The sequence below is a fragment of the Acetobacter persici genome, assembly GCF_018256955.1.
GTDB classification, from domain to species: domain Bacteria; phylum Pseudomonadota; class Alphaproteobacteria; order Acetobacterales; family Acetobacteraceae; genus Acetobacter; species Acetobacter persici.
Genome location: NZ_JAERKU010000003.1, coordinates 173,015 through 229,017, shown reverse-complemented (window position 1 = coordinate 229,017; position 56,003 = coordinate 173,015). Strand labels below are relative to the sequence as shown.

General features: G+C 58.4%; 58 protein-coding genes, 2 tRNA genes and 1 riboswitch (1 of these 61 cut by a window edge). Of the genes, 20 read left to right on the top strand and 40 right to left on the bottom strand.

The genetic code is table 11. The features are described from left to right. Position 1 precedes the first annotated feature (1 nt). The 8 genes from JK199_RS05465 to JK199_RS05430 all read right to left on the bottom strand — a co-directional run bounded on the left by JK199_RS05465 (position 2) and on the right by JK199_RS05430 (position 8,491). On the bottom strand, positions 2–1,066 hold the full coding sequence (locus JK199_RS05465) for a sulfate/molybdate ABC transporter ATP-binding protein (protein ID WP_212374357.1): 1,065 nt from the start codon (positions 1,064–1,066) through the stop codon (positions 2–4). Continuing rightward, entirely contained in the window at positions 1,063–1,866 is an 804-nt protein-coding gene (locus JK199_RS05460) for a sulfate ABC transporter permease (RefSeq protein WP_212353505.1), read from the bottom strand. Before JK199_RS05460 ends, JK199_RS05465 begins: the two co-directional genes overlap by 4 nt. After that, positions 1,863–2,714, bottom strand: a complete 852-nt coding sequence (gene cysT, locus JK199_RS05455; protein ID WP_212374355.1) for a sulfate ABC transporter permease subunit CysT — start codon at positions 2,712–2,714, stop codon at positions 1,863–1,865. Before cysT ends, JK199_RS05460 begins: the two co-directional genes overlap by 4 nt. A gap of 138 nt (positions 2,715–2,852) precedes the next feature. Continuing rightward, on the bottom strand, positions 2,853–4,745 hold the full coding sequence (cysC, locus tag JK199_RS05450) for an adenylyl-sulfate kinase (protein WP_212374353.1): 1,893 nt from the start codon (positions 4,743–4,745) through the stop codon (positions 2,853–2,855). A 25-nt stretch (positions 4,746–4,770) separates the two neighbouring features. Then, positions 4,771–5,565: a sulfate adenylyltransferase subunit CysD gene (cysD, locus tag JK199_RS05445; protein WP_086655243.1), complete on the bottom strand. Its 795-nt coding sequence runs from the start codon at positions 5,563–5,565 to the stop codon at positions 4,771–4,773. A gap of 49 nt (positions 5,566–5,614) precedes the next feature. Next, on the bottom strand, positions 5,615–6,301 hold the full coding sequence (locus tag JK199_RS05440; protein ID WP_212374351.1) for a phosphoadenylyl-sulfate reductase: 687 nt from the start codon (positions 6,299–6,301) through the stop codon (positions 5,615–5,617). 888 nt (positions 6,302–7,189) lie between these two features. After that, complete coding sequence (locus JK199_RS05435) at positions 7,190–7,471, bottom strand: putative hemolysin (RefSeq protein WP_077929978.1); 282 nt, start codon at positions 7,469–7,471, stop codon at positions 7,190–7,192. A gap of 96 nt (positions 7,472–7,567) precedes the next feature. Next, positions 7,568–8,491, bottom strand: a complete 924-nt coding sequence (locus JK199_RS05430; protein ID WP_212374349.1) for a LysR family transcriptional regulator — start codon at positions 8,489–8,491, stop codon at positions 7,568–7,570. Positions 8,492–8,637: 146 nt separating this feature from the next. On the opposite strand from JK199_RS05430, the gene JK199_RS05425 reads away from it, so the two are divergent. The 6 genes from JK199_RS05425 (at position 8,638) to JK199_RS05400 (ending at position 13,786) form a co-directional block, all read left to right on the top strand. Next, positions 8,638–9,411, top strand: a complete 774-nt coding sequence (locus JK199_RS05425; RefSeq protein WP_212374347.1) for an SDR family oxidoreductase — start codon at positions 8,638–8,640, stop codon at positions 9,409–9,411. 91 nt (positions 9,412–9,502) lie between these two features. Further along, positions 9,503–9,618: riboswitch (SAM-I-IV-variant riboswitch) on the top strand. Between the two features lie 54 nt (positions 9,619–9,672). Beyond that, positions 9,673–10,713 carry a threonine aldolase family protein gene (locus JK199_RS05420; protein WP_212374345.1) on the top strand — a complete coding sequence of 347 codons (1,041 nt, stop codon included), beginning with the start codon at positions 9,673–9,675 and terminating at the stop codon, positions 10,711–10,713. 132 nt (positions 10,714–10,845) lie between these two features. Then, positions 10,846–11,847 (top strand): biotin synthase BioB, encoded by a 1,002-nt coding sequence (bioB, locus tag JK199_RS05415; RefSeq protein ID WP_212374343.1) that lies wholly within the window; start codon positions 10,846–10,848, stop codon positions 11,845–11,847. 45 nt (positions 11,848–11,892) lie between these two features. Then, positions 11,893–12,537: a 7-carboxy-7-deazaguanine synthase gene (gene queE, locus JK199_RS05410; RefSeq protein ID WP_212374341.1), complete on the top strand. Its 645-nt coding sequence runs from the start codon at positions 11,893–11,895 to the stop codon at positions 12,535–12,537. 3 nt (positions 12,538–12,540) lie between these two features. Next, a complete protein-coding gene (gene queC, locus JK199_RS05405) occupies positions 12,541–13,269 on the top strand; it encodes a 7-cyano-7-deazaguanine synthase QueC (protein WP_212374339.1) in 729 nt (242 codons plus the stop codon). Continuing rightward, on the top strand, positions 13,262–13,786 hold the full coding sequence (locus JK199_RS05400) for a 6-pyruvoyl trahydropterin synthase family protein (RefSeq protein ID WP_212374337.1): 525 nt from the start codon (positions 13,262–13,264) through the stop codon (positions 13,784–13,786). Before queC ends, JK199_RS05400 begins: the two co-directional genes overlap by 8 nt. Before the next feature lie 92 nt (positions 13,787–13,878). Here JK199_RS05400 and JK199_RS05395 read toward each other — a convergent pair whose 3' ends face one another. Beyond that, the gene (locus tag JK199_RS05395) at positions 13,879–15,381 is read right to left on the bottom strand and encodes a malate:quinone oxidoreductase (protein ID WP_077931605.1); all 1,503 of its coding nucleotides are present in this window, start codon (positions 15,379–15,381) and stop codon (positions 13,879–13,881) included. Positions 15,382–15,637: 256 nt separating this feature from the next. Here JK199_RS05395 and JK199_RS05390 point away from each other — a divergent pair, with 256 nt between their 5' ends. Further along, entirely contained in the window at positions 15,638–16,069 is a 432-nt protein-coding gene (locus JK199_RS05390) for an OsmC family protein (RefSeq protein ID WP_212353527.1), read from the top strand. 3 nt (positions 16,070–16,072) lie between these two features. On the opposite strand, the gene aroC is transcribed toward JK199_RS05390, so the two are convergent. Both aroC and fabI read right to left on the bottom strand, forming a co-directional pair. Continuing rightward, a complete protein-coding gene (gene aroC / locus JK199_RS05385; protein ID WP_212374335.1) occupies positions 16,073–17,143 on the bottom strand; it encodes a chorismate synthase in 1,071 nt (356 codons plus the stop codon). Between the two features lie 9 nt (positions 17,144–17,152). Beyond that, complete coding sequence (gene fabI, locus JK199_RS05380) at positions 17,153–17,992, bottom strand: enoyl-ACP reductase FabI (RefSeq protein ID WP_025825172.1); 840 nt, start codon at positions 17,990–17,992, stop codon at positions 17,153–17,155. A 168-nt stretch (positions 17,993–18,160) separates the two neighbouring features. Between fabI and pdxH the strand changes: the two genes are divergently transcribed. Beyond that, the gene (pdxH, locus tag JK199_RS05375) at positions 18,161–18,796 is read left to right on the top strand and encodes a pyridoxamine 5'-phosphate oxidase (RefSeq protein WP_077929986.1); all 636 of its coding nucleotides are present in this window, start codon (positions 18,161–18,163) and stop codon (positions 18,794–18,796) included. Between the two features lie 63 nt (positions 18,797–18,859). Further along, positions 18,860–19,738, top strand: coding sequence for a universal stress protein (locus JK199_RS05370; protein ID WP_077929987.1), 879 nt, complete (start codon positions 18,860–18,862; stop codon positions 19,736–19,738). Positions 19,739–19,862: 124 nt separating this feature from the next. On the opposite strand, the gene JK199_RS05365 is transcribed toward JK199_RS05370, so the two are convergent. From JK199_RS05365 to JK199_RS05330, 8 genes are read right to left on the bottom strand one after another with little or no spacing between them, the layout of a single operon-like run. Then, positions 19,863–20,669, bottom strand: a complete 807-nt coding sequence (locus JK199_RS05365; protein ID WP_212374333.1) for an MBL fold metallo-hydrolase — start codon at positions 20,667–20,669, stop codon at positions 19,863–19,865. Between the two features lie 17 nt (positions 20,670–20,686). Continuing rightward, complete coding sequence (locus JK199_RS05360; protein ID WP_212374331.1) at positions 20,687–21,475, bottom strand: TatD family hydrolase; 789 nt, start codon at positions 21,473–21,475, stop codon at positions 20,687–20,689. Positions 21,476–21,486: 11 nt separating this feature from the next. Then, positions 21,487–23,028: a methionine--tRNA ligase gene (gene metG, locus JK199_RS05355; protein ID WP_212374329.1), complete on the bottom strand. Its 1,542-nt coding sequence runs from the start codon at positions 23,026–23,028 to the stop codon at positions 21,487–21,489. Continuing rightward, positions 23,025–23,972 carry a DNA polymerase III subunit delta' gene (locus JK199_RS05350; RefSeq protein ID WP_212374327.1) on the bottom strand — a complete coding sequence of 316 codons (948 nt, stop codon included), beginning with the start codon at positions 23,970–23,972 and terminating at the stop codon, positions 23,025–23,027. Before JK199_RS05350 ends, metG begins: the two co-directional genes overlap by 4 nt. 3 nt (positions 23,973–23,975) lie before the next feature. Beyond that, entirely contained in the window at positions 23,976–24,614 is a 639-nt protein-coding gene (tmk, locus tag JK199_RS05345; RefSeq protein WP_212374325.1) for a dTMP kinase, read from the bottom strand. A gap of 3 nt (positions 24,615–24,617) precedes the next feature. After that, positions 24,618–25,841: a D-alanyl-D-alanine carboxypeptidase family protein gene (locus JK199_RS05340; RefSeq protein WP_212374322.1), complete on the bottom strand. Its 1,224-nt coding sequence runs from the start codon at positions 25,839–25,841 to the stop codon at positions 24,618–24,620. A gap of 8 nt (positions 25,842–25,849) precedes the next feature. Then, positions 25,850–26,728, bottom strand: coding sequence for a septal ring lytic transglycosylase RlpA family protein (locus JK199_RS05335; protein WP_212374320.1), 879 nt, complete (start codon positions 26,726–26,728; stop codon positions 25,850–25,852). Further along, on the bottom strand, positions 26,725–27,726 hold the full coding sequence (locus JK199_RS05330) for a lytic murein transglycosylase (protein ID WP_212374318.1): 1,002 nt from the start codon (positions 27,724–27,726) through the stop codon (positions 26,725–26,727). Before JK199_RS05330 ends, JK199_RS05335 begins: the two co-directional genes overlap by 4 nt. Before the next feature lie 216 nt (positions 27,727–27,942). Between JK199_RS05330 and JK199_RS05325 the strand changes: the two genes are divergently transcribed. Further along, positions 27,943–28,518, top strand: a complete 576-nt coding sequence (locus JK199_RS05325; RefSeq protein WP_035373296.1) for a DedA family protein — start codon at positions 27,943–27,945, stop codon at positions 28,516–28,518. After that, on the top strand, positions 28,515–29,630 hold the full coding sequence (locus JK199_RS05320; RefSeq protein ID WP_212374316.1) for an ATP-grasp domain-containing protein: 1,116 nt from the start codon (positions 28,515–28,517) through the stop codon (positions 29,628–29,630). The genes JK199_RS05325 and JK199_RS05320 overlap by 4 nt, the downstream gene beginning before the upstream one ends. 22 nt (positions 29,631–29,652) lie before the next feature. Here JK199_RS05320 and JK199_RS05315 read toward each other — a convergent pair whose 3' ends face one another. Together JK199_RS05315 and JK199_RS05310 are read right to left on the bottom strand one after the other, a co-directional pair. Next, a complete protein-coding gene (locus JK199_RS05315; RefSeq protein ID WP_212353557.1) occupies positions 29,653–31,191 on the bottom strand; it encodes an amino acid permease in 1,539 nt (512 codons plus the stop codon). Positions 31,192–31,289: 98 nt separating this feature from the next. Continuing rightward, positions 31,290–32,138, bottom strand: a complete 849-nt coding sequence (locus tag JK199_RS05310) for an undecaprenyl-diphosphate phosphatase (protein WP_212374314.1) — start codon at positions 32,136–32,138, stop codon at positions 31,290–31,292. Between the two features lie 130 nt (positions 32,139–32,268). Here JK199_RS05310 and JK199_RS05305 point away from each other — a divergent pair, with 130 nt between their 5' ends. Both JK199_RS05305 and JK199_RS05300 read left to right on the top strand, forming a co-directional pair. Next, the gene (locus JK199_RS05305) at positions 32,269–32,727 is read left to right on the top strand and encodes an MlaD family protein (RefSeq protein ID WP_212374312.1); all 459 of its coding nucleotides are present in this window, start codon (positions 32,269–32,271) and stop codon (positions 32,725–32,727) included. Between the two features lie 86 nt (positions 32,728–32,813). Beyond that, positions 32,814–32,888: transfer RNA gene (locus JK199_RS05300), tRNA-Met, on the top strand. Positions 32,889–33,151: 263 nt separating this feature from the next. Here the strand turns inward: JK199_RS05300 and JK199_RS05295 are convergent. Together JK199_RS05295 and prmC are read right to left on the bottom strand one after the other, a co-directional pair. Then, positions 33,152–33,589 carry a DUF4167 domain-containing protein gene (locus JK199_RS05295; protein ID WP_025825197.1) on the bottom strand — a complete coding sequence of 146 codons (438 nt, stop codon included), beginning with the start codon at positions 33,587–33,589 and terminating at the stop codon, positions 33,152–33,154. A 252-nt stretch (positions 33,590–33,841) separates the two neighbouring features. Then, positions 33,842–34,729, bottom strand: a complete 888-nt coding sequence (prmC, locus tag JK199_RS05290; RefSeq protein WP_212374310.1) for a peptide chain release factor N(5)-glutamine methyltransferase — start codon at positions 34,727–34,729, stop codon at positions 33,842–33,844. 32 nt (positions 34,730–34,761) lie between these two features. On the opposite strand from prmC, the gene JK199_RS05285 reads away from it, so the two are divergent. Next, positions 34,762–35,238: a hypothetical protein gene (locus tag JK199_RS05285; RefSeq protein WP_244984918.1), complete on the top strand. Its 477-nt coding sequence runs from the start codon at positions 34,762–34,764 to the stop codon at positions 35,236–35,238. Between the two features lie 12 nt (positions 35,239–35,250). On the opposite strand, the gene prfA is transcribed toward JK199_RS05285, so the two are convergent. From prfA to JK199_RS05255, 6 genes are all read right to left on the bottom strand, one after another. Next, a complete protein-coding gene (gene prfA, locus JK199_RS05280) occupies positions 35,251–36,309 on the bottom strand; it encodes a peptide chain release factor 1 (RefSeq protein ID WP_077929996.1) in 1,059 nt (352 codons plus the stop codon). Then, on the bottom strand, positions 36,306–37,577 hold the full coding sequence (hisS, locus tag JK199_RS05275) for a histidine--tRNA ligase (protein WP_212374308.1): 1,272 nt from the start codon (positions 37,575–37,577) through the stop codon (positions 36,306–36,308). The genes prfA and hisS overlap by 4 nt, the downstream gene beginning before the upstream one ends. 140 nt (positions 37,578–37,717) lie before the next feature. After that, entirely contained in the window at positions 37,718–38,878 is a 1,161-nt protein-coding gene (gene ispG, locus JK199_RS05270; protein WP_212374305.1) for a flavodoxin-dependent (E)-4-hydroxy-3-methylbut-2-enyl-diphosphate synthase, read from the bottom strand. A 130-nt stretch (positions 38,879–39,008) separates the two neighbouring features. Then, positions 39,009–40,484: a helix-turn-helix domain-containing protein gene (locus JK199_RS05265; RefSeq protein WP_244984917.1), complete on the bottom strand. Its 1,476-nt coding sequence runs from the start codon at positions 40,482–40,484 to the stop codon at positions 39,009–39,011. Further along, the gene (locus tag JK199_RS05260; protein ID WP_212374303.1) at positions 40,447–41,532 is read right to left on the bottom strand and encodes an NAD(P)H-dependent flavin oxidoreductase; all 1,086 of its coding nucleotides are present in this window, start codon (positions 41,530–41,532) and stop codon (positions 40,447–40,449) included. Before JK199_RS05260 ends, JK199_RS05265 begins: the two co-directional genes overlap by 38 nt. After that, positions 41,525–42,778 carry an aspartate kinase gene (locus JK199_RS05255; RefSeq protein WP_025828563.1) on the bottom strand — a complete coding sequence of 418 codons (1,254 nt, stop codon included), beginning with the start codon at positions 42,776–42,778 and terminating at the stop codon, positions 41,525–41,527. The genes JK199_RS05260 and JK199_RS05255 overlap by 8 nt, the downstream gene beginning before the upstream one ends. 119 nt (positions 42,779–42,897) lie before the next feature. Between JK199_RS05255 and ubiG the strand changes: the two genes are divergently transcribed. After that, positions 42,898–43,638 (top strand): bifunctional 2-polyprenyl-6-hydroxyphenol methylase/3-demethylubiquinol 3-O-methyltransferase UbiG, encoded by a 741-nt coding sequence (gene ubiG / locus JK199_RS05250; RefSeq protein WP_212374301.1) that lies wholly within the window; start codon positions 42,898–42,900, stop codon positions 43,636–43,638. Here ubiG and JK199_RS05245 read toward each other — a convergent pair. The 5 genes from JK199_RS05245 to JK199_RS05225 form a co-directional block, all read right to left on the bottom strand. Continuing rightward, the gene (locus tag JK199_RS05245) at positions 43,625–44,908 is read right to left on the bottom strand and encodes a lactonase family protein (protein WP_212374299.1); all 1,284 of its coding nucleotides are present in this window, start codon (positions 44,906–44,908) and stop codon (positions 43,625–43,627) included. The two genes, ubiG and JK199_RS05245, sit on opposite strands and share 14 nt — an antisense overlap. Before the next feature lie 38 nt (positions 44,909–44,946). Further along, positions 44,947–45,417 carry a DUF2147 domain-containing protein gene (locus JK199_RS05240; protein WP_237388710.1) on the bottom strand — a complete coding sequence of 157 codons (471 nt, stop codon included), beginning with the start codon at positions 45,415–45,417 and terminating at the stop codon, positions 44,947–44,949. 97 nt (positions 45,418–45,514) lie between these two features. After that, the gene (locus JK199_RS05235) at positions 45,515–45,967 is read right to left on the bottom strand and encodes a DUF1178 family protein (protein WP_212374296.1); all 453 of its coding nucleotides are present in this window, start codon (positions 45,965–45,967) and stop codon (positions 45,515–45,517) included. A gap of 16 nt (positions 45,968–45,983) precedes the next feature. Next, positions 45,984–46,247, bottom strand: coding sequence for a glutaredoxin 3 (gene grxC / locus JK199_RS05230; RefSeq protein ID WP_077931608.1), 264 nt, complete (start codon positions 46,245–46,247; stop codon positions 45,984–45,986). A gap of 45 nt (positions 46,248–46,292) precedes the next feature. Then, complete coding sequence (locus JK199_RS05225; protein ID WP_212374684.1) at positions 46,293–47,078, bottom strand: ComF family protein; 786 nt, start codon at positions 47,076–47,078, stop codon at positions 46,293–46,295. Positions 47,079–47,156: 78 nt separating this feature from the next. On the opposite strand from JK199_RS05225, the gene JK199_RS05220 reads away from it, so the two are divergent. Then, positions 47,157–48,038 carry a methyltransferase domain-containing protein gene (locus JK199_RS05220; RefSeq protein WP_212374294.1) on the top strand — a complete coding sequence of 294 codons (882 nt, stop codon included), beginning with the start codon at positions 47,157–47,159 and terminating at the stop codon, positions 48,036–48,038. A gap of 9 nt (positions 48,039–48,047) precedes the next feature. Here the strand turns inward: JK199_RS05220 and moaA are convergent, their stop codons facing one another. The 4 genes from moaA to JK199_RS05200 form a co-directional block, all read right to left on the bottom strand. After that, entirely contained in the window at positions 48,048–49,064 is a 1,017-nt protein-coding gene (moaA, locus tag JK199_RS05215) for a GTP 3',8-cyclase MoaA (RefSeq protein WP_212374292.1), read from the bottom strand. A 254-nt stretch (positions 49,065–49,318) separates the two neighbouring features. Beyond that, positions 49,319–50,728, bottom strand: a complete 1,410-nt coding sequence (gene pgmG, locus JK199_RS05210) for a phosphoglucomutase/phosphomannomutase PgmG (RefSeq protein WP_212374290.1) — start codon at positions 50,726–50,728, stop codon at positions 49,319–49,321. Next, positions 50,728–51,612 carry a UTP--glucose-1-phosphate uridylyltransferase GalU gene (galU, locus tag JK199_RS05205; protein WP_077930004.1) on the bottom strand — a complete coding sequence of 295 codons (885 nt, stop codon included), beginning with the start codon at positions 51,610–51,612 and terminating at the stop codon, positions 50,728–50,730. The genes pgmG and galU overlap by 1 nt, the downstream gene beginning before the upstream one ends. A 309-nt stretch (positions 51,613–51,921) precedes the next feature. Then, positions 51,922–52,008, bottom strand: a tRNA-Leu gene (locus JK199_RS05200). 73 nt (positions 52,009–52,081) lie between these two features. Here JK199_RS05200 and lipB point away from each other — a divergent pair. Further along, positions 52,082–52,771 carry a lipoyl(octanoyl) transferase LipB gene (gene lipB / locus JK199_RS05195; RefSeq protein ID WP_212374288.1) on the top strand — a complete coding sequence of 230 codons (690 nt, stop codon included), beginning with the start codon at positions 52,082–52,084 and terminating at the stop codon, positions 52,769–52,771. On the opposite strand, the gene JK199_RS05190 is transcribed toward lipB, so the two are convergent. Both JK199_RS05190 and JK199_RS05185 read right to left on the bottom strand, forming a co-directional pair. After that, positions 52,749–53,321: a hypothetical protein gene (locus tag JK199_RS05190; RefSeq protein WP_212374286.1), complete on the bottom strand. Its 573-nt coding sequence runs from the start codon at positions 53,319–53,321 to the stop codon at positions 52,749–52,751. The two genes, lipB and JK199_RS05190, sit on opposite strands and share 23 nt — an antisense overlap. Next, positions 53,318–53,653: a BolA family protein gene (locus JK199_RS05185; protein ID WP_025828540.1), complete on the bottom strand. Its 336-nt coding sequence runs from the start codon at positions 53,651–53,653 to the stop codon at positions 53,318–53,320. The genes JK199_RS05190 and JK199_RS05185 overlap by 4 nt, the downstream gene beginning before the upstream one ends. 47 nt (positions 53,654–53,700) lie before the next feature. Between JK199_RS05185 and JK199_RS05180 the strand changes: the two genes are divergently transcribed. From JK199_RS05180 to cobT, 3 genes are all read left to right on the top strand, one after another. Continuing rightward, positions 53,701–54,309: a DnaJ domain-containing protein gene (locus JK199_RS05180; protein WP_077930008.1), complete on the top strand. Its 609-nt coding sequence runs from the start codon at positions 53,701–53,703 to the stop codon at positions 54,307–54,309. Between the two features lie 97 nt (positions 54,310–54,406). Continuing rightward, on the top strand, positions 54,407–55,405 hold the full coding sequence (locus tag JK199_RS05175; protein WP_077930009.1) for an AAA family ATPase: 999 nt from the start codon (positions 54,407–54,409) through the stop codon (positions 55,403–55,405). A 36-nt stretch (positions 55,406–55,441) separates the two neighbouring features. Further along, positions 55,442–56,003 carry the 5' end (the start) of a cobaltochelatase subunit CobT gene (gene cobT, locus JK199_RS05170; protein ID WP_086655278.1) on the top strand. 1,379 nt of this gene lie beyond the right edge of the window, so only the first 562 of its 1,941 coding nucleotides appear in the window; its start codon is at positions 55,442–55,444; its stop codon lies beyond the right edge, outside the window.

Genomic DNA, 56,003 nt, shown 5'->3' with positions numbered 1-56,003 from the left:
ACTATCCGCAGCGCTGCCCGTCACGGAACAATCTGGCCCGGCTGATATCCAGCAGGGCAGCTCCCTGCAATTCCACGTCATTTTGCGTATGATCAGGTGTCCACAGCGGCACAAAACGCTCGGCAAGGTGGGCCCGGTAATGCCGATATCCGTTGCGCGCTCCCTCCGGCACAAGGGAAACAGTCTCCAAGCTTTCATCCCCTCTGCGCACCTGAATTTCATACGGCCGTAAGATGGCTGTTACCGGGCCGGGGGAAACTGTTTCAGGCGCGGGGAAAGGCAGCACCCCGGCTTCATCAGGGACCACCAGCCCCTCCCGCACAACGCCGTTAAAAGACGGAGCTTCCCCCAGAAACTCCATGACAAACGTCGTCTGCGGATTCCGGTTCAGTTCCTCCGGGGTTGCATCCTGCACAATCTGCCCGTGCTGCATGACCACAATACGATCGGCTATTTCCACAGCCTCATCCTGATCATGCGTGACCAGAATGGTCGTCAGCCCAAGCCGTTCATGCAGGCCTTTCAGCCATGTGCGGATTGAACGTCGCACAATCGGGTCAAGCGCTCCAAACGGCTCGTCCAGCAGCAGAAGTTTAGGACCGGTCGCCAGCGCACGCGCCAGAGCCACACGCTGCCGCTGACCACCAGACAGACGCCCCGGATAAGATGCTCCGGCCTCTGGAATCTGCATCAGATCCAGCAAATCCTGCACCCGTGCCGTAATGGCGGAGCGGGACGGACGCTCTGACCGGGGGAGAACATCAAGCCCAAAGGCTATATTTTTTGCTACCGTCATATGCGGAAACAGCGCGTAGTTCTGGAAGACAAACCCAATTTTACGGGCACGGTCCCGCATGGAGCCCACAGCCTGCCCATCCAGCAGAAGGGTGCCCTGATCAAACGTATCCAGCCCGGCAATGGCCCGGAGCAGCGTTGTCTTGCCCGCGCCGGACGGCCCGACCAGCGCCACGAAGGCACCCGCAGGCACATCCAGAGACACATCATTCAACAGGCGCCGCGTGCTGCCCGGCGCATAGCGCACCAGATGCTCAACCTGCACACTCATGCCTGCGTCTCCTTCCTGCGGGCCAGCCAGTCCGGTGCGGAACGCAGCAGGACAGCCATCATCGCCATCCCGGCCAGCAACGTGGCCATACTGAAGGCCGCAACCGTCTGATATCCATTATAAAGACTTTCAATATGCAGCGGCATTGTCTCGGTCATGCCGGGGATATGCCCGGACACGACGGAAACCGCCCCGAACTCCCCCATCGCGCGCGCTGTCGTCAGCAACACACCGGAAAACAAGGCAACCCGCGCACCGGGCAGCGTAACGCGCCAGAGAATATTCCAGAATCCGGCCCCTGCCAGCATGGCGGCTTCCTCCGCGTCTCGCCCCTGTTGCTCCATCAGCGGGACGAGGGTCCGCACCACATAAGGCAGCGTCACGAAAATGGTGGCCAGCATGATGCCGGGCACCGCAAAGGCAATGTGAATACCGGCCTGTTCCAGCGCAGGCCCCCACCAGCCCTGAGCCCCAAACAGCAAGAGCCAGACCAGACCGGAGACAACAGGAGAAATGCTCAGCGGCAGCTCCACCAGCACCAGCAAGGCAGAGCGGCCTGGAAAGCGGTATTTTGTCAGCACCCACGCGGCAAGAATACCAAAGACTGTATTGACCAGCACGGAAACTACCGTGACTTCCAGCGTCAGCCAGATAGCCGCCTGCGCATCCGGATCGGACAGGGAGGCAAGAGCCGGGGCCAGCCCCGTTTTCAGTGCCTCGGCGACGACCACGGCAGGTGGCATCAGCAGCACCAGCACAATCAGCGCCCATGTGACGATCCAGAGAGCATAACGCATCATCCCTGTTCACCCCACACAGAAAGCCGCCTGCGCACGAGGCTGACCAGCACCAGAGCGAGCAGCGAGATCAGCAGCAGAACCAGTGCGATGGCTGTTGCCCCGCCATAGTCAAACTCCTGAAGCCGCACGACGATCAGCAAGGGAGCAATCTCACTCCGGAAGGGCTGATTGCCTGCTATGAAAATAACGGACCCGTATTCTCCAACACCCCGTGCCAGAGCCAGCCCGAAGCCCGTCACTAAAGCAGGCAGTAACGGCGCAATCACAACGCGCGTCACCACCTGCCAGGGCCTTGCGCCAAGCAGAACGGCTGCGTCTTCCATATCGCGGAGCAGGTTCTTCAGAACCGGCTCGACCGTGCGTACCACAAACGGCAGGCCGACAAACATCAGCGCCAGAACAATGCCTGTGCGGCTATACGCCAGCACTACTCCCAGCTTTGCCAGCGGCGCCCCAAGCCAGCCCTGCGGGCCATATAATGTCGCCAGAGTAATCCCGGATACGGCTGTTGGCAGGGCCAGAGGCAGGTCAATCAGCGCGTCCGCAATACGGCGGCCCGGCAGATCCCCTCGCACCAGCGCCCATGCCAGCAGCAGACCCAGAGGAATATTCAGCAGAGCCGCAAGGAACGCACAGGAAAAGCTGGTCCACAGAGCCGCAAACATCCGCGCATCATGCAGCGCCGCCACCATGGCCCCCACGCCATCCTGCCAGGGACGAATCATCAGCGCGCAGAGGGGCAGGAGGATAAAAAACCCGGTCCAGAGAAGGGTCGCCCCCAGCGCAAGCCGATAACCGGGCAGGGCAGAGCCTCCACCGCGCAAAAAGGACAGAACAGCCTGCTTCATGCTGCAAGCAAAGCCTGACTGAAACTCATAGCCGTCCTTCTCCTGCCGCCATGTTCATCTGATCATCCTGAAACACCACGGGCCAGAACACAGGCTGCGTATGCAGCACTCCATTCTGACCCGTACTTTACCCTGCTCTTAAGAGCGGGCTTTTAACGCGCCTGATAATCTGACGGTTTCTTTGATGAAGGATGCAAGTGTTTTTGTTTCGGACTCAACACTTCCGGCGCTGGTTTTCAGATGCAGGGCAGGGCTGACCGGAGCCTCATAGGGCGCATCAATGCCTGTAAAGCCACTGATTTTGCCTGAGCGCGCCGCAGCATAAAGCCCTTTAGGGTCCCGCTGCTCACACGTCGCAAGGTCCGCATCCACAAAAACTTCCGCAAAATCTTCACCCAGAATCTGCCGCGCAAGGGCACGATCAGAGAGGAGGGGGGAGATCAGTGCCACTAGCACAACCTGCCCGGCATCCCGCAGAATACGGGCGACTTCCGCAGCGCGCCGCACGTTTTCAGTCCGGTCAGCCTCAGAGAAGCCGAGGTCCTTGCACAGGCCGGCGCGCAGTGTGTCTCCATCCAGCACGGTCACGTCCACACCATCCGCAAACAGAGCAGATTCCGTCGCGCGGGCCAGAGTGCTTTTGCCTGAACCCGAAAGGCCGGTCAGCCAGAACACGCCCCCACGATGCCCCTTGGCCCGTGTACGGTCCTGCACCGTGACGTCACTTCCCGTCGGGTGAATCAGCTTTTCACCCTGCGCAATGTCCGCCGGACCCAGCAGGGGTGCCCCGCCCACAATCCGCTGCTGCCGGTCCACCAGAACACCACGGCCATCGGCTGTACCGGGCGTGAAGGGGTCAAACAGAATTGTTTCAGCGGCTGAGAGCGTGATTTCCGCAAAACCTTCTGCCGGAACTTCCTCACCAGCATATTCCGTCAGATCATCCAGATTTACGACGGATTCAATGGAGGTCACCGTCACAGCATGTTCTGCCGTCGCCAGACGCAGATGGAAGCTCTCACCCACGCGCAACGGCTCCTGACGCAGCCAGAACAGGCGGGTGCGGATACGCGATGCCGCAACCGGCGGTGTCTCCTGCAAATGGAGCAGGTCACCACGATCCGGGATCACATCCGGCTCCAGCGTCACAGCAACAGACTGGCCTGCCGCCGCAGAAATCTGCGGAGCCGTATGCCAGCTTGCAATGGAGGAAATTTTTGCGGGCGTCTTCTGGGTGCCGATAATCACCGTATCGCCCACACGCACCCGGCCACGTTCAATGCGGCCCGCCACGTAGCGTTTATCATCAAAGCGATAAACATCCTGCACGGGCAGGCGCAGAGGCAGCTCCGCGCGGGAAGCAGGCGAGGGGACCTGTGCCAGCGCTTCCGTCAGCGTCGGTCCTTTATACCAGGGCATACGGTCAGACCGGCTGGCAATGTTATCGCCATCCCGCGCGGAGGCCGGAATAAAGAGCGCAGCTTCCAGATCCAGCTTTTTCAGCAGTTCAGAGACGGATTTTTCTACGGCCTCAACTTTAGTCTGATCGAAATCCAGCAGATCAACCTTGTTCAGCAGAACAAGCACATGCCGGATACCAATCAGATGCAGCAGCATGGCATGGCGGCGGGTCTGCTCACGCGCACCTTCCGCCGCATCCACCACCAGCACAGCAGCTTCCGCATCCGCTGCGCCGGTAATCATGTTGCGCAGAAACTGGCGGTGGCCGGGAGCATCCACAATCACATATTCCCGCTTACCCAGCAGGAACGGGATACGGGTGGAGTCAACCGTAACACCCTGATCACGCTCGATCTGGAGAGAGTCGAGCAGAAAGCTCCACTCAATCTTCAGACCGCGCTTTTTGGACGATTCAATAATCTGCGCGACCTTACCGTCCTGCAGATTATCCGTGTCATGCAGCAGGCGGCCAATCAGTGTGGACTTGCCGTGGTCAACATGCCCGACAATTACGATCGGCGTTGCTGGCTCCTGAGACAGAGCCAGAGAAGAGGGAAGAGAAGTCGTCATAATTCTGGTTCCAGTCCGCTAAGGCTCAGAGATAACCGGCGACACGCAGCCGCTCGAAGGCATCTTCGGATTCATGATCCATGGCCCGGCCAGACCGTTCGGACGTACGGGTGGTTTCCAGTTCAGCAATGACTTCCGCCAGCGTGCTGGCATTACTGTCCACCGGGTTGGTAATGTCCTGATCGCCCAGAGAACGATAGCGCTTGCCATTTTTGGCAAAATACAGGTCCACCAGCGGGATCCCCTCGCGCTCAATATAGCGCCAGATATCAATCTCCCGCCATGACAGAAGAGGATGCACACGGATATGCATGCCTTCTTCATGTGGGGTGGCATACTGGTCCCAGAATTCCGGAGGCTGGTTGCGGATATCCCATTTGTGGCTGGCCCCACGCGGGCTGAACACACGTTCCTTGGCGCGGGTACCCTGTTCATCCCGCCGGATACCGGCAATCACGCCCTGCAACTTATGTTTCTCAATCATAGCCGCGAGGCCTGCCGTTTTACGGGCGGCTGAACGCGCTGCAGGCGGCAGAGACGGGTCCATTTCCTCAACAGGCGGGCAGGTGCCAAGAAGCAGGTCCAGATCCCATTTTTTGGCGTATTCATCGCGGAATTTATACATTTCCGGGAATTTCTTACCGGTATCCACATGCATAACGGGGAAGGGAACGCGGCCCAGAAAAGCCTTCTTGGCCAGCCAGACCATGACGTTCGAATCTTTTCCCAGAGACCACAGCATGGCGAGGGGCTTAAGCTTGCGATAGGCTTCCCGGAGGATGAAGACACTCTGTGCCTCGAGCTGATCAAGATGGTCCATTTGTCTGGTCAAACCTGTTCTGAGAAAAAGAAGGAAAAGGCCCTGAACATCAGGAGGCCGTGTGTATGCCGCATTCTGTCTTGGCCAGCCCGGCCCAGCGTCCGGCGCGCGGGTCCGCAGTCTGGCCCGCCGGGCGTGTGCAGGGGGCACAGCCAATAGAGAGGTAGCCTTCCGCCACAAGCGGGTGCGGGGGCAGGCCACGGCGCGCCATTTCCCGCGTAATGTCTTCTGCCTGCCACAGCGCCAGAGGGTTCAGGCGAAGCTGGCCGTCGGGCTTTTCCTCCACAACCGGCAAAGCCGCACGTGTAGAAGCCTGAGAGCGTTTGCGCCCGGTCACCAGAGCCTCATAGGGCAGAGTTGCTGCATCCAGCGGCTCGACTTTGCGCAGACGGCAACACGCGTCCGGATCAAACGCCCATAACTCTCCTGTCGGATCACGCTCCTGCACCTCATGCGCCTCCGGATGGATATCAATCACGTTCCGCAACCCAAGAAAGCGTGCCAGTTCAGCCCGGTACGCCAGCGTTTCCGGGAAATGTTTCCCGGTTTGCAGAAACAGCACCGGCATCTCCGGATCAGCTTCCGCCACGAACGCCAGCAAGAGAGCAGATTCCGCACCAAAAGACGACATAACGCCCACCTTGTTGCCAAGCTGGGCAGATGCCGCTCTGAGAAGTTTGACAGGGTCCTGAGCCTGAGAGTGCAACAGTGCCAGAACTGACCGGCCGACTGACATTCTGGAATTCCAATAACAACTACATGAAATAGTATTTATCAGATATTGCACCTAAACCCATAACCATTCAAGGCCATTCTCCACAGAAGAATTTCGTATTTTGCAGGGAAGCTATTCCACACACACACATGGGCTTTGTAGCCGGAAAGCAGACGTATGTCTTTCAGCCCGGCGTTATTTGTCATTTTTGAAACAGAAATGACCATCAGATGCGGCGGAACGACGCTGTAACTTAAATATTGCCCGGTAATTTCTGCGCGCCACATCGAGCTGAGGCAAATCAGGCCAGAAGGCGCGGGAAAAACACAAAAAAAATGCCAGACGTAAATTTTCGTCACAGCGTTGGAGAGAGGGCCGCGGCGTCTCTCAGACTATTCATCGCCAAAAACGCCAGAAAGCACTCTCCGGGCCTCTGGGAGCATCTGAGATGCATTTGAGGCTCGCCTTGTAAAAATCTTTCCAAAACAAATCATTATGTCATTTATATCGTTCAAATGAGCATATGAAGCGTAGTCAGAGACAGGCCATAACCAGTGGAGTAACACGGTTCACGTAGCGCACAGCTTCCAAAGCCGGACAGCCTCCCAATTCAGTCGCCAATCTTGTTTAGTTGGCATAATATATCTTATGCGATCTTTATATCTGCAAGTCACACGGCTGAAACCTCACTGGCTCCGTGCCTCTAATCAGAACCTTCACCACCCTCAAATATCGCCGTGCCAGTCTCTAAAAACTCCTCCTTCATGCAAACAAGCCTTCTGGTCAGTTCTGTTCAACCCGAGATCTGAAGCTCCACCCGACCAGAAACCGCCGCCTGTTCTTCATTATCAGCTTTTACAGCAGACCATTCAGAACCGCGCGGCGGTCTCCCCCTAGCGGCTCTCGTGCTTATTTTGCAGGGCGCGGATTATCCCGGCGGAACAGATCCCATTCATCCATCACCGTGCCATCCGGCAGATGGCAATAGCCAACCTGCCCTTTAGCGGCGTCATGCTGCATGCTCAGTGTGCCACCTTTTTTGGTGCAGTAGAGCGCTGCGGGATTAGGAATACGAAGCGGACGGACGCTATTGCGGCTCTGGTCCTGCGTCTGGTGCTCGCAGCCTGCCAGCAGGCCAATAGTACAGACCGCCAGAGCGGCTTGAGTCAGACGGGAAAATTGAAAGGCCATAAGACTGGCTCCTGTTTGATTATGCGGGATATTCTTCAATACGGAGCTGGATTTGTCACGCCCCGAGCCAGCACAGACTGGCCTTTCTGATATTTTTTATGCAGGCTTCCGTTCCCTCGTTTGCTGAAGGCAAGGTTCCAGCAATGCGCACAACCAGTCTGCAAAGACCTGTAACCGATGAGAGAAATGCCTGCGATGCTGATAAAGCAGCGTCATCGGCATAGGCTCCGCCTGCCAGTCTGGCAGAACCTCCACCAGATCTCCCGCCTGAAGATGCTTCTGAACGTCATAGGCCGGGACCTGAATCAGCCCCAGCCCGGCCAGACAACAGGCAATCAGGGCTTCAGCACTGTTTACTGTCACCCGTCCGGCCATTGCCTGCGTGCAGAGCCGACCGTTCTCCATCCATTCCCACTCTTCCACCCGCCCGCTGAACGCAGAGGCATAGCCCACCGCCAGATGCTGTGACAGGTCATGGGGTGTGGCCGGAACACCGTAACGCGCCAGGTAAGAAGGACTGGCGACGTTCATTAAAGTCAGTTCTCCGACTTTCCTGCCAATCAGGCCGGAATCCTGCAACGGGCCGATACGCAGCACGCAATCAATCCCATCTTCCACCAGATTAACAGGCCTGTCAGTCACCCCCAGTTCGATATCAATTTCAGGATAGCGTTCCAGAAAGTCTGGCAAGGCAGGTGCCACAATCAGCCGCCCGATACGCCCCGGCATATCGACCCGCAAGATACCGCGTGGAGCGGCTTTATCGCGCCGGAACAGCCCCTCCGCTTCCTCAATGTCAGACACCAGTCGGAGGCAGACATCATAAAAAGCCCGGCCGTCTGCCGTGGTGGTGACTGTACGCGTGGTGCGGGACAACAGCCGTGCCCCTACCCGGCTTTCCAGCGCCTGAATCGCTGTGGAAACGGAAGACCGGGGCATATTGAGCGTGTCCGCAGCCCTTGAAAAACTGCCAGAGTCCACAACACGCAGAAAAATACGAAACAGATCAATCCGGTCCACGAAACCCTCGGGTGATACGCCTTATTGTTCGTATTATACGACAAGTGTTGTATAAAGATACTAATTTATCAAGGAAACCGAGATGATACTTTTTGCTACATGAAAGTCCGCATCCTGCGGTTCTTTCAACGGAAGGACAACCGGATATGGCAGACCATACGCTTAAAGGAAAAACTGTTCTGATCACGGGGGGCGCCAAAAATCTGGGTGGTCTGATTGCCCGCGATTTGGCAGCCCACGGCGTAAAGGCTGTGGCCATTCATTACAACAGTGACGCCAGCGCCCCCGATGCGGAAAAAACTCTGGCAGACCTCAAAGCCGCCGGCGTGCAGGCTGTTGCCCTGCAGGCCGACCTGACAACCGCCGCTGCCAACAGCAAACTGTTTGCGGACACCATTGCCGCCATCGGCAAACCTGACATCGCCATCAATACCGTCGGTAAAGTGCTGAAAAAACCAATTGCCGAGACGTCAGAAGCTGAATTTGATGAGATGTTCGCCATCAATTCCAAAGCCGCCTATTTCTTCATTAAGGAAGCCGGGCTGCATCTGAATGATAACGGCAAAATCGTAACGCTCGTGACATCCCTTCTCGGTGCCTACACGCCGTTCTATTCCACGTATGCAGGCGCCAAAGCACCGGTTGAACATTTTACACGCGCGGCCTCCAAGGAGTTTGGTGCCCGCGGGATTTCAGTCAACGCTATTGGTCCGGGTCCGATGGACACACCGTTTTTCTACGGTCAGGAAGAACCTGAGGCCGTGGCCTATCATAAATCCGCAGCAGCCCTGTCCGCCTTTAGCAAAACAGGCCTGACAGACATTGAGGATATTGCACCCTTCGTCCGTTTTCTGGTCTCGGAAGGCTGGTGGATGACGGGCCAGACCATTCTGATCAATGGTGGCTACACCACAAAATAACGTGGACTTTCAGGAAAGGAGCCTCCGTGGCCCTTTCCTTCCATACCCAACAAACTGTTGCGTTTTTTTATCGACTATTTATGAGTAGCGTCAGAAGCATCAAGAGTCAGGCCGACGCCTGACACCAACCTGCATCCGTGCAAGGTGGTGCCTTCCCTGTTTTGCAGGAAGGGATGTGGCCAGAAGACCGGCAATAACGGACCCATGCCACGCGCGTCGTCGCTTTGTCTTTTGATCTCAACCGTTTTGAAGAGATCAAACATGACACAGATTACCCAACAGTTTGCCAGCGATAACTATGCCGGAATCTGCCCGGAAGCACTTGCTGCCATGCAGGACGCCAATCAGGGCTATGTGCCCGCCTATGGTGAAGACCTCTGGACCACCAGAGCCGCCGACGCCTTCCGCACCCTGTTTGAAAAAGACTGTGACGTTTTTTTTGCCTTTAACGGCACGGCAGCCAATGCGCTGGCTCTGGCCTCTCTCTGCCAGTCCTATAACAGTGTGATCTGCTCTGCTCTCGCGCATGTTGAGACGGATGAATGTGGCGCGCCGGAGTTTTTCTCCAACGGCTCCAAGCTGCTGACAGCCCCCACACAGGGCGGCAAGCTGACGCCGGAGGCTATCCGCACGCTGGCAACGGGCCGGACGGATATTCACTTCCCCAAACCGCGTGCAGTCACCATTACCCAGCCCACGGAAACCGGGCAGGTTTATACACTGGCGGAAATTCAGGCCATTTCAGCCGTCTGCCGGGATCTGGGCCTGCGCCTGCACATGGATGGCGCCCGTTTTGCCAATGCCTGTGCGGCTCTCGGCTGCTCCCCTGCTGAAATGACATGGCAATCCGGCGTGGACGTACTGTGTTTTGGCGGCACCAAAAACGGCATGGCCGTTGGGGAAGCAATTCTCTTTTTTGACCGCGCACTGGCGGATGGCTTTGACTACCGCTGTAAACAGGCCGGACAACTGGCTTCCAAAATGCGCTTTCTGGCCGCACCGTGGGTCGGCATACTGGAAAGCGGTGCATGGCTGCGCAACGGTCAGGCCGCCAATGCCGCAGCAGCGCATCTTGCCAGACAGATTAAACCTCTTGAAGGGCTGGACCTGATGTTTCCGGCAGAAGCCAACGCCGTCTTTCTGAAGGCCCCGGCATCCTTACTGGACGGCCTGCGGGACAAAGGCTGGCGCTTTTATACATTTATCGGAGGGGGCGCACGGTTCATGTTTGCATGGGATGCGGACCTTACGCAGGTCGATGCGCTGGCGGCTGATATTAAAAGTCTGCACGCAGCGCTTTAACGGTCAGTCCTTTTTGTTATGACCCGAAATGAAATTTCAATCGGCCAGTCCCTGCCCTTCGCAAGGCTGGCCTTGCCGCCGCAAACCGGATATGTTCAGTCCACTTTTCACTTAAAATCTGGTTCCTAACGCATGCCTGACGGTTCTTCTCCTGTAACGCGTTCCTCCTCAGCCTCCCTGCCCGAAATCCGTCATGACTGGACGGTGCCGGAAATTCAGGCTCTGCTGGACCTTCCGTTTCCGGAGCTGATGTTCCGCGCTCAGGCCACGCACCGGGCGCATTTTGACCCTACGGAAATGCAGATTTCCACCCTGCTTTCCATCAAGACAGGCGGCTGCCCCGAAGACTGCGCCTATTGCCCGCAAAGCGCCCTGCACGAAAAAAGTGTGAAGGCCGAACGCCTGATGGCCGTGGATGCTGTGCTGATGGAAGCCCGCAAGGCGAAAGACGCCGGAGCCAGCCGCTTCTGCATGGGGGCCGCCTGGCGCTCCCCCAAGGATCATGATCTGGAAACCGTCTGCGCCATGATTGAGGGCGTAAAGGGGCTGGGGCTGGAAACCTGCGTGACGCTGGGGATGCTTGATGCCGGACAGGCTGGCAGACTGCGGGACGCCGGGCTGGACTACTACAACCATAATCTGGATACCTCTCCGGAATATTATGGCGATATCATCACCACCCGCACCTATCAGGACCGGCTGGATACGCTGTCCAACGTGCGGGATGCGGGCATCAATGTCTGCTGCGGTGGCATTGTCGGCATGGGTGAAAACGAGACAGACCGCGCAGGGCTGATTGCCGCCCTCGCCTCCCTGCCCGCGCACCCGGAAAGCGTTCCGATCAACCTGCTGGTCCGCGTTAAAGGTACTCCGCTGGGCGAGTCTGAGGCCGTTGACCCACTGGATTTTGTCCGCATGATTGCCGCAGCACGCATCACCATGCCCAAAAGCCGGGTGCGTCTGGCTGCGGGCCGTGAGGATATGAGTGATGAAACACAGACCCTGTGCTTCCTTGCTGGTGCCAATTCCATTTTCTATGGCGAACGCCTGCTGACCACGCCCAACCCTCAGGCTTCGCGGGATCGCACGCTTCTGGACAAGCTGGGTATGCACACGACGGGCATTTCCGTTTAAAATGTTTCTTGCATTCCTTGCCTGACCTGCGTCAGGAGTTGCCGCATGTCTTATATGGTCAAGGAAATGTTCCTCACCTTACAGGGTGAGGGCGGACAGGCCGGGCGACCGGCCGTGTTCTGTCGTTTTGCGGGATGCAACCTGTGGTCTGGCCGGGAAGCCGACCGCGCTGAAGCCATCTGCCAGTTCTGTGATACTGATTTTATCGGTACGGATGGAGAGGGCGGCGGCAAGTTTGAAACGGCTGAAAAACTTGCTGAGACAATCGCCAGATTCTGGCCCGAGAGCGGCCAAGCCATGACCGTGCCGGGACTGGTGGTTTTTACTGGCGGTGAGCCCCTGCTCCAGCTTGATGCGCCCCTGATCAAAGCCATGCATGCCCGCAATTTCTCCATCGCCGTGGAAAGCAACGGGACACTGACCGCTCCGGAGGGCCTGGACTGGCTGTGCATCAGCCCCAAAGCGGGCGCACCGCTGGAACAAAAAAGCGGGACTGAACTCAAGCTGGTCTATCCGCAGATTGGGCTGGACCCGGCCACGCTGGAAGAGCTCGATTTTCAATATTTCTGGCTGCAACCTATGGACGGCCCCAACCAGCAGGAAAACACGCAGGCCGCCATCCGCTACTGTCTGGCCCACCCTAAATGGGGCCTTTCTTTACAGACCCACAAGCTGACCGGTATCCCCTGACCCATGTCTACTCCCTTACGCGCCGCTGATGAAGCTGCTCTGGTCCTGTTCTCCGGCGGTCAGGATTCCGCCACCTGTCTGGCATGGGCTCTTGCCCGGTTTGGCCGGGTGGAAACGCTGGGCTTTGATTACGGGCAGCGGCATGCTGTGGAACTGGAATGCCGCGAGACGTTGCGGGAAGGCCTGCGGGCGCAAAACCCGCTCTGGAAAGAGCGGCTGGGCATGGACCATACGCTCGCACTTGGGGCTCTGGGCGATATTTCTGAAACAGCCCTGACCCGCAATGCTGAAATTGCCATGGAAAAAGATGGGCTCCCGAATACCTTCGTACCGGGCCGCAACATCATTTTTCTGACTTTTGCCGCCGCCCTCGCCGCGCGCCGTGGCATCCGCCATATTGTGACCGGGGTGTGTGAGACGGATTATTCCGGCTATCCTGACTGCCGGGACGATACCATCAAGGCTGTGCAGGTGGCTCTCAACCTCGGCATGGACTCACGTTACGTGCTGCACACTCCGCTCATGTGGATTGATAAAGCGGAAACGTGGGCACTGGCCGAAGAACTGGGCGGAGCAGCGCTTGTTTCCCTGATCAATCAGGAAAGCCACACCTGCTATCTGGGAGACCGGGAAAGCCTGCATCCGTGGGGGCATGGCTGCGGGCAATGCCCGGCCTGTGATCTGCGCCGTGCAGGGTGGGACGAGTATATCGCGAGCAAAACCCATGCCTGATCTGGTTTTTACCCGTCGCTTTTCCATGGGCCACCGACTGATCCACGGTGCCAGCGAATCCTGCGCCCTGCCCCACGGGCATAATGAGTTCGTCACCGTACGCCTCACGCCCACGCGTCCTGCCCGGCTGGACGGCAGGGGGAATATGCCGGTCTCTTTTCAGCGGGCTAAAAGCACCTGGCATCGTTTTGTTGATGAAAAGCTGGATCACGCCCTGCAACTGGCGGAAGACGACCCGCTTCTGGCGTGGTTTCAGGCAAACGAGCCCGCACGGGCGCAGCGTATTGTCATCACCCCCGGTGACCCGACAACAGAACTGATGGTCTGCCTGATGATGGCCAAACTCAACGCTTTCCTGAAGGCGGATGGAGATGTTCTCCGCTGCACAGAAGTTTCCTTGCAGGAAACACCCACCAACACAGTCAGCTTCAGCGGTAATCCGGAAGAGATGATCCCGGCCAGCCGTTCACCTGAATCCTGCTGGTGGAACCGTGCGGATATGTCGATTTCTGATTAAAAACCGTTTGCTCTGTCTGTATGGAGCTTTTCTACCGCCGCTTTACTGCCCGCCCCTCTTTGATCGGGGCAGGCAGTAAGACGCGCGAGCGTTCAGACTTCTTCCAGTTGCAGAACCTTGGTGGTTTTGTCCCGCAGTTCGGCACAGAGGTCAGGATTATTCGCCAGCGTCTGCCCGTAGGACGGAATCATGGCTTTCAGCTTGGCATCCCACTCCGGCAGTTTCTCCGCAAAACATTTCTTCAGCACTGTCAGCATGATCGGCGCGGCAGTCGATGCCCCCGGAGACGCCCCCAGCAGTGCGGCAACAGACCCATCCGCGCTGGAAATAACTTCCGTCCCGAACTGGAGAACGCCACCTTTTTCCGCGTCTTCCTTAATAATCTGTACGCGCTGTCCGGCCACAACCAGTTCCCAGTCCTTGGAACGCGCGGTGGGAACAAAATCCCGCAGGGCGCTCATTCGTTCACTGCTGGACTGCATAACCTGCTGGATCAGATATTTGGTCAGCGGCCAGTTATCCCGCGCGACTGACAGAATGGCTTTGATATTATCAGGACGGATGGAACGGGGCAGATCCATCAGAGAGCCATATTTGAGGAAACGAGTGGAAAACCCTGCATACGGCCCAAACAGCAGCGCTGGCTTGCCGTCAATCATGCGGGTATCCAGATGCGGCACGGACATGGGGGGCGCACCGACGGAAGCCTTGCCATAAACTTTTGCATGGTGCTGCGCCACAATCTCCGGATTGGTGCAGCGCAGGAACTGCCCGCTGACGGGAAACCCGCCGACCCCTTTTGCTTCCGGGATGCCCGTTTTCTGGAGGAGAGAAAGCGCGCCCCCACCGGCCCCGATAAACACAAAGCGGGCGCTTACGGTGCGCTGCGTGTTCAGGCGCAAATCCTGCACCAGCACCTGCCACCGCCCATCCGGGCCGCGTTTAATGTTCAGCACATCATGCTGCGTATGCAGGGTGCATCCGGCTGTTTCCGTCAGATAGCTGAACAGCAGGCGCGTCAGAGCGCCATAATTCACATCCGTGCCGTTCAGGCTGCGTGTTACGGCCAGCGGCTGCCCCGGCGGGCGCGCCTGCATGACAAGCGGCATCCACTGCGCCATCTGGGCCGGATCTTCAGAATATTCCATACCTGCAAAAAGCGGATGGGCGTTCAGCGCCTCATGCCGTTTCCGCAGGAAGGCGACATTCGCTTCTCCCCACACAAAACTCATATGCGGGACAGGCGTAATAAAATCACGCGGCGAGGCAATCACTTTGCTCTCAACCAGATGGGACCAGAACTGGCGGGAAATCTGGAAGGCCTCATTTACCGCCACAGCTTTGCTGATATCCACGCTGCCATCAGCTTTCTGGGGCGTATAATTCAGTTCGCACAGGGCGGAGTGGCCGGTGCCTGCATTATTCCACGCATCCGAGCTTTCTTCCGCCACGTTGTCCAGGCGCTCGAAAATGCTGATACGCCAGTCCGGCTGTAACTGCCGGAGAAACACCCCAAGTGTGGCGCTCATCACGCCTCCACCAATCAGGACGACATCAACGGATGAGGAAGGATCGGTCGTGGTGGAACTCATCATGGTCTCCGCATTATAAGCCCGTTTCTTCCCATGGAAGCTGGAGACAGGCACAGTCTTCCCGCTTGCCGTGGTTCCTGCTCCGGCGCAAGAGCAGGCTTAAAGTAACCCGGTATGGTTATACGCTTATCCTATGCCACATTTTCTGCCCGCAGCAGTTCTCATCTCTGCGAGAGCGGAGCAGCATTGCATGAACCTAGCAGCCAGATGCGCGTTTGATGGGGCAGGCTTACGGTGAAAACAAAAAGGATGACACGCTATGGCGATTAAAAAATCCGGTTCCGCCCACTGGGAAGGTTCCATTAAGGAAGGGCATGGCACCGTTTCTACAGAAAGCAATGCCCTGAAAAGCCAGCCTTATGGTTTTAATACGCGTTTTGAAGATAAGCCCGGCACGAACCCCGAAGAGCTTCTCGGTGCGGCACACGCAGCCTGTTTTTCCATGGCGCTTTCCCTGATTCTGGGAGAAGCCGGGCTGACGGCAAAATCCATCGACACCAAGGCCGTTGTCAGCCTGACCAAAGCAGCTGACGGGTTTGAGATTGATGCCGTCGCCCTCACCCTTAAAGCAGACGTGCCGGGCGCGACAGACGAGCAGTTTCAGGCTCTGGCCAACAAGGCCAAAACGGGCTGCCCGGTCTCCAAACTGTTCAAGGCGACCATTACGCTGGACGCCACGCTGGCTGGCTAAAAATCAGCCAACCTGCCCACGATGCCGCAAAAGATGGTCTGCCAGCACGCAGGCCATCATGGCTTCTCCAACCGGCACAGCACGAATCCCGACACAGGGGTCATGCCGCCCTTTGGTGATCACGTCTTTATTCTGACCATCCCGCGTAACAGACGGCACAGGGGCCAGCATGGAGCTGGTTGGCTTGACCGCAAACCGCGCCACAACTGGCTGACCACTGGAAATGCCACCCAGAATACCGCCAGCATGGTTCGCGCCAAACGCTATCTGCCCATCCTGCATGGACAATGCATCTGCATTTTCAAGCCCGGTCAGGGCGGCAGAGGCAAACCCGTCACCAATTTCCACGCCCTTGACGGCGTTAATACTCATCAGCGCGGCCGCCAGATCTGAATCCAGCTTGCCATAGACAGGCGCGCCCAGACCGGGGGGAACGCCCTCCGCCACAACTTCAATTACGGCCCCGATGGACAGTCCGGCTTTCCGGATACCCGCCAGATACTCTTCCCACTCCGGCACACAGGCCGCATCCGGGCAGAAGAACGGGTTGCGCGTTACTTCGTCCCAGTCCCAGCGGGAGCGGTCAATTTTGTGCGGCCCAAGCTGAACCAGCGCGCCGCGGATACGCACATCCGGCCCCAGAACCTTCCGGGCCACGGCTCCGGCAGCCACCCGGCACGCCGTTTCACGCGCGGAAGAACGCCCCCCTCCGCGATAGTCGCGGATGCCGTATTTCAGATCATAGGTCAGATCTGCATGGCCGGGGCGATAGGTCTGGGCAATGTCCCCATAATCACGCGACCGCTGATCGGTATTTTCTATCAGCAGAGAAATGGGGGTGCCTGTTGTCTGGCCTTCAAACACGCCAGAGAGGATGCGCACGGCATCCGGCTCCTTGCGCTGGGTGGTAAAGGCCGACTGCCCGGGACGCCGCTGGTCCAGAAACGGCTGAATATCCGCTTCTGTCAGAGGCAGGCGGGGCGGGCAGCCATCCACGACACAGCCAATGGCCGGTCCATGACTCTCACCCCATGTGGTGACGCGGAAAAGATGGCCAAAGCTGTTGTAGGACACGCTAAATCCTCAGTCGCCTGATACGGAGATATCCGGAGCCGTGGGGTTTTTCATGCCCACAATATTATAGCCGCAGTCGACGTGATGAATTTCACCCGTCACGCCGGAAGAAAGGTCAGACAGCATATACAGCCCTGCCCCGCCAACTTCTTCCAGACCCACATTACGCTCCAGCGGGGCGTTATACTGGTTCCATTTCAGAATATAACGAAAGTCACCAATCCCGCTGGCAGCCAGCGTCTTGATGGGACCTGCGGAAATACCGTTTACGCGGATCCCGTCACGTCCCAGATCAGCCGCCATGTAACGGACAGACGCTTCCAGCGCGGCTTTGGCAACACCCATTACGTTGTAATGCGGCATGACGCGCTCAGCGCCCAGATAGCTCAGCGTCAGCAGAGAGCCACCGTCCTTCATCAGGGCTGACGCGCGCTGCGCAACGGCGGTAAAGGAATAGCAGGAAATATCCAGAGCCGTCAGAAAGGCCTCACGCGGGGTATCAACATACCGGCCACGCAAAAACTGCTTATCGGCCCAGCCAATGGCATGCACCACAAAGTCCAGCTTGCCCCATTCACGCTCCAGTGTGGCGAACAGTTCATCCAGAGCCGCCTCATCCGTCACATCACAGGGCAGAACCAGAGAGGCCCCGATGCTTTCAGCCAGCGGCTTGACGCGTTTGCCAAGGGCTTCACCCTGATAGGTGAAAGCCATCTCGCCACCCTGTGCGGCTACAGCCTGCGCAATCCCCCATGCAATGGAGCGATCATTGGCAACACCCATTACCAGACCTTTTTTGCCCTGCATCAATGTGCCCTGGGCGGGCAATGTGGTGTTGTGAGAAGACATGCTGTGACCTCGACCTGTCTGTTGACTGTACTCTAAAACTTGTAGCGGTTGGTCGCATACCACAGCCTGCTAAACAAGAGCTAAGCGCCTGCTAACGCTTCAAACCATTCATGCCTTTCGATACAAAGCGTGAAGAGCAGGTTTTTTTGATGCTGAAAGAAACAGGGTATGACTGACTCCACCATCTCCCCGCCCCCGGCTTCAACGCCCGCACTGATTGACCTTGCGGCCGATCCGTTCACCCTGTTTTCCGCATGGATGCAGGAGGCCGAAAAAACCGAGCCCTCAGACCCCAACGCCATGGTGGTTGCAACAAGCACCCCGGACGGCCACCCCTCGGCCCGTATTGTGCTGCTGAAGGGCATGGATCGACGAGGGTTTGTTTTCTACACCAATCAGGACAGCCGCAAGGGGCATGAACTGGCAGAAAACCAGCATGTTGCCCTGCTGTTCCACTGGAAGAGCCTGCGCCGGCAGATCCGCATTGAAGGAACTGTCACGCCCGTTACGCCGGAAGAAGCCGATGCGTATTTTGCGAGTCGGAGCCGGATTTCCCGCATGGGGGCCGTGGCATCCGACCAGTCCCGACCGCTGGCAGACCGCGCCATTTTTGAGCAGCGCCTGAAGGATGTGGAAGCCCGGTATGAAGGGCAAGATCTGATCCCGCGTCCCGCCAACTGGTCTGGCTACCGGGTTGAGCCATCCTGTTTTGAGTTCTGGCAGGAAAGACCCTACCGCCTGCATGATCGTGCGACATGGACGCGTGAGGGAAACCACTGGAATGTCACGCGTTTATATCCATAACTCTTACGGAACAGATCATCCGCACCGCCTGTCCGATTCCTGTAGAGACGGAGAACAAAAACAATGAAAGACGTCCGTAAAATCCTGCTTCCTATGGTCAGCACCTCCAATGGGGAAGCTGCGCTGATCCGTGGTTATAATTTCGCCCGCCGTTTTGGCGCGCATCTGGCTGTGCTGCATGTCCGCCCGGACGGACGGGACATTGCTCCGCTGGCAGGCGAAGGCTTGTCCGGTGCCATGGTGGAAGATCTCATGCGCACGGCGGAGCATGAAAGCTCCCGCCATGCGCATGAGGTCCGTGCACTGTTTGAACGCTTCGTTGCCGCACACCCGGATATTGAGGTGATCTCACCTCATTCCGTCTTCCCATGGGATAAGCCGAGCATCAGCTTCAATATTCTGAACGGCGCGGAAAGTGAGATTGTCCCCTCACACGCCCGCCTTTCGGATTTCACTCTGGTCCCTCACCCGGATTCAGGCGCTGAGGTTTCCTCTTCCGAAACACTGCATGCGGTTCTTTTTGATAGCGGTCGCCCTGTCGTAATCGCCCCGCGTACGCCGCCCAAAGGCATGATCAAGCGTGTCTGTATCGGGTGGAACGGCACGGCAGAATCGTCCTCCGCCCTGCGTGGCGCTCTGGCATGGGCCCACACGGCAGAAGCCGTGCGCGTTCTGCATTGCGGGGACTATCAGCGCCGTGGCCCCAAGGCGCGGGATGTGATCGACTATCTGTCCTTCCACGGGATCAAAGCCGACTCTGTAGAATTTCCGCCGGTAGACCGTGATGTTGGCAAAGGGCTCCTCGCCGCCTGCCATGACTTCAATGCCGATATGCTGGCCATGGGCGCTTATTCCCACTCCCGCCTGCGGCAGCTCATTCTGGGTGGGGTCACCCGCTATATTCTGGAGCACGCAGACCTAACGGTGCTGATGAGCCGTTAAAGCCCGGCTGTCTGATCCTTTAGACTTTCAGACAAAAAGAAACCCCGGCGTGCTCATGCATTCCGGGGTTTTACATGGCCCAATGATACGGCTTATCTGGAAGGACGACGGCCCAGTGCTGGCGTCACGCTTTTTCAGGGTCAGGCAGGGTAAAGCTTAGTCCGTCGTAAGCAGCTTCCACGCCTGCTGGCAGAGTGTTCCGCATCCACGCCCAGTCCATGTCCGGCCCCAGATGCGTCAGAATGAGGCGGCGTGGCTGAACGCGCTCCTTCCATTCCAGCACCCTCTCCAGCCAGGCATGGGCGCTATGGGGTTCTTTCTGGAAGCAATCCACGATCCAGGTATCGACCCCAGCCAGCACATCAAACGATGCTTCCGGCAGTTCCACAGTATCAGTGCTGTAAGCAAAATCCCCGCACCGCAGGCCGCCGGAAGGGATGCGCCCGTGATTCTGCTCAAACAGGGAAATTTTATACCCACTCATCACCACGTCGCCGTGTAACGGCACTGGCTGCGCCTCAACTACTGCCCTGAAAAAATGAGGCGCGGTGGTCCATGGCTGAAAAACGTAGTTAAAACGCGTCTGGACTTCTTCCAGCACGGAAGGCGTGGCGTAGGCCGTAATGGGCTGCCCGATTGTGCGGTTAATGCCCCGCACTTCATCCAGACCAGCAATATGGTCCGCATGGGCGTGCGTGAAGAATATGGATCTGAAGGCGCTGATTCCGTTCGCCAGAAGCTGGGCACGGATATCAGGCCCAGTATCGACCAGAATCCCTTCTCCATCGTCCATTCGGATAAAAACTGACGCACGGCTGCGGATATTCCGGGGCTCGTTCGGGTCGCACTGCCCCCAGATACCGCGGCCATCTTCCCCGCCCAGCATTGGCACACCAGCAGACCCGCCACACCCCAGAATTGTAATCTTCATGCGGTCGCCTTCCCTCTTCAGGCCGCCTTGCGGAAGAGCCGGAAAAAATTATCGGTCGTCATTTGCGTAAACGCGGCGAGATCCTGCCCACGCTCCTGCGCAAGACAGGCGGCCGTATAGGCCACATAAGCGGGCTGGTTCCTCTTTCCTCGGCGCGGCACCGGAGCCAGAAACGGGGAATCGGTTTCAACCAAAATACGGTCAGCGGGCAGATCCCGCGCGACATCACGGAACTCGCCACATTTAGGGAATGTCGCAATACCGGAGAAACTGACAGACCCGCCGAGATCCACCACACAGCGGGCCAGATCAACACTGGACGCAAAACAGTGCAGCAAAATGGGGAATGTCCCCTTTTCTGTCTCCTCCCGCAAAATCTGCGCCACATCCTCATCCGCCTGCCGGGCGTGGATAATAATGGGAATATTCAGAGCGCGGGCTGCACCAATATGGTTGCGAAAACTCTCATGCTGGAGCGGCCTGACCTCTTCCGCCCCGTGAAAATAATCCAGACCGCTTTCACCAATACCCACCACGTTTGGGGCATCCGCAATCGCGACAATCTCTTCCACTGAGGGCACCGGGCCTTCTTCAACATGGTCAGGATGCGTGCCAACCGTGCACCAGATTTTCACGTCCGGCGTGCTGAAGCCCGTCAGACGCTTCTGTTCATCCGCACGAGCCAGCCGCGTCCCGATCGTCACCATCCCGCTGACGCCGGCCTCTCGGGCCGCCGCCAGCAATCCGGGCAGTTCTTCGTCCGCAAAGTGGTCCAGATGACAGTGGGAATCGATCAGTCCAGTCATACTCGTCTCATTCACGCCGGATCAGCGGCTTCAACATAGCGCGGGAAAATTCCCTGCGGCGCGGGGAGCACGCGGCCTCCCGGAAGCGGTGTTTCCAGAGCAGCAAACATACGCTCCTCTTCCGTCACCCCAAGCTGGGTCAGCATCCGGTCCATGCTCTGTGGCATGTAGGGCTGGAGCATGGTGGCAATACCCCGCAGGGCATCGACCAGAACACGCAGCACATCGTTCATCCGTTCCGGGTCAGTCTTTTTGAGCGCCCAGGGAGCCTGATGGTCGATATAGGCATTACAGGCGCGGATCACTTTCCACACGTCTTCCAGCGCGTCGGTCAGCGCACACCGGTCAAGCTGGCTGGCCATCAGTTCAGGCAACACCGCCACATGGTTAAGAATCTGCGTATCTTCTTCCGTCAGCGTGCGCCGTTCTGGCAGCACACCACCACAATTGCGGGCCACCAGAGACAGGGTGCGTTGCGCCAGATTACCCAGATCGTTCGCCAGCTCAACATTATTCCGCATAATCAGAGACTTGCGAGACAGATCGCTATCCCCGCCAAACGGAACTTCCCGCAGCAGGAAGAAGCGCACGGTGTCCAGACCGAACTCCTGCACAAGATCACGCGGGTCCACCACATTGCCCAGAGACTTGCTCATCTTCTGGCCTTCAACAGTCCACCAGCCGTTTGCAAAAATCTTTTTAGGCAGCTCAATCCCGGCAGCCATCAGGAACGCGGGCCAGTAAATGGCGTGGAAGCGCGCAATATCTTTACCCACCAGATGCTGGCTGGCGGGCCAGAAGCGCGCACGCGGCGCTGCTGTATCCGGGTAGTCCAGCGCGCTGAGATAGTTCGCCAACGCATCAAACCAGACATACATCACATGCGCCTCATCCCCCGGCACGGGGATACCCCAGTTAAAGCTGGTGCGGCTGATGGACAGGTCCCGCAGTCCCTGCTTCACGAAGCTGATAATCTCGCGCTTCATGCCGTGTGGGCCAAGAAAGTCCGGGTTGGCCTCATAATGTGCCAGCAGTCGGTCCTGAAACGCGGAAAGGCGGAAGAAGTAAGACGGCTCCTTCACCCATTCCACCGGAGCGCCGGTCGGCGCGACCTTCTGGCCATCCGGCCCTTCAATCAGTTCATCTTCACCATAGAAACATTCATCGCGCAGTGCGTACCAGCCTTCATACGCGCCGAGATAAATGGCGTCATTTTCCGCCACTTTCTGCCACAGCGCCTGTGCGCCTTTAATGTGGCGCGGCTCCGTTGTGCGGATAAAATCATCGTAGGAAATCGCCATGGCGTCCGCCATGCTGCGGAAGTCATCGGACACCTTGTCCGCAAAGGCCTTCGGCGCAACACCGGCGGCCTGCGCGGCCTGCTCCACTTTCTGACCATGCTCATCTGTGCCGGTCAGAAAAAACACATCATCTCCGGCCAGACGATGGAACCGCGCCAGCACGTCCGCCGCAATGGAGGTATAAGCGTGGCCAATGTGCGGCGCACCGTTCACGTAATAAATCGGGGTGGTGACGTAGAAAGGGCGGGTCATGCAATACTCGCAATAGTCATGGCTTCGAGAAGTGTTTCCTGTTTATCGAGATTGAAGCGTTCCGTCTCGCCCTGAAGACGCATGATGGCTTCCCATGCGTCTGCCAGAGCAACACAGGCGGCATGGCCCTGCCGGGCAGCCGAGCGGGCCCGCTCCTGAAGAAAGTCAGATAATAGGCTGAAAAATAAGTTAAACCCATCATCCTTGCGGAGAACAATCTCGGCAATTTCGTAGCCCCGGCTGGCGGAAACACCGTTCAGGGTTTCTTCCACCAGACTGGCAATCTGACCATTCTTATCCGCCAGAAACGCCGCAGCACGCCCCGGCGCACCATGAGCCGCCGCCTGCACCCGGCTGATTTCCTCGGCGGACGCATCAGGCTGAATGCGTCTGAGCACAGCCATCATGTCCGTAGGAGCCAGTGGTTCCAGTTCCAGCCTGCGGCACCGGCTGCGGATGGTTGGCAGCAGACGCCCCGGTGCGGAGCATGTCAGCAGCAAAACAGCTGCCGGAGGAGGTTCTTCCAGAATTTTCAGGAGGGCGTTGGCGGCACTTCGGTTAAGCCACTCAGCGCCATCCACAATCACGACGCGCCAGCCGCCTTCCGCTGCGGTGCGGCGCAAAAAGGCATTGATGGGCCGCACCTCGTCCGCGACAATCTCACCGCGATAACGCTGCTTTTTTTCATCAAAACTGCGGCTGACAACCAGAAGGTCAGCATGGGTCGCCGCCGAAATCCGGCGTCCGGCCGGACTTTCCGTCTCTTCTCCCCCCAGAATCATCCGGGCCAGACGGAATGCAAACGTCGCCTTGCCGATACCCGGTGGTCCGGTGATCAGCCAGGCATGGGGAAGGCGTCCGCCTTCAAAAATCTTACGAAATGCCTGAAGAGGCGCCTCATGCCCTTGCAAATGCAGGGAAGCCTGACGCGGGTCACCCTCCACGGGTCAGGCCCGCGCGAGGTGAGAAAGAATATCCTTCACAATCAGGCTATTAATCTCTTCTGCTGACTGTTCCTCGGTGTGCAACCTGCGAACGCGCCCTGTATTCTGGCGGGCAATTTCACGGAACCCGGCGGACACCCGCGCATGAAACGCCTCATCAGACTGTTCATACCGGTCCACCGGCGCGCCGCGGGCTGCCAGCCGCAGGCGGGCGACATTCCGTGGCGCTTCCAGAAGAAACGTCACGTCCGGGTCCTGTCCCAACTGATTTTGCAGGCGGGCAATCAGATCCAGCACATCCGGGTCTCCTTCCGCGCGCCCATACCCCTGATAGGCCATGGTCGAATCTGTAAACCGGTCACACACTACAATCTGGCCTCTGGCCAGTGCAGGCGTAATCATGTTGTCCAGATGGTCAGCACGGGCAGCAAAATGCGTCAGGATCTCGGCCCGAAGGGAAAGCGGATTTTTGCCAAACAGCAGAAGCTGCCGCAAATCTTCCGCTCCCGGAGATCCACCCGGCTCCCGCGTCGTCAGAACATCATGCCCGAGAGACGCAAGAGCGGACTGAAGCAGCCGGAGTTGGGTAGACTTCCCCACCCCCTCGCTCCCTTCCAGTGTGACAAACAGACCTTTTGTCATGGCTCAGAGATGCAGACGGCGTGCGGCGCGCCCAAAGACACCCAGAGCCGGGACACTCTGCCCGGCCACCACCGGCACCAGAGCCTGCCGTCCGCCCGGCAGCAGAACCGTCAGTTGCCCTACAGGCTGCCCCTGCTGAATCGGGGCTGCAATCGGGCCCTGATAATCCAGAGACATATGGGTGCCATTCCGCCAGCCATGCGGCAGCATCATCACAAAATCCTGCCCGGCCACCAGCGGCACAGTCTGGTTCACACCCATCCAGACAGGAGCCTGTTCCAGAACATCCCCTTTGGAGACAATCTTAGCGGATTCGAAATTGGCAAAAGCCCAGCCCATCAGGCGCTCGCCCTCACGCGCACGCGCGCCGTCTGACGGCAGGCCGTTGATCGCCATAACCACCCGGCGGCCTTCTCGCTCGGAAGAGGCGCACAGCCCGAACCCACCGGCATCGGTATGGCCGGTCTTCAGGCCGTCAGCCAGCCCTTTGACCACCAGAGCGTTGCGGTTCGCCTGACGGATCTTGTTGAAGAAGAACTCTTTTTCCGAGAAATAATGATAATATTCCGGGAAATCATGAATCAGCCGCAGAGCCAGATAGGCCACATCGCGGGCCGTCATGTAGTGGTTTTCCGCGGGCCAGCCCGTAGCATTCATAAAGTGGGAGTTGGTCAGACCCAGCTTGCCCGCCATGTCGTTCATCAGGGCGACAAACTGTTCTTCGGACCCGGAAATCCCTTCCGCCAGAACAATACAGGCATCATTGCCGGACTGGATCACCATCCCCTGAATGAGGTCCTGCACCGGAATGCTCTGCCCCAGCGGCACGAACATGCGTGACCCCTGCATGCGCCAGGCCCGCTCGCTCACCGGGAGCTGCTGGTCCAGACGCAGGCGACCTGCCTTGAGCATGCTGAAGGTGACGTAAGCCGTCATCATCTTGGTCAGGGAGGACGGAGGCATCCGTTCATCCGCTGCTTTTTCAAGCAGGGTTGTGCCACTCTTATAGTCAATAATGCAGGCCCAGCGCGCCAGCGTGTCCAGCGGGCCAACAGGCGTGGTGGCAGGCGTCTGCGCCACAGCATCAGGCAGAGGAACTGCACTGCCAGCAGGAGCCGCCGCAGCATGCGGATGCGCTCCCTTTGATTTGCGGGCAAAAGCAGTCAGAGAATAACTACCTGAGAGGAGGGCTGCGCCTCCTGCGAGAAGAAACCGTCGAGTTTGCACGTTCTTTCCTATTCGACGACGATATGAGATCCGGTCAAGCCATCAGCGAGTGCGCGCTTCAGGGCCGCATCCGCGTCGCTTATAGTCGCAAAAGGTCCTTGTCGGACAGCCCACATCTTGCCTTGTGGTGAGAAAGAAGGCCAGACCGAGCCTCCCTCCTGCGCGGCAAGCCTTGCGGCTGCGCCGCGCGCTGTAAAATCTGCTGTTTCAACCCAGAGTTGCGTCGGCACAGGTTGTCCCTGCCGCCACTGCACCGGGAGGTCCGGCAATTGAACAGGCGTCGGCCCAGTGCCCTGCGCCGCTGAGACTGCGGATTGCTCCGTCGTGGAGGAGACTCCCCTGCTCTCCGTGCCCGCGACCGGGCTTGCAAGATCTGTCTGTTTTACAGCTTCCCGCGGGGCTGCGCTGATTTGCAGCATCGGGCCGCCGGGCAGTTGCTCCGCAAGCTGGCGGCTCGTCACTTCATCCTCAATAATCCGTACGCGTGCCGGGCCAGCCCCAACCCCCAGCAGGTCAGCCGCCCTGCGTGACAGACCCAGAATACGTCCTGTTTCTGCCGGACCGCGCTCATTCACCCGGATCGTAATTTCACGCCCGTTTTCCAGATTGATAACAGTCACAACAGCGGGCAGTTGCAGGGTTGGATGGCTACCCGTCATGGCGAGTGGATTGCGCACTTCTCCATCCGTTGTCAGCGGCGTACCAGAGTCTGCCTGCCGGACAGCCAACCCCATAGCCTGATAGGAAAAATCTTCTCGCGGATACATCCACGCCGCCCCTGCCTGCCAGGCCGGACCAACGACATAATGCACATCCGGCTTTACTTCAGGTTGCGGTCTGGAACAGGCCGCAACAGTCACACAACAGAAAAGAACGGCTTTTTTCACGCCACGGCACTACCCAACAGACCAACACCAAGAGCATAGAAATCAGACGGATTATACCGCCGGATCACATTGAAGTTGTGGTACACCATATAGGCCTCGCCCCCAACGCCATCGGGGCGGATAATCGCACCACTCAGATCCAGATGCGTAAAGTCACCCCCACCCTGCGGCCGCACTCCCTGCGTGGCCCAGTAGGACACAGGCCGCACAATGGTCCGGCCGATCTGCCCCTGCTCCAGCGAGTCTGGCATATCTACCGGCTCGCCCCACGGCTGCCCAGCAATCCAGTGGCATTTGGCCAGATAATTGGCAATGGAAGCGAAAACATCCCCTTCATTATTCCAGATATCGCGGCGCCCCCCGGCCGGGAAACTGGCCGCATACTGCTCATACGCACTGGGCATAAACTGCGGCTGCCCCATGGCACCCGCATAGCTGCCCAGCATCCCTGCCGGCGTAATGTCGCCTTCACCCAGAATAGTCAGTGCCTTGAACAGCTCTGCCCGGAAGAAGGAAGCCCGCCGGCCGTCATAGGCCAGAGTCGCAAGGGCATCGACCACATGGAACGTGCCCATTCGGGTGCCATACGCGGATTCCAGCCCCCAGATCCCGGCGATCACACCGCGATCCACGCCATAAATCTGGCTGACCTTCCCCAGAAGAGCCTCACGCTCACTGACTGCCGCCTGCCCGTCTGAAATCTTTTTATCGGTGATAACGCGCGCTTTGTATTGCGCCCATGTCAGAGTGAATTCCGGCTGATGCCGGTCTGCCTTCAGGACTTTCTGATTCGGTTCTGCCGTCAGCGCCAGAGCCTCATCCACCACAGAGGCTGAAAGCCCTTTACTGATGGCCTCCCGCCGCACACCGGCAAGAAACGCAGCATAGCTCCCCAGCTCCGTACCTGAGACGGCCCGGGCGGCTTTGTTTTTTGCAAAGGCGGGAGTCACCACAGCGGCGGACACAACCCCGCAAACAAGAAATTGTCTTCTCAGCATTCCGTATCAGCCCTGTTGTTGCTCACATAAACCCGGCGGGACAGGACGTCACTTTATCCTCCCACATCTGTTCTGTCTCTCAGAGACATCTGTCCGGCAGCGTTACTGCCCCTGCGCTATCGCTTGACATTCCCGCGCGCGGAGACTCCTTTCTCCCCCTTATCCCGTTACGCACCCTGTAACCCTGCACTCCGACCTGATGGACCTTCTTCCTTTATGCCCGGCTCTCTGGATCATTTTCTTGCGCTGACGACGGCTCACCCGCTTGTTCAGGTTCTGATCGTCATCATCGCCACGTTTATTCTTGAAGATGCCGCAACAGTTCTTACCGCCATTCAGGTCAATCTGCACACGCTCGCGCCGGGCACGGCTTTAATCGCGCTTTATGTCGGAATTGTTGCAGGCGATGTGGGCCTGTACGGGCTAGGATATCTTGCAGCGCGCTGGCCACCAGCCCGCAGATGGATTGATACGCCGGAGCGGGATGTGCAACGCCAGTGGCTGACGCAAAAGCTGTTCAAAGTCGTTTTTATCAGCCGTTTTGTGCCCGGCACCCGCCTGCCGCTCTACACGGCCTGCGGGTTCTTCAATGCTGGTTTGCGCACTTTTACGCTAGCCACCATTCTGGCAACCATGATCTGGACATCTGCCCTTTTTGCGCTATCGCTGCGCGTTGGTGGGTTTCTGCTGGCCCACCTCGGAGCCTGGCGCTGGGTCGGTATTTTTGGCTTTGTGCTGGTAATCATCATTATGGGTCGCATTGCTGCCCGCATTCAGAAGCAGGGAAAATGACCCAGCTGTCACCATCCTCTCAGCCCCATACGGCCTCCATTCCGTCACCACAACCCGGGAGCAAGTCTGGCTCTCCGCTCTCCAGCTTTGAATTCTGGCCGGGCTGGGCGTTTTACACGCCGGTTGTGATTTACTGGATCCTGCTGGGTATCCGTTACGGTGACTTCAGCACCCCGACCGCCGCCAATCCACGCATTGAGACAGGCGGCCTGTGTGGTGAGAGTAAAAGTGGCATTCTGGATATGGCGGGCAGCGTCGCGTCCCGCTGGATTGCGCCTTACACCACGCTGATAACCGGCACGAATGACACACAACGCGCGCTGGAAGCTCTGGCGGAGAAAGGACTCAGCGTCCCTGTTGTTGTAAAACCGGACGTCGGCTGTAACGGCACCGGCGTTAAGCTGGCCCGCACGGAAGCCGAACTGACAGCCGCTCTGGCGGCCTTCCCACGACGCATCAAACTGGTTTTACAGCGGCTCATTCCCTACAAGAATGAAGCAGGTCTGTTCTACATCCGGCACCCCGACAGTCCGCGTGGGGAAATTTCCTCCCTCACCTATAAAGATATTCCAATGCTGACGGGCAACGGGCACTCCACAGTGCTGGACCTGCTCAAACAGGACTCACGCACCAGCCTGCTGCTGCATATTTATACGCCGCGCCTCAAGGCCCGCCTGAACGATGTGCTCGCGGCAGGGGAAACGCTCGACCTTGTTTTTGCGGGCAACCATTGCAAAGGCGCTATTTTCCATAACGGCGCGGCGGACATCACGCCTGCACTGGTGGACCGGCTGGACGAGATCATGCAGGACATTCCCGACTTCCACTTTGGTCGGGTGGATGTGAAATTCGAGTCTGTCGAGGCGTTGCGGCAGGGCGAGAAGTTCGAGATTATCGAAATCAACGGTGTCGGTTCAGAAGCGACCCATATCTGGGATTCCAGCACGACGCTGCGCGAAGCCTATGCAGCCCAGTTTCATCATTACCGGGAAACATTCCGCATTGGCGCGAAGAAGAAAAAAGAAGGCTGGAAGTCCAGCGGACTGTGGCACGGTGTCCGTCTGTGGCGCCGGCAGAAACGCCTGCTGGCCTCCTACCCCATGAACGACTAAAGGCTGCCTCAGGCAGCCTTTTTTAGGCTGAGCGGGCCGCCTGCTCCTGCCCGAGGCGGGAATGTTTCCGGCCATAAAACCGGTAGCTTGCCCAGCCACAGGCGCAATAGATGGCCAGTAGGGTAGCCGGCACCGGGTCCCCGGAAAACAGGGCAAAAATCATATCCACAAACAGCGGCGCTGCCATAATCAGGCAGAACAGAATCCCCAGAAGTGGCACATAGCCAATCCAGAGACCCTTCACGGTAAAACCGCCACCCGGCACGCTAAAGGTGCGCGGAAAGTCGGGAGCCGTATTGCGGATCCAGATCACCGTAAAACAGACAATCCCAAACGCCGTGGCTGTTCCCAGACTCACCAGATCCCCGATGATATCAATAGGCAGGGTTGCTGTAGCAATAGCCACCACCACACCCAGCAGAATGGTCCCGACCCATGGTGTGCAGAAACGTGGATGCAGAGTGCAGAACAGCGGCATCAGCAGGCCATCTTCCGCCATAGCGAAAAAAATGCGGCTTTGCGCATAGAGCAGTCCAAACAGGACTGAGCAAAGGCCAATGACGGCCCCGATTTTAACAAAAAACGCCAGCCATGACTGATGCATGGCATTGACCGCCACGGCCAGAGGATCGGCCACATCCAGCAGTTTCCATGGCACGACGCCTATCAGCACGGCAGCTACAATCATGTAAACAGCGGTGCAGATCAGCAGGGACAGGATAATCCCGGCAGGAATATCACGCCGGGGATTACGCGCTTCGGACGACGCCGTGGAAACAGCCTCGAACCCGACATAAGCAAAGAAAATAATGGACGCCGCCCGGAAAATGCCTGGAATACCGTAGCGGAACCCTCCCTCATGCGGCGGGATAAAGGGCGTCCAGTAAGACGGATGGATCTGCCACAATCCAACGCCCACAAAAACTGCCAGAACCCCCACTTTCAGGAAGACGATGGCCGTGTTGATCCGCAGGGATTCCTTCACGCCGAGAATCAGAAGGCCCGTCACCACCAGAATGGAAAAAGCCCCCACCAGATCCAGCCTGCCGCCGCCTGAAATATGGCGTCCGGCACTATCAAAAATGACCTGAAGGGTCGTGGTGGTCAGCGCATGCGGAATCTGAATTCCAAAATCCTGCAGGAGACTGACCGCGTAACCAGAAAAGCCCGCAGCTACACCGGCGCAGGAAATGCCGTATTCCAGCAGCAGCAGCCAGCCGACGCCCCAGGCGCAGGCCTCACCCATAGACACATACGCATATGTATAGGCTGAGCCTGAAACCGGCATAGCGGATGCCAGCTCCCCATAGGATAACGCGGTAAACAGGCAGGCCAGCCCGGCCACAATAAAGGAAAGCAGGATAGACGGCCCGGCATAGTTGGCGGCCGCCGTTCCTGTCATGACGTAAATGCCAGCCCCGATGGTCGAACCAACCCCCAGCATGGTGAGTTGCAGAGGCCCCAACGTTCTCTTCAGCCGTTGAGCACCATTTTCCTGCTCAATTCTCTCAAGTGATTTGCGACGAGACCGCCCCGTATCCGGGCAGGATGAAAACCCCATGAGAGCTTGTGTAACCTCCAACCAAAAACCGGGCCTGATGATCCAGCCCGGTTTGCCAGCATTTTATGCCCTGCGCCTGTGCAGCGTAGGCTTTTTGTTTACGAAGAGAAATGAAAAATTACAGTCGCAGCCGCCCCTGCTGCCATACAATAATACGCGAACGGAGACAGAGCCCATCTGTCATGATCCCGGAAATACCGCATCAGGAACGCTGTGCTGGCCAGTGCCGTAAGCCCTGACACCACAGCCGCAATCAGCGCCAGATGCATCTGTGCCGGATCAAACGGTTCTGAGCGCAGCTTAAAAGCCTCACGCACTGTCGCGGCGATAATAACCGGCTCGGCCATCAGGAAAGAAAAGCGGGCGGCGGTATCATGCCGGAGGCCACGCAGCAACCCGGCGCAGATTGTCGCCCCGGACCGGGAAAAGCCCGGAAAGAACGCAATGCACTGAAACAGGCCTATAACCACAGCGTCCTTATACGTCATATCCGCCACAGTGCGGACATCACCCTGCCCGGAAACACCCCGCAGCCTTTCAGCCAGCAGAAGCATAAAACCATTTAGAAACAGGAAAATAGCGGCAGCCGAGGCAGAGCCAAACAGGCTGCGCAGCATATGTTCAAACAACAGACCGATAATAACAGCCGGAATAGTCGCGACCACCAGAAGGCTCAGGATATGCAGGCTCTGCATTTGCAGACTTCTGCCCTCACCACCCAGCGCGCCTTTGGCCAGCGCCATCCAGTCTTTCCAGAAAAAAATCAGCAGCGCGACAGACGTGCCAAGATGCAGCATGACCAGAAACGGCAGAAAGGCCGGGGCATGCTGGTCAAAAGACCAGTGCAGCAGCGCAGGCAGAATGACGGCATGCCCCAGACTACTGACTGGGAAAAGCTCCGTAGCACCCTGCAGGAACGCTATGATCATCGCCTGAAAGAAAGACATCCGCTACAAACCCTGATCTGGCCGCATCAAAGAAAGAAGGTTGTCCTTGCACCATGTGCTTACGTGCTGCAAGCATTGATGAAATTAAGGTGCGGCGCGCCAGAGCAGGGCTGACGGAGAAAAGAGAGACATGATTGGACGTGGTCGCACAGGCGCGAGCATTTTTAGCGGCGCAGTACTGGCTGGCACTCTGGCGTTTGCCCTCTATGCCCGTGCCACCCAGACGGCGCCGGGGCAGGACCGGTATGATCTGTCTGCCCGCTTTGTGTCCGCCAATGGCCTTAAACGCGGTGCGGACGTAGATATTGGCGGGGTCACGGTAGGCCGGGTTTCCTCCATCACGCTCGACCCGGCATCGCAGATGGCCATTGTGCGCTTTCGGCTGAATTCTGACCTGAAACTGCCAGAAGATACGACACTGACCATCGGCAGCAGCACCCTCTCCTCAGACAACGCTCTGCGGGTGGAGCCGGGGAAATCACACACCATGGTCGCACCCGGCGCCATGATGACGCACACCATAGAACCCTCCAGCCTGGAGCAGCAGGTCAGCAATTATATTTTCGGCGGCGGCAATCTGGATCAGTAAGGCGTCGCATAATTTTTGTAATAAATTCAGACTTCACGTCTTGACGGCCTCCCCTTCCGGATAGTAGATCACCTCCACCGAACGATGGCGGCGTAGCTCAGCGGTAGAGCAGGGGAATCATAATCCCTTGGTCGGCGGTTCAAATCCGTCCGCCGCTACCATCTTTCCTTAAAAATCAGATCATTAGCCTGATCAGCTCTTTGCTGAGAAAACGGTTATGAGAGATTTTAAAGGGTTCGGTTTTTCTCTTTTTTGAAAAATCCCCCAGGCGGGAATACGCAGAGCTCGTCCGCAAAACGACTCATGCCCATCTGAATGTCGAGCGATTTCCATGCCACATTGAACGTAGCATGGATCAGTCGCGCCCTGCCCTTCAGCCCGCCCCTAAAGCCGGAACTGAAGCACAGAAGTCATAATTTTTCGATTATTCGGAAAGTTCTGGCTGAGGCTCGTTATCGTGCTGCGCAGACTGAGCATCTTCTGCCTCGCGATGCCCTTCATCGGCTTCTTCAGCAGCATTCATCTGCGCCCGGCTGGACTGACGCGCGGACTGACGTTCTGCACGTTCCTGCTGGCTCTGCTGCGCGGCCTGCGCCATGGCGTTCATGATACGGAAATAATGCTCGGCATGCTGAAAATAGGCTTCAGCGGCCACGCGGTCACCTGCACCCGTCGCATCACGGCCATGCTGGAGATATTTTTCAAAAAGCTGCTGCGCTGTCCCGCGCACACGGACATCCGGCCCATGGCTATCAAAAACATGGTTCCGGTTCATCGGGATCTGACCATTCAGATGCCGGGAAGTTCCACCACTTCCACCGCTAGGGCGATGATTTCTGGTTCGCATCCGTTTTACATTCATGAGCTATCGCAGCACTTTCCTGTTCATGGCGTTCTGCATGAAGAAACAGTCCAAGACTATTGTGTTAAGACGCGTTTCCTGACTGAAGGCCGAATTGTCTTTCGGAACGGGCTTAGTCCAGCGCAGAGAAAACCGCTGCTGAGTGAAAAGCCCCATGGCTTGTCCGGGTAGCGGCTAAAATAAGACCATCGCTACCAAAAGGATAAGCTCCGGGCACATTATCAATCAGCGGCCATAAAGCCAACCTGTTTTTTATGCTGTCTTTTCACGACAGACCCGCAAAACTGCGGCTCTCGGCACATCTCCAAAATCAGACCGGATTTCCAGCACCTCAAGGCCCGCCGCAGCGGCCACTGCCCGCAGGTCTTCCCCCTGCCCGATCCCAATTTCAAAAATGGCCACCCCGTCCGGCGTCAGCAGCCGGGGCATACGCGCGCACAGATCCCGGTAAGCCTCCATACCGTCTGCACCGCCATCCAGTGCGGCAAGCGGTTCATGCAGGCGCACCTCAGGCATCAGTTCAGCCAGATCGGCAGTAGGAATATAGGGTGGGTTACTCAAAACCACATCAAAACGCTGACCTTGCAGGGCATTATCCCACACTCCGGCCATAAAGAGCGCTCTGTCCGCCAGACCACAGCGGCGGGCATTGCCCTGGGCCAGCACGGCGGCTTCCGGATTGATATCTACCCCGATCCCCCATGCCTCCGGATATTCCGCCAGAGCAGCCAGCAACAGGCAGCCCGTTCCCGTGCCGAGGTCCAGCATGGTTTTGCTGCTGTGTATGTCCGGGCAATAATCCAGCAGGCAGGACAGCAGCGTCTCACTATCCCCCCGCGGCACCAGCGTCGCGGAGGAGACCGCCAGATCCAGCGTCCAGAACCCTTTGCTACCGGTTATAAACGCCATCGGCTCCCGCGCCGCCCGCCGTGCCAGATAGGTCAGAAACGGCTGGTCCGGCACCAGATCTCGCGGAGAGCGGGAGAGCATCTGTTCGGCGGTAAGGCCCAGAGCGTAAGTCAGCAGCAGCCGGGCTTCACGCCGCGGCCCTTCAATGCCAGCGTCGCTCAACTGGCGTGTGCCCAGAGCCAGAAGCTGCTCCAGCGGCTGGCAGGTCTGGTGGTTTTCTGCTCTAGTCACGGGAGTATTGTCCTGTCAGCGGCTTGGGTGTCATGACGCGTTTTTTTAGCATTCCCCTCATCTCCCGCACGGCCTTAGCGGTTTGCGCCTCTTTTGTCACAGCCCCGCTTGTCGTGACACCAGCTCTGGCTGGCGACTTTACCGTAACGGACGGGAAAGCCAGTGCTGAAATCTCGGAAGTCTCGCGCATTTATATTGACGGCACCCTTGCCGCCACCATCCGGCTGAATGACAAGACCCCGGAAAAAACCATCCACGTGACGACGGCAGCAGGCCGGCTTGAGCACACCTATACCTTATGCGGTGAAATTACGATCCGCACCCCGGAAGGTCGGGTGGAAACGCATGAGGTGAACAGTGATGGCACCCTGCATAACCCCGACCACCATCATTTCTATGCGCTGGGGTCAGACAACTTCACCGAGTTTTTTCTGCAGGACCCGGATGATCCGGACGCCGCCGAACATCACCCCGGCCAGTCCAGCGTCTGCGCAACGCCGGTCAGCTAAACAGCAAACGGCTTACAGACCTTCCGCCGCCAGCAGGGCTGCCTGCTCTTCCTGCGTCAGGGCGTCCACAAAGTCATCAATCTCGCCCAGCATGATGCGGTCAATCTTGTAGAGCGTCAGAGTCACACGGTGGTCCGTCACCCGCCCCTGCGGGAAGTTATAGGTACGGATACGCTCCGACCTGTCCCCCGTCCCGACCTGAGAACGTCTGTCTGCGGCCCGGGACTCATGGGCCTGCGCCCGCTGCTGCTCATACAGCCGCGCCCGCAGGATCTTCATGGCCTTAGCCTTGTTCTTATGCTGGCTTTTCTCTTCCTGCATGGCCACCACAATGCCGCTCGGCATGTGGGTGATACGCACAGCACTTTCCGTTTTGTTCACATGCTGACCGCCCGCGCCGGAGGCACGATAGACGTCGATGCGCAAATCGGTTTCATCAATCGTGACATCCACCTCTTCCGCTTCGGGCAGCACAGCCACCGTCACGGTAGAGGTATGGATGCGGCCCTGACTTTCCGTGGCAGGCACACGCTGGACCCGATGCACACCGGATTCATATTTCAGCCGCGCGAACACGCCTTTGCCGGTAATTTCGGCAATGCCACACCGCAGGCCGCCCAGCTCACTTTCATCATAATCCATGACGGAAAAGCGCCAGCCCCGCAGGTCCGCGTACCGGCGATACAGGTCAAACAGTTCGGAAGCGAATAACGCCGCCTCATCCCCGCCCGCAGCGGGCCGCACTTCCAGAATGGCGCTGCGCTCATCCGCTGCATCCCGCGGCAGCATCGCCAGCCGCACATCCTGCCGCAGTTGTGGCAGGGCATCATGCAGCTCGGCCAGTTCGGCTTCTGCCAGTTCCTTCATTTCCGGGTCAGCCAGCAGAGCTTCCGCCTGACGTGCGCCCTGCTCAGCCGCACGCAGGGCGTTAATACGGGAGACAACGGGTTCTATCTCCCCGTACTCCCGCGAGGCCTGCGTAAACGCCTCTCCACTCACACCACTTGCCAGCAGGGCCTCAAGCTCCAGCGCCCGGCCAACAATTCTGTCCAGCCGTTCGTCCAGAGTCATTGCGCGGCAGACTCACCTGCTTTTGCAAACACGCTGGCCGCAGCGGAAAACAGCGTCTCACGAGACACTTCTGCTTCTTCACCCGTTTCCATGTTTTTCACACGGAAGCTGCCTCGCGCCAGCTCATCATCCCCCAGAAACAGCACATGGCTGGCGTTCTGCTTACCAGCCCGTTCCATCCTCTTCCGCAGGGAACCGCGATAGCCAATTTCCACCCGCACACCCTGCTGCCGCAGCGTTTGCAGAATGGCGAGGACGGCGTTTTCATCCGGCGTGCCCACCGGCACAATCACAACAGAACGCGGGGCCGCAGGGGCAGCGTCCAGTAACATCGCAAGGCGCTCAATCCCCGCGGCCCAGCCAATAGAGGGCACTTCCGGCCCACCCATCTGCTGCACAAGCCCATCATACCGCCCGCCAGCCAGCACTGTGCCCTGTGAGCCAAGGCGGCGCGTGACGAACTCGAACGTCGTATGGTTGTAATAGTCCAGCCCGCGGACAATGCTCGGGTTGATTTTATACGCAATCCCGAACCCATCCAGCGTGCGCAGCAGACCATCCCAGAACGTGCGGGCCTCCGGGGTCAGGAACTCTTCCATCATCGGCGCATCGGCCACCAGAGAGCGATCCCCGGCGTCCTTACTGTCGAGGATACGCAGCGGATTTTTTTCCAGACGGTTCAGGCTGTCTTCGGACAGCTTGTCTTTATGCCCGGAAAAATAGGCGACCAGCGCCGCGCGCCAGGCATCCCGGCTGGCTGTATCACCCAGCGTATTGAGTTCCAGCGTCACATCATCCGCAACGCCAAGCGCCGTCAGCAACTGGTGCGCCAGAGCAATGGCTTCCGCGTCGGCCAGAGGTTCCGCTGCCCCCAGAAGCTCGGCACCAATCTGGTGAAACTGGCGATAACGGCCCTTTTGCGGGCGCTCATACCGGAACATCGGTCCGGCATAAAAAACCTTCTGCGGCAGGGACTGGGTCAGGCCATTGGTTACCAGCGCGCGGCAGATTGCCGCCGTTCCTTCAGGCCGCAGGGTCAGACTTTCCCCGTCACGGTCATTGAAGGAATACATCTCCTTGGACACCACGTCGGACGTATCGCCCAGAGAGCGGGAGAAGACGCGGGTTTCCTCAAAAATCGGGGTCGCCCATTCGTCAAACCCGTAAAGGCCAGCAATATGGCGGGCTACAGACACCACATGGGCGTGCCGGCGCTGCTGCTCCCCAATAAGGTCGTGCGTTCCTCTGACGGGCTGAATGTTACTCACGAATGGCTCCCGGCCTGACATCCGCACGAACTCAAGGGCCGCCGGACACCATGTCCTGATCTGTCATAAAAAAAGAAAAACCTGAAGGATGCGTGAGAGGCCAACGCCCGCTCACGCATCCTTCAGAGAGAGTGTGTGTATTATTTGGCGGAAGACATTTCCGGCAGTTCCGGCGCAACGCCTTCAGCTTTTTCTTTAGCTTCTTCTGCCTGAATGGCCGCCACGCGGGCTTCCACCAGTTCCACAACATGCTCAATCATGTCGGCACCCGGCACGGTATGATCCTGCTTCCCGGCGGAATAGACCATGTGGCGGCCAGAGCCGCCGCCGGTCACACCCAGATCCGTCATCAGGGCTTCACCCGGACCATTCACCACACAGCCGATGATGGAGAGGGTCAGCGGTGTCTTGATATGCGCCAGACGATCTTCCAGCGTCTGCACCGTTTCTACCACGTTAAAGCCCTGACGCGCACAGGACGGGCAGGAAATGATCTTCACACCGCGGTGGCGTAGGCCGAGGGATTTCAGGATATCCCAGCCGACCAGAACTTCTTCTTCCGGCGCTGCGGAGAGAGAAACGCGCATGGTGTCACCCACACCGGCCCACAGCAGATTACCCAGACCGATAGAAGATTTCACGGTGCCAGCCCGCTTGCTGCCAGCTTCTGTAATGCCGATATGCAGCGGGTAGTCACACGCATCCGCAAGCTGCTGATACGCAGCAACTGCCATGAAGACGTCAGACGCCTTCACGCTGATCTTGAATTCACGGAAGTCATGATCTTCCAGAATTTTGGCGTGTTCCAGAGCGCTTTCTACCAGCGCTTCAGGGTTAGGCTCACCATATTTTTCCAGCAGGTGCTTTTCCAGAGACCCGGCATTCACCCCAATACGGATGGAGCAGCCATAGTCTTTGGCGGCCTGCACAACTTCACGCACGCGGTCAGGGCTGCCGATGTTGCCGGGGTTGATACGCAGGCAGGCCGCACCTGCTTTGGCGGCCTCAATCGCGCGCTTATAGTGGAAGTGGATGTCGGCCACGATGGGCACGTTCACTTCCCGCACAATTTCTTCCAGCGCCTTCGTGCTCTCTTCATCCGGGCAGGACACACGCACAATATCAACGCCCGCCAGTTCCGCACGGCGGATCTGTTCGATCGTCGCCTGTGCATCACTGGTCAGGGTGTTGGTCATGGTCTGGACGGAAATCGGCGCATCCCCACCGACGGCAACCTTGCCGACATGGATTTTCCGTGATTTCCGACGCTCGATATACTGGTAAGGCCGGTAGCCACTCATGTTAGATCCTTTTGTCGAGACGACAGTTGTCAGGCAAACCGCGTTCCGCCGCGCGCCTGCCCATTACGTTTGATGCCTTCCTGCCAAAATCAATGCGCGTTGGCTACATGAAAGCACGAAAAACAGTCCTTCAGTGCCCGGTTATCCCCTGAAGCTGGCGGGCATTCAGATCATCCGCGCTGGAGTCATGCTGCTCCACGGGCTGACGACGGGGGCGCGGTCTGGAGGGTGCAGGCGGCTGCCCCCCTGCGCCCTGCGACGGCGCCACAGGCTGGCCATTCGGCCCGACAGAGAGCGCCTGCCCCGCAACACTGGCGCCTGCACCAACAACACCAGCACCAGCACCAGCACCAGCACCAGCGGGTAGCTTATTTTCTGGCATTGCGGGACCCGAAATTCCGCCTGCTCCGGCAGGAGTGGCAGGAGTGGCAGCCGGGGCAGGCGTGACACCACCCGCAGGGGCGCTCTGCGTGGTTCCAGCCAGAGAACCATCTCTGACGGCCTCTGGCGTCAGAACCAGCTTTCTGCGCACCGCTCCATTTTTACCCAGAGGCTGCGTGGTGACAGCACCTGCGCTGAGCACGATCCCACCGGCATTCCCGACGGTCAGACTATATGGCCCACCGTCCACAGGCACAGCCCACTGGTCTCCAACCTGCATGATATGGTCATACGAGACCTTACCGCTGGCATCCCTCACCTGCACCCAACTAGGCGCAATGGCTTTCAGGGTTATCTGATTATCAGGCACAGCCGGTACTGGCTGGGGTGGTTCGGCCCCCGGCGGCACGGTCGCTGCCTGCGGATTAGCAGCCAGCGCGGCATCTCCTGCCGGGCTTGCAGCCGCTCCGTCAGCCCCCACACTCCCGTCCTGCTCCGCAGGAAAAGCGGGCCTGGTGAAATCAGGATTTTGTGCGGTCTGCTGCGGTGCGGCGGAAGACCCTGCGGGCGGCGTCTGAGCAGAACTGGCTGAGGAGCCTGCCAGCGCGCCTGCGGATGCTGCCGGGGCGTCCGGCCTGCGGGAAGGCACGGCTCCGGGGCCAGGCAGAATGGACGCCACTTGCGGAGAAGGGGTGTTGGAGGTCTGAGTGCCCGGAATAATGGCCGCCACTGGCGGCACATGCTCAGGGGCTGGCGGGGCATGCCCGATAAAATGATACCACCCGACATAACTGGCAAGGATCACGGCGAGCCCCAGAGACACGCTGACACCCGGAGGAATACGCCGGTCGGGCTGCGGCGCGGGGAACGTCAGATCAGGCTTCTGGCCGCCGCTTTTCCCCTCCCGCTTATAGCGCTGCACCAGAGTTGAGGCATCAAACCCCAGTGCCGTGCCATAGGTGCGCAAAAACCCCAGCGCATAGGCTTCTGCCGGGAAAACACCGGCACGCCCGCTTTCCAGTGCTTCCAGATAGGATTCCCGGATACGCAGCCAGGCTGCAACATCCGCCAAAGACCAGCCAAGCTGTTCCCGCCGCGTACGCAACGCAGCCCCCACCCCGAGGCTTTCAACATCAGGCAAAGGAGGCGAGAAAGCAGGAGGTTCCTGCTCTGGAACAGAACCGGATTCAGCCATTATAATCCATGCGCCGCTGCTGGCGGACAAGCGCCGTAACAGCCTGCTCAACAAGGTCAGAGATAATTTCAGCCACCGGCTGAACGGCCTTTACCATACCCACGGACTGCCCGGCCATGACAGATCCGTTTTCCACATCTCCATCAATCACAGCCCGGCGCAAAGCGCCAGCCCAGAAATGTTCGATATCAAGCTGGGCATCCTCACGCGTCAGTTCACCGCTCTGAAAGCGTTTAATGACGTCAGCCTGATGCGCAATAAAGCGGCGGCTGCCCTCGTTCACCAGCCCACGCACGGGAATAACCGGAAAACGCTCATCAAGCTGCACGGACGTAATGGCATCCCGCGCATTGGACCGCACGAAGGCCGTCTTGAACTTTTCATGCGCGATGCTCTCGGCGGCCGCCGCAAACCGCGTTCCGAGCTGGCCACCGGAAGCGCCCTGCTCCAGATAGGACAGGAGCGCATCTCCACGCCCCAGACCACCCGCGACAAACACAGGCACCTGATCAATATGCGGCAGGATTTCCTGCGCGAGCACCGTCAGGGACACAGGGCCGACGTGGCCACCAGCCTCAGCCCCCTCAATGACCAGCGCATCAACACCCATCTTGATCAGGCGTTTTGCCAGCACCAGAGCCGGAGCAAAGGCAACCACCTTCGCGCCCCCATCCTTGGCAGCCTTGATCGCAGCCCCCGGCGGAATTCCACCGGCGAGAACAATATGGCCGACACCGGCCTGAAGGCAGACCTCAACCAGCTCATTAAGCTGGGGATGCATGGTGATCAGGTTTACGCCAAACGGACGATCCGTCAGCGCACGGGTTGCCGCGATTTCTTCCGCCAGCCGTTCGGGCTGCATGGCCCCGCAGGCAATGACGCCAAACCCGCCAGCATTGGAAATGGCCGAAACAAGATGCCGCTCACTCACCCAGGACATCGCACCGCCAAGAATGGCGTATTCCGTCCCAAGGAACGCGGTGCCACGCTGGCAAAGACCGTCAAACCGTTTTCTGGCGCGAATTCTTTCCGCCTCGGTCGGCGGAGCGTTCAGGTCAGGGGCGGACATGTCAGACATTATCCAGCCCGTATGCTGTGTGCAGGGCGCGCACGGCCAGTTCTGCATATTCGGCAGACAGCAGGACCGACACTTTGATCTCGCTGGTGGAAATCACCTGAATATTGATGGAGCGCTCAGACAGCGTGCGGAACATGGTTGCCGCCACCCCGGCGTGGGACCGCATACCGGTCCCAACCACACTGATTTTTACAACATCGGCGTCTGTGGCCAGTTCTTCATACTGCACGGCTTCCCGCACGGATTCCAGCGTGCTGATCGCGCGCGGCAGGTCGGTCTTGCTGGTGGTAAACGTCATGTTCGTCGTGCCGTCAGCACCCGTGCTCTGCACAATCATGTCCACGTTCACGTTGGCTTCGCTCAGCGGGCCAAAAATTGCCGCGGCAATGCCGGGACGATCAGGAATACGCCTGACCGACAGCTTTGCTTCATCACGGGAATACGCAATGCCGGTTACCAGTTTCTTTTCCACGATTTCGTCCTCATCCACCACAAGAGAGCCGGGCAATTCACCTTCAACCAGCGCCGGACCATCCACAAAGCTTGAAAGCACCTGAACGCGCACCTGCTCACGCATGGCAAGGCCCACGCTGCGCGTCTGCAACACCTTGGCCCCTACAGAGGCCAGTTCCAGCATTTCCTCGTAGGTGATTTTTTCAAGCTTGCGAGCTTTGGCCACAATGCGCGGGTCTGTCGTGTAAATCCCGTCCACATCGGTATAAATATCACATCGGTCAGCCTTGATCGCCGCAGCAAGCGCCACAGCAGACGTATCAGACCCACCGCGCCCCAGTGTCGTCACGCGGCCATCCGGCCCCACGCCCTGAAAGCCTGCCACAACCGGCACCATACCTTCAGCCATGCACCCCAGCAGCCGTTCACCGTCAATCGTGTCCAGACTGGCCTTGCCATGCACCGAGTCGGTCCGGATCGGCACCTGCCAGCCAGCAAAGGAGCGTGAGGGCACGCCCAGCTTCTGCAATGCAATGGCCAGCAGCCCGCTTGTCACCTGCTCACCTGTCGCCACAATGGAATCATATTCCCGTGCGTCATGCAGGTCAGACAGGTTATCGCAATAGCCGACAAGCTTGTTGGTTTCTCCGGCCATAGCGGAGACAACCACCAGCACATCACAGCCAGCGTCCTTCTGTTTTTTAACACGCTCGGCCACAGCCTTAATGCGCTCAAGATCCCCCACGGATGTTCCACCGAACTTCATGACGATCCGAGGGACGGAACCGGGCATAATTTTTTCTCCACCAGACGGGCTGCAAATGGTTGCACAGCTTCACAAGGCGCGTCACATACCCTTCCCGGCCCCCTCTCGTCCAGCGGGGGAGATCAGCAGGAAAGGAATTTTGTTCCATGCATCCCTCCAGCCGAGACGCTGCTTCTTCCGTTTCCCCTGAGGAAATTGCCCGCTTCAGCGCGCTGGCCAGCCAGTGGTGGGACCCAACAGGCCCCATGCGCCCGCTGCACGCCATGAACGCCCTGCGCATCAGCTGGGCCTGCCGCCACTTCCCCATGCGGGGCCGCACCACACGCCATGTACGCGTGCTGGATATTGGCTGTGGCGCAGGCCTTGCCAGTGAGGCGCTGGCAGAAGCCGGGCATGATGTGCTGGGGCTGGATGCCTCTGCCGATGGCATTGCCGCAGCCCGCGCGCATCTGGAGGCGCACCCGCTGCCTGCGGGTTCCGGCACTCTGGATTACCGGGTTGGCAGCGCGGAAGAACTGGTCGCGGAGCAGGCCAGATTTGATGCCGTTGTGGCCTTAGAAATCATCGAGCATGTCACTGATCCTGAAGCATTTATGAAAATGCTTTCTGATCTGGTGGAGCCGGGCGGCATTGTGATTGTCTCCACCATGAACCGCACCTTGCGGTCTCTGGCGGTTGGTAAAATCGGGGCAGAATATGTGCTGCGCCTGCTGCCTATTGGCACGCATGAATGGCGCAAGTTTCTTACCCCGGCGGAACTCGGGCGCTTTGGCCGTGAGTCCCGCCTGAGCATTCAGGACATTGCGGGCATGACCCCGTCTCTCTCCGGATGGAAAGAGAGCCGGGACCTGAGCGTGAACTACATCGCCGCCTTCAGGAAGGACTGACGTCTGACGCTGTCGGGTCTGCCTGAAGGGTCATAAATTCAAAACAGGTGGGGCTTCCAACCGGCGTGAAGTCCCACGTAAAGCTGATTTTCCCGGTTGTCTTATCCACACGGAAGGACGTGATGGAATCACTCCTCTGGTTTGCAACATACAGATAGCTGCCAGACGGATCGAACATCAGAGACCGGCCATAATCGGCATGTGTCCAGATTTCATCAACCAGTGTCAGGCTGCCATCTTTGGCAACCTGAAAGACCGCCAGCGAATCCCCCAGACGGTTCGACACATATAAAAAGCGTTCATCCGGGGAGAGCAGAATACCTGCCGCCAGCGTGCTGCCACGGAAATGCGCCGTTACGGAACTGACAGTCTGCTGAGGCGATATTTTGCCGGTTTGCGGGTCAAAGTCCGCCACAACAACCTTGGAATCCTGCTCACACAGCAGGTAGAGCTTCTTACCACCAGACCCGAAAACATAATGGCGCGGAGCAGAACCCGGCGTCATGGTGGTAAACGGCACCGCCGCGGGTGAGAGCTTGCCGGTCTGGAGATTGATGGTCCAGACGTACACCCTGTCCAGCCCGGCATCCATCACCAGCACAAACCTGCCGCTCGGGTCCGTTTTGATCATATGCGGATGCGCGGAGGAATGGTCACTCACCGCGAAATTCCCCGGCGGGTTGTCCGCAGCGCGATCCGGCATCCGGGGGCCGGAATTATGGATCAGGTCCGTCATACGGCCCAGAGAGCCATCCGCAAGCACATGAATAATGCCAATCGTGCCGCCGGTATAATTGGCGACCATGACAAACCGGCCCGAAGGATGAACACTCAGATGCGCAGGGTCTGCCCCGCCGGACGCCACCGTATTCAGTTTTTTCAGGCCGCCTGTCGCCTGATCCACCAGAAACGCCGTCACGGAGCCGCTGTGGGCCGTATCAAAATCATTGATTTCACTGACGGCGTACAGAAAGCGTTTATCCGGAGAGAGCGTAATATAAGACGGGCTGGCAATATCCGTAAAAGTCGTCAGGCTGGTCAGCGTTCCCGTTTTCTGATTCATCTCGAAAACGCTGATGCCTTCTCCATCCCCCCCCGGCGGCCCGTGTTTAGTATAGCCGCCAATGTAGCAGATGGTCCGCCGGGCAGACTTGCCATCCTGAACAGGGGCTTTAGCCGTATCATCCGCAGCCTTTACAGGGAGTACGACAGTCAAAGCCCCCGCAAAACTGCCCAGACCAAAAACACGTCGGGAAAAGGAGTGAGTCATTCCGGTATCGCCTTGTTCTTTTTATTGGTCTTTTTATTTCAGGGCATCTTGCAGACTGGCCCTAATGTCCCTTCATACCGCGTCCATGTCTGTGTTTCACCAAAAAGCGGCAGCCCTATATAGCCCCTCAACTTGAGAACATCTTTCTGAGGAGACCATATCTGCGCCTGATAGACATTTCCGCTGTCGGGATCGAGGATCTTGCCATTCCAGCGTTTTTTATCGTCTGAGGACTGACGGAATCCTGTCAGCATCTGGAGGCCGCATTCCGACTGACCTTTATGGTCTTTCGGCACATCGTCCCCTTTATAGCTCAGCCCGACAAGCTGGCCGCACACGGTATCACCACACATGCCGATCCTGAACACACCATCATGCCCCTGACTGAGCCAGTAGCCCATAAAGGCACTTTCCGGTGCTTCAGCATGCGCCCGATCCGGCACCACACCTGCGGCACAGAGCAGAAACGCGCTGAGAAACGCCGTCATCCATGCGTTTTTGAGAGTCACGCTGCTCTTCTCCCTTTTCAGACACAGCCAGCATCACGGCATTCCGGGCGAGAACCCAGCAGGTGGTCATGCCACGTTACAGCCAGCCCTTCAACACTCACCCATCGGCCCGGCGCACCCATGGAATGTTCAGAACATGCACACCCTCTTCCGCCAGGACAGCGCGATCTTCTTCTGAGGCATGCCCGTAAATCCCGCGTTCCGGGGCTTCCTTATGGTGCATCCGCAACGCTTCTTCCGCAAAGCGGCCGCCGACATTTTCACACCCGGCTTCAACCGCCTGCCGGATTTTTTGCAGGGCCGCAATCATCTTATCCGGCACCACGGCACATGCCGACTGACTGGCAGATGCGTCTGCAACGCTGCCTGCCGGAACAGTGCCGCGCTTTTTAGCGATGGCGGGCGCCATCAGCGCCTGCTGCACGTCCGTGTGTCCACAATCCGGGCAGGACAGAAAGCCACCAGCCTGCAACTGCGCAAAAGCCGCACTGTCACGGTACCAGCCTTCAAACTCATGCCCGGCGGCGCAGCGCAAACGATAGCAGATCATCCCGCGCCCTTTTCCGTTACCCCGCCAGCCCTAATGCGGCATCCAGCTGCCCCTGCCGCTCCAGACGCATCAGATCATCACACCCGCCCAGAGGCCGACCATCCACGAACGTCTGCGGCACTGTGGAACTCCCGCCCGAACGCTCACTGGCCTGCTCCCGTTCCGGCGTGCCACGGGGCGCATTGATCTCCTTAAACGCGACGTTCTTGCTTTCAAGAAGCCGGACTGCGCGAATGCAGTAGGGGCAACCGGGCTGCGTATAAATTTCTATGACTGGCATCTTAGCTTTTTCCTCATGTCTCTGCGTGCATTTCTGCACCCGTCTTTACATAGGTGTTTCCATGACGGGAAAATCAAGATCAACCTCTTTTTGCGCAGGCACACGCCCCGCCACCAGCAGGCTGACGGACGCCGCCCCGGCCTCCAGCAAAACCTGCGTGCAGACACTCGCCGTAGCGCCTGTCGTCAACACATCATCCACCAGCACGACGGACCGGCCGGCAAGCCCGGCGGCACGCGCGGGATTCAGCGTAATGGCGTTACGCATCTCGGCCTTGCGCTCCTGCGGTGAAAAACTGGCCAGACGTGTTGTGGCCTTGCTGCGTACCAGCGCATCCGGCACACAGTGCACCCCGCTTCTGCGCGCCACGGCCAGAGCCAGAACCGCAGCCTGATTATACCGCCGCCCCATGAGCCGCCAGCGATGCACGGGCACAGGCACCAGCACGGCATCCGGCGTTAAAATATCATGCCCGGCCTGTCTCATCCGCTGCGCCAGAAAGCGGGCATTTTCCAGCCTGTCCGCATATTTCAATTGCAGGATCAGATCCCGGCTTGCCTGATCATACAAAAAAGCCGCCCGAGCGTGCGCCCACACAGGATGCTGACGCTCGCAGGCCGGACATAAGCCGTCCGCACCCAGATAGGCCGCTGCCGTCTGCGGGGTCGCACAGGCATCACAGCACGGGGCGACAACCGGATGCAGCCGCCCGAAACACTCCGTACAGACCAGTCCGGCCTGCGCCACATCCGCAGCACACAACAGGCACGATGGCGGGAACAGCACGTCCAGCGCGGCCCCTCCTATATGGCGGACATGCTTCCATCCCATCACAAAGCCTCGTGCCGCACGCCTTTACAGAGCGCATCCCCTTGGCAAACACGGCTGAAACGCGCAGATTCCGGTGCCATGGATACCCCCATCATTTTTGACCGCAAGGCTGTCAAAGCGCACAGAACCCGCTCCGCCAGCCTGCAACACTCCGTCATGCCTGTTCTGGACGCCGCTGCCGATATTCTGATCGACAGGCTGGATGATGTCACCCGCCATTTTACAGCGGCTCTTGATGTGGGGGGCCGGGGCATTGTGGCGAAACGGCTGATAGCCCGTGGCATCCCCACCCTATCCTGTGATCTCTCTCACGCCATGGCCGCCGGTGCGCCCGGCCCGGCCGTCTGCGTGGATGAGGAAGCCCTGCCCTTTGCCCCGCACAGCTTCGATCTGGTCACCGCCAGCCTCTCTTTGCACTGGATTAACGACCTCCCCGGCACATTCCGCCAGATTTGCCGCATTTTAAAACCCGATGGGCTATTTCTCGCCAGTCTGCCGATCCTGCCGACTCTCCGCCCGCTCAGACAGGCGCTGGAGGATGCAGAACTGGCGTTATGCGACGGCGTATCCCCCCGGGTATCTCCTCTCCCCACCCAGCAAAGCTGCGCCCATCTCCTCCAGCGCGCGGGCTTTGCGTTACCAGTTGTGGATACGGAAAAACTGGATTTGCGGTATCGCTCGCTCACGGCACTCTTGCAGGATTTGCGCGCGGCAGGAGAAACAAATGCCCTCGCTCTGCGCAGCCGCACCACAGCGCCGCGCTTTCTTTTTCCGGCAGCTTCGGCGGAATTAGTGCCTGATGCGGGCGACTCATTCGCCATGCCGCTCCATATGGCCATTCTGACGGCATGGGCGCCCGCACCCACGCAACCCCAGCCACTCAAGCCGGGCGCCTTTACCCACACGCTGGATACGGTTCTTGCTTCACCCAAGCCATTACCATCCGGCAGTGCGGATTAAGGCAGGCTTTTAACCGCCCGTAACACTCATATGGCGCACAGGCCCGGATACTTCACCGGGATGAGCCCCAAGCATGAAATCATGCCGCAGCGGCTTCCGGTCAATCGCTGACTGTATTCCCGCCAGCAGGGCCGCATTATCCCCGCCAGACCGCAGAATTGCGCGTAAATCAGCACCGTCTTCATGCCCAAGGCAGGTGTAGAGCTGCCCTGTGCAGGACAGCCGAACACGATTGCAGGTCGAGCAGAAATTATGACTCATCGGCGTAATAAACCCGATGCGCTGCCCTGTTTCCGCGACCCGCATATACCGTGCGGGTCCGGCTGAACGGTCCATCAGCGGTTCCAGAGTCCAGCGTTGGGCCAGATCCGCGCGAACATCAGCCAAAGGCAGATAGCGGGCTGTCCGGTCTTCTCCCGTATCTCCCATTGGCATGGTTTCAATCAGGCACAGATCAGCGCCAATTTTTCCGCACCATGCCAGCATGGCGTCAAACTCATCATCATTCACGCCTGCCATGGCCACGGCGTTGACGCGCACGGCCAGACCGGCCTCACGCGCGGCCCGGATACCATCCAGCGTAGCCGTCAGCTTTCCCCGACGGGTAATATGCGCAAAACGCTCTTCATCCAGCGTATCCAGACTGACATTGACGCGCCTGACGCCAGCCCGGAACAGCGTTTCCGCATACAGGGCCAGCCTGCTGCCGTTGGTTGTCAGGGTCAGTTCATCCAGAGTGCCTGCCTGTTCCGGGTGATGCAGCCATTGCCCCAGCGTTTCAAAAAACGGACCGATATCCCGGCGCACCAGAGGCTCCCCCCCGGTAATACGCAGCTTTCTGACACCCTGTTTTACAAAAACCTGACAGAGGCGGAGTAATTCTTCAAAATCAAGAACATCGGCACGCGGGAGAAAAGTCATGCGTTCGGACATGCAGTACGTGCACCGCATATCACACCGGTCTGTAACCGAAACACGAAGGTAGGAGATGCGGCGCCCCACAGGGTCCACTAAACCGGACAACATAGGTCCTCTATATAGTCAGAAAGAAACATTTTGTCGAAACCCAAATGGCGACGCCGCCCGGAAACTTCAAGCCGAGAGCCGCACCCTCCACAGTTTGCCGAAAAAGCCGCCTGCCATGCAGTTCGGAGATAGCCTCCGCCAACAGCATCAGCCCATCGTGCGCAAAATCTAAGAACAGCACGGGCACAGAAGCCAAAAAACACGAAGCCGGCACCCCGCCTCCGCGCTTTTACAAAAAACCGCAGATGGCCCTGTCAGTGCCCAGCATTATTGCCGGAAAAATCCGGAGCGGAGAGCCCTGAGCGCGCCAGTTGCGCAACTACGGCCTGTTTCAGGCGCTCAAGAGCCGCCTCGTCCTGACCTTCGGCACGCACAACCAGTACAGCCTGTGTGTTGGACGCACGGAGGAGCCACCAGCCATCCGGTGTATTGACCCGGACACCATCAATTTCAGAGACGTCCGCACCCTCGTGCCTTAACCGCGCAGCAACGTCCTCAATCACTCTGAACTTGCGCGTATCATCACAATCAAAGCGCACCTCCGGCGTGGAGACCGCGCGGGGAAGGGCTTCTCTGATTGCGGACAAAGGCTTGTCCTGCCGCGCCAGAATGCCCAGTAACCGCACAGCAGCATATAAGGCATCGTCAAAACCATACCATTTGTCTGCAAAGAAAATATGTCCTGACATTTCCCCGGCCAGCGGAGCCCCTGTTTCCGCCATTTTGGTCTTGATCAGAGAGTGTCCGGTCCGCCACATCAGCGGCACGCCACCGGCCTTTTTGACCTCTTCAAACAGAACCTGACTGGCTTTGACGTCGGCGATAATCGTAGCACCGGGATGGGTTTTCAGCACGTCCCGCGCCAGAAGAATCAGAATCTGATCCCCCCAGAGAATCTCACCCTGATCATCCACCACGCCAACACGGTCGGCATCCCCGTCAAACGCCAGACCGACGTCCGCCTTTTGTTGGCGTACTTCGGCAATCAATTGTTCAAGATTTTTAGCAACGGTCGGGTCTGGGTGATGTGCCGGAAAATGGCCGTCAATAGTACCGTTGAGAACGGTATGGTCCCCCGGCAATCCTGCCACCAGCTTTTGCAGAACATCCCCTGCGGCACTGTTGCCGTTGTCCCAGACCACTTTCAGAGGCTTATTGCCTCCATCCCAGTCTTCCAGAAGTCTCTGAACGTAGCGCGCCCGCAAATCCATTCCGCGGATCGTGCCCCCCCGAGAAGACACGACATCCCCTGTGCAGGCCAGATCACCCAGCTCCTGAATCTGCGGACCAAAAAAAGGCTTTCCGGCCAGCATCATCTTGAAGCCGTTATAATCCGCCGGATTGTGGCTCCCCGTCACCATCACCGCACCGTCGGCCTGAAGCGAGACAGAACCGAAATACAGCATTGGCGTCGGACCACAGCCAACCCGCACAACATTCAATCCGCAGGCTACCAGCCCGTCCACAAGTGCTTGCTCAAGCTCGGGGGAAGAGAGGCGCCCATCATAGCCAGTCACAACAGTTTTACCGCCATGACGAACGACAACAGTCCCGAACGTCCGCCCAATAGCAAAGGCATCCTCAGACGTAAGGCTTTTCCCGACAATCCCGCGAATATCATATTCGCGGAGACTGGTCGGATTGAACGTGTGCGTAAACCTCATCAGATCTGAGAGGTATACTTCTTCAGGAATGCCCTGACTTCATCCGCAAGATCCGGACGCTCAAGAGAGAAGGCAATCTGCGCTTCCAGGAAGCCGATCTTGTTGCCACAGTCAAAACGCTCACCCTCATAGCGCAGACCATGGAAGGGCACATGCCCGATGGTCTTGGCCATGGCGTCCGTCAGCTGCACTTCACCACCCGCACCTTTTTCCAGCTTGGCAAGATGCGTCATGACGTCCGGAGTCAGAACGTAACGGCCAATAATGGACAGGTTGGAGGGGGCGTCTTCCGGTTTGGGCTTTTCAACAAGGCCCTTCACTTCCACCAGACGGCCATCATCCTTGCCGATATCCAGAATACCATAGCGGTTTGTCTGCTCACGCGGCACTTCAGTCACCGCCACCACATTCCCACCGGTCTGGTTATAGGCATCCACAAGCTGCTTTACGCAGGACGTGCCGGACTTCACGATATCGTCAGGCAGCAGAATGGCAAACGGGTCATCCCCGATAAAGCTGCGGGCACACCAGATGGCATGACCAAGGCCCAGCGGTTCCTGCTGGCGCACAGCAACCAGAGACCCGGCCTCAATAGAGCTTGGCTCCAGAGCTTTCAGGGTATCCAGCTTGTTGCGCTCACGCAGCGTCGCTTCAAGCTCATAGGCAATATCAAAATAATCAATCAGAGAGTCTTTGCCGCGGCCTGTAATCAGGCAGAACTCTTCAATCCCGGCTTCACGCGCTTCATCAATGGCGTACTGAATCAGCGGTCTGTCGACAACTGTCAGCATTTCCTTCGGCATGGCCTTGGTCGCCGGCAGGAAGCGTGTACCTAGCCCTGCAACCGGCAGGACTGCTTTACGTAAAGGCTTGGGCTTGGACACGAATATGACACCTTAAAAATAAGTTACAACAGAACGTGAACACTGTGGCACGTAATCGCGGGAAGACCCGTTCGTCAAATCAAACCTGCCCCTCACACCGCAACAGGATGCGGCGCGCAGAGATGCGGGCGTGTGTGACGCCATACAGCAACAAAGCTCAGTGTTCTTTTTAAACCGGGAAAGCAGGGCCTGAATATGGCCAAATGCGTTAAAATACAGCGCTAAGCTGTTTAAACTCTGATATTTTGAGAAAAACAGCTCTCACAGAAACCAGAAACTTTTGAACTGATTTTTGTGAGAGCTGAAAAATGGTGCGGTCGAGAAGACTCGAACTTCCACGGGGTATTCCCCCACAAGCACCTCAAGCTTGCGCGTCTACCATTCCGCCACGACCGCACGTGACAACCAGCATCTGAAAGGCGATACCGTTTGGTGAGAAGCCCTATAACCGAAGCGGGAACACGCGGCAATGACCAACGGACGTTTTTTATGGGAAATAAGCAAAAAGCCTGTTTCCTACCCTGTCGCCCTGACGCGCATGCAGACTTTGGCCAGAGAAATCCGGGCCGGTGAGGCTGCAGAGCGGGTCTGGCTGCTTGAACACCCGCCGCTTTTTACAGCCGGCACATCCGCCAGAGCGGAAGATTTGTTCAACCCGCACCACTACCCCACCTATGACGCCGGCCGGGGCGGACAATGGACGTACCACGGACCGGGGCAGCGAATCGCCTACGTGATGCTTGATCTGCACAACGCCCACGGTGAAGTCCGCGCGCGTGACGTACGATCTTACGTTCACGGGCTGGAAGAGTGGGTTATCCGCACCCTCTCCGCGTTCGGGCTCAAAGGCGAATGCCGGGAGGGGCGCGTTGGTGTCTGGGTGATTGACCCTGCAACCGGGCAGGAGGAAAAAATTGCCGCCATCGGGGTGCGTGTGTCCCGCTGGGTCAGCTGGCATGGGGTATCCATCAATCTGAATCCCCGCATGTCAGACTTTGAAGGCATTGTGCCCTGCGGCATTCGTGAATTTGGCGTCACCAGTTTTGAAAAGCTGGGGTTGGCTGTCACACTGGCTCAACTGGATGCCGCACTAGCAGAAAGCTGGCGTGCTGTTTTTGGCAGCACACCCTCAGCCCTCACATCGCTCCCAGACGAATAAACAGCGTGCGCTGCCGCTCATCCAGAATACGGAGTTCATAGAGATCCAGCGCCTGCCCCGCATCCCGGAAAATCAGCGTCACCAGCCCCTGTGAAGGGTTTTCCGTGCGGGTGAGCGAAATCTGCAAAATCCCGGCAGGCTTTTGAATATCGGTAACCGTCACCGGCCCTGAAAGCGTGATGGGGTTCCCCATCAGCACGCCAAGAGGATTATGCGCCAGCCCCATCCGTGTTTCAGACCCCGTCTGGCTGTCTTTGAACACGGCATGCGCACCGGATGCTTCAAGGTCCATCTTATGCGGCACGCTATAGTTCAGGTGCAGATAACCCGGATGATAGGTCAGCACCCCGCCGCCAGTCGTCCCGTTTGGCCACGTCTGGGTAAACGGGACATTCTCCAGCTTTGCGGCCCGCAGCCACGCCTCAACCCGCGCCGTATCGCTGGCCTGCGGACCCGTCCGGCCGCCCTGCCCGGTCGCACAGGCAGCCAGAAAGGCCGGAGCCAGCAGCATTATCGTCCGGCGTGTCAGGCCTGAGCCCTGAAAGGTCATGCCAGAGCACTTTCTTCTTCCGGGGTGCGCAGCGTCAGCGCGAGAGCATGCAGTCCGCTGCCAAACTCATATCCCAGTGCGTCATGCACCATACGGGAGCGGTTGACCCGGCTCACCCCTTCAAACAGACGGCTGACCAGATGAACGCGAAAATGCGTCTCCGTTGCACCCGCTTCCGGGCCGCGCGTCATGGCCACATGGTGGGCGTGGCGGCTGCTTTCATCCAGAATTTCCAGCCGGACGGGCTGGAAAGCCGTCGTCAGAGTGTCCCTCACCCGGCGGGCACGGATGCCATCTGCCTCAGGCGTGGAAGCTGAATTGCGTTGTGTCATCCTACGTTCCCTCTTGCACAGAACACATCAGCACGCACATAACCCTGATGATGAAGCGAAGGAATACCCGTCACCGGGCGTTCGATCCGGACCCGGATGCGCCCCAGCGCTGCTGTGACATGCCTGATTGTGAAAAGCCGGCAGGCTACCGTGCCCCCCGCTCACGCGAGACTCTCAACCAGTATTACTGGTTCTGCCTCGAGCATGTGCGGGAGTATAACGCACGGTGGGATTACTACAAAGGGATGTCACCCGGCCAGATCGAAGCGCATCTGCGCGCCGATATCGCATGGGATCGGCCATCCTGGGCATTTGGCCAGAGTGCTAAGCCCCGTAAGCAGACCTTTGATGAAGAAGACGTGCTAGATCCGCTGGATATCCTCGGCCAGAACCGCCGCTCCCGTGCAGAACGCGCAAAAAGCCGTGCGCAGCCTGCGGCACCGGAAGCCCTGCGTGAACCGCTGGCAACGCTGGGCCTGCCCTGGCCTGTGACACTGGAAGATGCAAAAGCGCGTTACCGCTCACTGGCCCGCAAACATCACCCGGATGCCAATAATGGAGACCGGCGCTCGGAAGAGCGGCTGAAAAGCATCAACGTTGCGTTCACGGTCGTCAGGGCACATCTTACGTCACAGGGCCTCGAAAAAGCGGGGTAACCATGCCATGCTGCCTGCATTATCAGTAAGGCAGCCCGGATACATCGCTGTGTCTGCCTGCTTCACCAGAATGCTCCACCTACCAGACGGATAAAGAATGACTGATTCTGCCAGCCTGAGCACCACAGGCGCTCTTCCCCCGATTTCAGCTCTTTCTGCGCCTGACCTTCAGGTTTCTGTGCGCGAGGTGTTTGGCATCGAGTCCGACATGATGGTTCCGGCCTTCTCCATCCGCACAGAGCATGTGCCGGAGATTGATTCCGCCTACCTGTTTGATCATGACACCACACTGGCCATTCTGGCAGGATTTGCCTTCAACCGCCGCGTGATGGTGCAGGGATTCCACGGCACCGGGAAATCCTCGCATATCGAACAGATTTCCGCGCGCCTGAACTGGCCCTGCGTCCGCATCAATCTGGACAGCCATGTCTCGCGTATTGATCTGATCGGCAAGGACGCCATTGTGGTGCGGGATGGCCAGCAGATTACCGAATTTCAGGAAGGCCTGCTCCCCTGGTGCCTCCAGCATCCCTGCGCACTGGTTTTTGATGAATATGACGCGGGCCGCCCGGATGTGATGTTCGTCATTCAGCGCGTGCTGGAAGTTGAAGGCCAGCTTACGCTGCTGGATCAGAACCGCGTGATCAAGCCGCATCCGTGGTTCCGCCTGTTTGCAACTGCCAACACCATTGGTCTGGGGGACACGACCGGCCTGTATCATGGCACGCAGCAGATCAATCAGGGCCAGATGGACCGCTGGAACATCGTCACATCCCTGAATTATCTGCCCCATGCGCAGGAAGTCGGCATTGTCCTGTCCCGCATGGGCATCAGCCCGGATGATAAAGAAGCCCGCCGCACGATTGAAAGCATGGTGGCGCTGGCCGAACTGACCCGCGCCGGATTTATGGCCGGAGACCTTTCCACCGTCATGTCTCCACGCTCTGTCATTGCGTGGGCGGAAAACGAGAAAATCTTCAAGGACACGGCGTTTGCCTTCCGCGTGACGTTCCTCAACAAATGTGACGAGGCGGAACGCGGCATGGTGGCCGAGTATTATCAGCGCTGCTTCAACAAAAGCCCCCTGCCCCGATAAGCGGGCCTGAAGCACAAACGGAGAGCGGCTTTATCAATGGCTGACAGCAGGAAGGGAGCGCACGCTCCACCGTCTGGCCATAACCGGCCAGCCAGCGAGTCCGGGCAGACCAGAGTGGATGCGTTCAAGCAAGCCACAGCGGCAACATTGCGCGCGATTGGCGGCCAGCGGGATACGGATGTTTCATTCCACACAGGCAACATGCCTGTGGGGCCGATCAGCCTTGCCGGAAAAATACGCCTCCCCCAGCCCTCCCGCCATATGGATGCGGAAGAAATCGAACGTATTCGCGGGGCGGCTGATGCGCAGGCCCTGCGCCTGAAACACCACGATTTTGACCTGCACCGTGCCCGCCAGCCAGAGGATACGGTAGCGCGAGACGTCTATGACGCTCTGGAACAGGCCCGGATTGAGTCTGTCGGCGCACGCCATATGCGGGGTGTTGCCGCCAACCTGCGCTACAGGCTGGAAAAAGAGTGTCAGGCAGCCGGGCTGGACCGGATTACAGACCCTGACGAACTCTCCCCCGCCGTAGCACTCGAACTGCTGGCCCGTGAGCGGCTGACAGGCGAACCGGCTCCTGAGTCCGCACAGCCCA

Bases quoted from the DNA above. Each gene is read 5' to 3' on its own strand.
- JK199_RS05465 (WP_212374357.1), bottom strand. From the start codon at position 1,066: ATGAGTGTGCAGGTTGAGCATCTGGTGCGCTATGCGCCGGGCAGCACG.
- JK199_RS05460 (WP_212353505.1), bottom strand. From the start codon at position 1,866: ATGATGCGTTATGCTCTCTGGATCGTCACATGGGCGCTGATTGTGCTG.
- cysT (WP_212374355.1), bottom strand. From the start codon at position 2,714: ATGAAGCAGGCTGTTCTGTCCTTTTTGCGCGGTGGAGGCTCTGCCCTG.
- cysC (WP_212374353.1), bottom strand. From the start codon at position 4,745: ATGACGACTTCTCTTCCCTCTTCTCTGGCTCTGTCTCAGGAGCCAGCA.
- cysD (WP_086655243.1), bottom strand. From the start codon at position 5,565: ATGGACCATCTTGATCAGCTCGAGGCACAGAGTGTCTTCATCCTCCGG.
- JK199_RS05440 (WP_212374351.1), bottom strand. From the start codon at position 6,301: ATGTCAGTCGGCCGGTCAGTTCTGGCACTGTTGCACTCTCAGGCTCAG.
- JK199_RS05435 (WP_077929978.1), bottom strand. From the start codon at position 7,471: ATGGCCTTTCAATTTTCCCGTCTGACTCAAGCCGCTCTGGCGGTCTGT.
- JK199_RS05425 (WP_212374347.1), top strand. From the start codon at position 8,638: ATGGCAGACCATACGCTTAAAGGAAAAACTGTTCTGATCACGGGGGGC.
- JK199_RS05420 (WP_212374345.1), top strand. From the start codon at position 9,673: ATGACACAGATTACCCAACAGTTTGCCAGCGATAACTATGCCGGAATC.
- bioB (WP_212374343.1), top strand. From the start codon at position 10,846: ATGCCTGACGGTTCTTCTCCTGTAACGCGTTCCTCCTCAGCCTCCCTG.
- queE (WP_212374341.1), top strand. From the start codon at position 11,893: ATGTCTTATATGGTCAAGGAAATGTTCCTCACCTTACAGGGTGAGGGC.
- queC (WP_212374339.1), top strand. From the start codon at position 12,541: ATGTCTACTCCCTTACGCGCCGCTGATGAAGCTGCTCTGGTCCTGTTC.
- JK199_RS05400 (WP_212374337.1), top strand. From the start codon at position 13,262: ATGCCTGATCTGGTTTTTACCCGTCGCTTTTCCATGGGCCACCGACTG.
- JK199_RS05395 (WP_077931605.1), bottom strand. From the start codon at position 15,381: ATGATGAGTTCCACCACGACCGATCCTTCCTCATCCGTTGATGTCGTC.
- JK199_RS05390 (WP_212353527.1), top strand. From the start codon at position 15,638: ATGGCGATTAAAAAATCCGGTTCCGCCCACTGGGAAGGTTCCATTAAG.
- fabI (WP_025825172.1), bottom strand. From the start codon at position 17,992: ATGTCTTCTCACAACACCACATTGCCCGCCCAGGGCACATTGATGCAG.
- pdxH (WP_077929986.1), top strand. From the start codon at position 18,161: ATGACTGACTCCACCATCTCCCCGCCCCCGGCTTCAACGCCCGCACTG.
- JK199_RS05370 (WP_077929987.1), top strand. From the start codon at position 18,860: ATGAAAGACGTCCGTAAAATCCTGCTTCCTATGGTCAGCACCTCCAAT.
- JK199_RS05365 (WP_212374333.1), bottom strand. From the start codon at position 20,669: ATGAAGATTACAATTCTGGGGTGTGGCGGGTCTGCTGGTGTGCCAATG.
- JK199_RS05360 (WP_212374331.1), bottom strand. From the start codon at position 21,475: ATGACTGGACTGATCGATTCCCACTGTCATCTGGACCACTTTGCGGAC.
- metG (WP_212374329.1), bottom strand. From the start codon at position 23,028: ATGACCCGCCCTTTCTACGTCACCACCCCGATTTATTACGTGAACGGT.
- tmk (WP_212374325.1), bottom strand. From the start codon at position 24,614: ATGACAAAAGGTCTGTTTGTCACACTGGAAGGGAGCGAGGGGGTGGGG.
- JK199_RS05330 (WP_212374318.1), bottom strand. From the start codon at position 27,726: ATGCTGAGAAGACAATTTCTTGTTTGCGGGGTTGTGTCCGCCGCTGTG.
- JK199_RS05325 (WP_035373296.1), top strand. From the start codon at position 27,943: ATGCCCGGCTCTCTGGATCATTTTCTTGCGCTGACGACGGCTCACCCG.
- JK199_RS05320 (WP_212374316.1), top strand. From the start codon at position 28,515: ATGACCCAGCTGTCACCATCCTCTCAGCCCCATACGGCCTCCATTCCG.
- JK199_RS05315 (WP_212353557.1), bottom strand. From the start codon at position 31,191: ATGGGGTTTTCATCCTGCCCGGATACGGGGCGGTCTCGTCGCAAATCA.
- JK199_RS05310 (WP_212374314.1), bottom strand. From the start codon at position 32,138: ATGTCTTTCTTTCAGGCGATGATCATAGCGTTCCTGCAGGGTGCTACG.
- JK199_RS05305 (WP_212374312.1), top strand. From the start codon at position 32,269: ATGATTGGACGTGGTCGCACAGGCGCGAGCATTTTTAGCGGCGCAGTA.
- JK199_RS05295 (WP_025825197.1), bottom strand. From the start codon at position 33,589: ATGAATGTAAAACGGATGCGAACCAGAAATCATCGCCCTAGCGGTGGA.
- JK199_RS05285 (WP_244984918.1), top strand. From the start codon at position 34,762: ATGACGCGTTTTTTTAGCATTCCCCTCATCTCCCGCACGGCCTTAGCG.
- prfA (WP_077929996.1), bottom strand. From the start codon at position 36,309: ATGACTCTGGACGAACGGCTGGACAGAATTGTTGGCCGGGCGCTGGAG.
- ispG (WP_212374305.1), bottom strand. From the start codon at position 38,878: ATGAGTGGCTACCGGCCTTACCAGTATATCGAGCGTCGGAAATCACGG.
- JK199_RS05260 (WP_212374303.1), bottom strand. From the start codon at position 41,532: ATGTCTGACATGTCCGCCCCTGACCTGAACGCTCCGCCGACCGAGGCG.
- JK199_RS05255 (WP_025828563.1), bottom strand. From the start codon at position 42,778: ATGCCCGGTTCCGTCCCTCGGATCGTCATGAAGTTCGGTGGAACATCC.
- ubiG (WP_212374301.1), top strand. From the start codon at position 42,898: ATGCATCCCTCCAGCCGAGACGCTGCTTCTTCCGTTTCCCCTGAGGAA.
- JK199_RS05245 (WP_212374299.1), bottom strand. From the start codon at position 44,908: ATGACTCACTCCTTTTCCCGACGTGTTTTTGGTCTGGGCAGTTTTGCG.
- JK199_RS05235 (WP_212374296.1), bottom strand. From the start codon at position 45,967: ATGATCTGCTATCGTTTGCGCTGCGCCGCCGGGCATGAGTTTGAAGGC.
- grxC (WP_077931608.1), bottom strand. From the start codon at position 46,247: ATGCCAGTCATAGAAATTTATACGCAGCCCGGTTGCCCCTACTGCATT.
- JK199_RS05225 (WP_212374684.1), bottom strand. From the start codon at position 47,078: ATGGGATGGAAGCATGTCCGCCATATAGGAGGGGCCGCGCTGGACGTG.
- JK199_RS05220 (WP_212374294.1), top strand. From the start codon at position 47,157: ATGGATACCCCCATCATTTTTGACCGCAAGGCTGTCAAAGCGCACAGA.
- moaA (WP_212374292.1), bottom strand. From the start codon at position 49,064: ATGTTGTCCGGTTTAGTGGACCCTGTGGGGCGCCGCATCTCCTACCTT.
- pgmG (WP_212374290.1), bottom strand. From the start codon at position 50,728: ATGAGGTTTACGCACACGTTCAATCCGACCAGTCTCCGCGAATATGAT.
- lipB (WP_212374288.1), top strand. From the start codon at position 52,082: ATGACCAACGGACGTTTTTTATGGGAAATAAGCAAAAAGCCTGTTTCC.
- JK199_RS05190 (WP_212374286.1), bottom strand. From the start codon at position 53,321: ATGACCTTTCAGGGCTCAGGCCTGACACGCCGGACGATAATGCTGCTG.
- JK199_RS05185 (WP_025828540.1), bottom strand. From the start codon at position 53,653: ATGACACAACGCAATTCAGCTTCCACGCCTGAGGCAGATGGCATCCGT.
- JK199_RS05180 (WP_077930008.1), top strand. From the start codon at position 53,701: ATGATGAAGCGAAGGAATACCCGTCACCGGGCGTTCGATCCGGACCCG.
- JK199_RS05175 (WP_077930009.1), top strand. From the start codon at position 54,407: ATGACTGATTCTGCCAGCCTGAGCACCACAGGCGCTCTTCCCCCGATT.